Source organism: Lentzea sp. NPDC006480, assembly GCF_040611995.1.
In the GTDB taxonomy this organism is placed as follows: Bacteria; Actinomycetota; Actinomycetes; order Mycobacteriales; family Pseudonocardiaceae; genus Lentzea.
This window is the reverse complement of sequence record NZ_JBEXPJ010000015.1, coordinates 16810-73022: the sequence shown is the minus strand read 5'-3', so window position 1 is coordinate 73022 and position 56213 is coordinate 16810. Positions and strand designations below refer to the sequence as shown.

The 56213-nt window shown below is 68.8% G+C and carries 57 protein-coding genes (1 of these 57 running past the window's edge); 30 read left to right on the top strand and 27 right to left on the bottom strand.

The annotated features are described in order from the left end of the window. On the top strand, nucleotides 1–271 hold the 3' portion of the coding sequence (locus ABZX92_RS09120) for a PPOX class F420-dependent oxidoreductase (RefSeq protein ID WP_355555654.1). Its footprint begins 143 nt before the window's first position; the window shows 271 of its 414 coding nt (coding positions 144–414); its start codon lies off the left edge, out of view; it ends in the stop codon at nucleotides 269–271. Here the strand turns inward: ABZX92_RS09120 and ABZX92_RS09115 are convergent. Next, nucleotides 268–426, bottom strand: a complete 159-nt coding sequence (locus ABZX92_RS09115; RefSeq protein ID WP_355555652.1) for a hypothetical protein — start codon at nucleotides 424–426, stop codon at nucleotides 268–270. The two genes, ABZX92_RS09120 and ABZX92_RS09115, sit on opposite strands and share 4 nt — an antisense overlap. Before the next feature lie 456 nt (nucleotides 427–882). Continuing rightward, the gene (locus ABZX92_RS09110) at nucleotides 883–2019 is read right to left on the bottom strand and encodes a PLP-dependent aminotransferase family protein (protein WP_355555650.1); all 1137 of its coding nucleotides are present in this window, start codon (nucleotides 2017–2019) and stop codon (nucleotides 883–885) included. 75 nt (nucleotides 2020–2094) lie between these two features. Here ABZX92_RS09110 and ABZX92_RS09105 point away from each other — a divergent pair, with 75 nt between their 5' ends. From ABZX92_RS09105 to ABZX92_RS09095, 3 genes are read left to right on the top strand one after another with little or no spacing between them, the layout of a single operon-like run. Continuing rightward, a complete protein-coding gene (locus ABZX92_RS09105) occupies nucleotides 2095–2550 on the top strand; it encodes a GyrI-like domain-containing protein (RefSeq protein ID WP_355555648.1) in 456 nt (151 codons plus the stop codon). A gap of 43 nt (nucleotides 2551–2593) precedes the next feature. Beyond that, nucleotides 2594–2905 (top strand): metalloregulator ArsR/SmtB family transcription factor, encoded by a 312-nt coding sequence (locus ABZX92_RS09100; RefSeq protein ID WP_355555646.1) that lies wholly within the window; start codon nucleotides 2594–2596, stop codon nucleotides 2903–2905. A gap of 4 nt (nucleotides 2906–2909) precedes the next feature. Continuing rightward, nucleotides 2910–3794, top strand: a complete 885-nt coding sequence (locus ABZX92_RS09095; RefSeq protein ID WP_355555644.1) for an SRPBCC domain-containing protein — start codon at nucleotides 2910–2912, stop codon at nucleotides 3792–3794. A gap of 90 nt (nucleotides 3795–3884) precedes the next feature. Here the strand turns inward: ABZX92_RS09095 and ABZX92_RS09090 are convergent, their stop codons facing one another. The 4 genes from ABZX92_RS09090 to ABZX92_RS09075 all read right to left on the bottom strand — a co-directional run bounded on the left by ABZX92_RS09090 (nucleotide 3885) and on the right by ABZX92_RS09075 (nucleotide 7944). Next, the gene (locus ABZX92_RS09090; protein WP_355555642.1) at nucleotides 3885–5465 is read right to left on the bottom strand and encodes a TIR domain-containing protein; all 1581 of its coding nucleotides are present in this window, start codon (nucleotides 5463–5465) and stop codon (nucleotides 3885–3887) included. Between the two features lie 281 nt (nucleotides 5466–5746). Beyond that, on the bottom strand, nucleotides 5747–6613 hold the full coding sequence (locus ABZX92_RS09085) for a helix-turn-helix transcriptional regulator (protein ID WP_355555640.1): 867 nt from the start codon (nucleotides 6611–6613) through the stop codon (nucleotides 5747–5749). A 168-nt stretch (nucleotides 6614–6781) separates the two neighbouring features. Further along, the gene (locus ABZX92_RS09080) at nucleotides 6782–6958 is read right to left on the bottom strand and encodes a DUF397 domain-containing protein (RefSeq protein WP_355555638.1); all 177 of its coding nucleotides are present in this window, start codon (nucleotides 6956–6958) and stop codon (nucleotides 6782–6784) included. 158 nt (nucleotides 6959–7116) lie between these two features. After that, nucleotides 7117–7944: a hypothetical protein gene (locus ABZX92_RS09075; RefSeq protein WP_355555636.1), complete on the bottom strand. Its 828-nt coding sequence runs from the start codon at nucleotides 7942–7944 to the stop codon at nucleotides 7117–7119. Nucleotides 7945–8019: 75 nt separating this feature from the next. On the opposite strand from ABZX92_RS09075, the gene ABZX92_RS09070 reads away from it, so the two are divergent. Continuing rightward, complete coding sequence (locus tag ABZX92_RS09070; protein ID WP_355555634.1) at nucleotides 8020–8748, top strand: class I SAM-dependent methyltransferase; 729 nt, start codon at nucleotides 8020–8022, stop codon at nucleotides 8746–8748. A 1-nt stretch (nucleotide 8749) separates the two neighbouring features. Here ABZX92_RS09070 and ABZX92_RS09065 read toward each other — a convergent pair whose 3' ends face one another. After that, entirely contained in the window at nucleotides 8750–8965 is a 216-nt protein-coding gene (locus ABZX92_RS09065; RefSeq protein ID WP_355555632.1) for a hypothetical protein, read from the bottom strand. Nucleotides 8966–8996: 31 nt separating this feature from the next. After that, a complete protein-coding gene (locus ABZX92_RS09060) occupies nucleotides 8997–10055 on the bottom strand; it encodes a DNA polymerase IV (RefSeq protein ID WP_355555630.1) in 1059 nt (352 codons plus the stop codon). Nucleotides 10056–10065: 10 nt separating this feature from the next. Between ABZX92_RS09060 and ABZX92_RS09055 the strand changes: the two genes are divergently transcribed. Further along, nucleotides 10066–10539 carry an NUDIX domain-containing protein gene (locus ABZX92_RS09055; protein ID WP_355555628.1) on the top strand — a complete coding sequence of 158 codons (474 nt, stop codon included), beginning with the start codon at nucleotides 10066–10068 and terminating at the stop codon, nucleotides 10537–10539. Here the strand turns inward: ABZX92_RS09055 and ABZX92_RS09050 are convergent. From ABZX92_RS09050 to ABZX92_RS09040, 3 genes are all read right to left on the bottom strand, one after another. Next, nucleotides 10499–11650, bottom strand: a complete 1152-nt coding sequence (locus ABZX92_RS09050; protein ID WP_355555626.1) for an endonuclease — start codon at nucleotides 11648–11650, stop codon at nucleotides 10499–10501. The two genes, ABZX92_RS09055 and ABZX92_RS09050, sit on opposite strands and share 41 nt — an antisense overlap. A gap of 71 nt (nucleotides 11651–11721) precedes the next feature. After that, on the bottom strand, nucleotides 11722–12636 hold the full coding sequence (locus ABZX92_RS09045; protein WP_355555624.1) for an NADP-dependent oxidoreductase: 915 nt from the start codon (nucleotides 12634–12636) through the stop codon (nucleotides 11722–11724). An 82-nt stretch (nucleotides 12637–12718) separates the two neighbouring features. Continuing rightward, complete coding sequence (locus tag ABZX92_RS09040; protein ID WP_355555622.1) at nucleotides 12719–13222, bottom strand: DinB family protein; 504 nt, start codon at nucleotides 13220–13222, stop codon at nucleotides 12719–12721. Nucleotides 13223–13277: 55 nt separating this feature from the next. Here ABZX92_RS09040 and ABZX92_RS09035 point away from each other — a divergent pair, with 55 nt between their 5' ends. Further along, nucleotides 13278–14417 (top strand): GNAT family N-acetyltransferase, encoded by a 1140-nt coding sequence (locus tag ABZX92_RS09035; protein WP_355555620.1) that lies wholly within the window; start codon nucleotides 13278–13280, stop codon nucleotides 14415–14417. Here the strand turns inward: ABZX92_RS09035 and ABZX92_RS09030 are convergent. Next, on the bottom strand, nucleotides 14414–16636 hold the full coding sequence (locus tag ABZX92_RS09030; RefSeq protein ID WP_355555618.1) for a glycoside hydrolase family 95-like protein: 2223 nt from the start codon (nucleotides 16634–16636) through the stop codon (nucleotides 14414–14416). The two genes, ABZX92_RS09035 and ABZX92_RS09030, sit on opposite strands and share 4 nt — an antisense overlap. 229 nt (nucleotides 16637–16865) lie before the next feature. Here ABZX92_RS09030 and ABZX92_RS09025 point away from each other — a divergent pair, with 229 nt between their 5' ends. Then, complete coding sequence (locus tag ABZX92_RS09025; RefSeq protein WP_355555616.1) at nucleotides 16866–18008, top strand: cysteine desulfurase-like protein; 1143 nt, start codon at nucleotides 16866–16868, stop codon at nucleotides 18006–18008. On the opposite strand, the gene ABZX92_RS09020 is transcribed toward ABZX92_RS09025, so the two are convergent. Continuing rightward, nucleotides 18001–19614 (bottom strand): hypothetical protein, encoded by a 1614-nt coding sequence (locus tag ABZX92_RS09020; protein WP_355555614.1) that lies wholly within the window; start codon nucleotides 19612–19614, stop codon nucleotides 18001–18003. The genes ABZX92_RS09025 and ABZX92_RS09020 overlap by 8 nt on opposite strands. An 80-nt stretch (nucleotides 19615–19694) precedes the next feature. On the opposite strand from ABZX92_RS09020, the gene ABZX92_RS09015 reads away from it, so the two are divergent. Together ABZX92_RS09015 and ABZX92_RS09010 are read left to right on the top strand one after the other, a co-directional pair. Beyond that, on the top strand, nucleotides 19695–19880 hold the full coding sequence (locus tag ABZX92_RS09015) for a hypothetical protein (protein ID WP_355555612.1): 186 nt from the start codon (nucleotides 19695–19697) through the stop codon (nucleotides 19878–19880). After that, nucleotides 19867–20802 carry a YihY/virulence factor BrkB family protein gene (locus ABZX92_RS09010; RefSeq protein WP_355555610.1) on the top strand — a complete coding sequence of 312 codons (936 nt, stop codon included), beginning with the start codon at nucleotides 19867–19869 and terminating at the stop codon, nucleotides 20800–20802. Before ABZX92_RS09015 ends, ABZX92_RS09010 begins: the two co-directional genes overlap by 14 nt. Here ABZX92_RS09010 and ABZX92_RS09005 read toward each other — a convergent pair. After that, nucleotides 20773–21135, bottom strand: a complete 363-nt coding sequence (locus tag ABZX92_RS09005) for a hypothetical protein (protein WP_355555608.1) — start codon at nucleotides 21133–21135, stop codon at nucleotides 20773–20775. The two genes, ABZX92_RS09010 and ABZX92_RS09005, sit on opposite strands and share 30 nt — an antisense overlap. Beyond that, nucleotides 21132–21569 (bottom strand): nitroreductase/quinone reductase family protein, encoded by a 438-nt coding sequence (locus ABZX92_RS09000; RefSeq protein WP_355555606.1) that lies wholly within the window; start codon nucleotides 21567–21569, stop codon nucleotides 21132–21134. Before ABZX92_RS09000 ends, ABZX92_RS09005 begins: the two co-directional genes overlap by 4 nt. 104 nt (nucleotides 21570–21673) lie before the next feature. Between ABZX92_RS09000 and ABZX92_RS08995 the strand changes: the two genes are divergently transcribed. Then, the gene (locus ABZX92_RS08995; protein ID WP_355555604.1) at nucleotides 21674–22348 is read left to right on the top strand and encodes a GNAT family N-acetyltransferase; all 675 of its coding nucleotides are present in this window, start codon (nucleotides 21674–21676) and stop codon (nucleotides 22346–22348) included. Here the strand turns inward: ABZX92_RS08995 and ABZX92_RS08990 are convergent. The 3 genes from ABZX92_RS08990 to ABZX92_RS08980 all read right to left on the bottom strand — a co-directional run bounded on the left by ABZX92_RS08990 (nucleotide 22334) and on the right by ABZX92_RS08980 (nucleotide 24166). After that, nucleotides 22334–22600: a hypothetical protein gene (locus tag ABZX92_RS08990; protein WP_355555602.1), complete on the bottom strand. Its 267-nt coding sequence runs from the start codon at nucleotides 22598–22600 to the stop codon at nucleotides 22334–22336. The genes ABZX92_RS08995 and ABZX92_RS08990 overlap by 15 nt on opposite strands. Beyond that, nucleotides 22597–22758: a hypothetical protein gene (locus ABZX92_RS08985; RefSeq protein ID WP_355555600.1), complete on the bottom strand. Its 162-nt coding sequence runs from the start codon at nucleotides 22756–22758 to the stop codon at nucleotides 22597–22599. Before ABZX92_RS08985 ends, ABZX92_RS08990 begins: the two co-directional genes overlap by 4 nt. 79 nt (nucleotides 22759–22837) lie before the next feature. Then, the gene (locus ABZX92_RS08980) at nucleotides 22838–24166 is read right to left on the bottom strand and encodes a helix-turn-helix transcriptional regulator (protein WP_355555598.1); all 1329 of its coding nucleotides are present in this window, start codon (nucleotides 24164–24166) and stop codon (nucleotides 22838–22840) included. A 193-nt stretch (nucleotides 24167–24359) separates the two neighbouring features. On the opposite strand from ABZX92_RS08980, the gene ABZX92_RS08975 reads away from it, so the two are divergent. Further along, nucleotides 24360–25115 (top strand): EI24 domain-containing protein, encoded by a 756-nt coding sequence (locus ABZX92_RS08975; RefSeq protein ID WP_355555596.1) that lies wholly within the window; start codon nucleotides 24360–24362, stop codon nucleotides 25113–25115. Nucleotides 25116–25117: 2 nt separating this feature from the next. Here ABZX92_RS08975 and ABZX92_RS08970 read toward each other — a convergent pair whose 3' ends face one another. Then, nucleotides 25118–27070 (bottom strand): beta-propeller domain-containing protein, encoded by a 1953-nt coding sequence (locus ABZX92_RS08970; protein ID WP_355555594.1) that lies wholly within the window; start codon nucleotides 27068–27070, stop codon nucleotides 25118–25120. A gap of 65 nt (nucleotides 27071–27135) precedes the next feature. Next, nucleotides 27136–27942 (bottom strand): serine protease, encoded by an 807-nt coding sequence (locus tag ABZX92_RS08965; protein ID WP_355555593.1) that lies wholly within the window; start codon nucleotides 27940–27942, stop codon nucleotides 27136–27138. 169 nt (nucleotides 27943–28111) lie between these two features. On the opposite strand from ABZX92_RS08965, the gene ABZX92_RS08960 reads away from it, so the two are divergent. From ABZX92_RS08960 to ABZX92_RS08925, 8 genes are all read left to right on the top strand, one after another. Continuing rightward, nucleotides 28112–28486, top strand: a complete 375-nt coding sequence (locus ABZX92_RS08960; RefSeq protein WP_045311661.1) for an FKBP-type peptidyl-prolyl cis-trans isomerase — start codon at nucleotides 28112–28114, stop codon at nucleotides 28484–28486. 143 nt (nucleotides 28487–28629) lie between these two features. Beyond that, nucleotides 28630–29160: a YbaB/EbfC family nucleoid-associated protein gene (locus ABZX92_RS08955; RefSeq protein ID WP_355555591.1), complete on the top strand. Its 531-nt coding sequence runs from the start codon at nucleotides 28630–28632 to the stop codon at nucleotides 29158–29160. 31 nt (nucleotides 29161–29191) lie between these two features. Continuing rightward, nucleotides 29192–29497: a type VII secretion target gene (locus ABZX92_RS08950; RefSeq protein ID WP_045311660.1), complete on the top strand. Its 306-nt coding sequence runs from the start codon at nucleotides 29192–29194 to the stop codon at nucleotides 29495–29497. After that, the gene (locus ABZX92_RS08945) at nucleotides 29497–34461 is read left to right on the top strand and encodes a hypothetical protein (protein ID WP_355555589.1); all 4965 of its coding nucleotides are present in this window, start codon (nucleotides 29497–29499) and stop codon (nucleotides 34459–34461) included. Before ABZX92_RS08950 ends, ABZX92_RS08945 begins: the two co-directional genes overlap by 1 nt. Nucleotides 34462–34468: 7 nt before the next feature. Next, nucleotides 34469–35329, top strand: a complete 861-nt coding sequence (locus ABZX92_RS08940; protein WP_355555587.1) for an immunity 49 family protein — start codon at nucleotides 34469–34471, stop codon at nucleotides 35327–35329. A 27-nt stretch (nucleotides 35330–35356) separates the two neighbouring features. Then, entirely contained in the window at nucleotides 35357–36208 is an 852-nt protein-coding gene (locus ABZX92_RS08935) for an immunity 49 family protein (protein ID WP_355555585.1), read from the top strand. A gap of 13 nt (nucleotides 36209–36221) precedes the next feature. Next, on the top strand, nucleotides 36222–37115 hold the full coding sequence (locus ABZX92_RS08930) for an immunity 49 family protein (RefSeq protein WP_355555583.1): 894 nt from the start codon (nucleotides 36222–36224) through the stop codon (nucleotides 37113–37115). Between the two features lie 87 nt (nucleotides 37116–37202). Beyond that, on the top strand, nucleotides 37203–38099 hold the full coding sequence (locus ABZX92_RS08925; RefSeq protein ID WP_355555581.1) for a hypothetical protein: 897 nt from the start codon (nucleotides 37203–37205) through the stop codon (nucleotides 38097–38099). Here the strand turns inward: ABZX92_RS08925 and ABZX92_RS08920 are convergent. Beyond that, nucleotides 38096–38620: a hypothetical protein gene (locus ABZX92_RS08920; protein ID WP_355555580.1), complete on the bottom strand. Its 525-nt coding sequence runs from the start codon at nucleotides 38618–38620 to the stop codon at nucleotides 38096–38098. The genes ABZX92_RS08925 and ABZX92_RS08920 overlap by 4 nt on opposite strands. Nucleotides 38621–38673: 53 nt before the next feature. On the opposite strand from ABZX92_RS08920, the gene ABZX92_RS08915 reads away from it, so the two are divergent. The 5 genes from ABZX92_RS08915 (at nucleotide 38674) to ABZX92_RS08895 (ending at nucleotide 42412) form a co-directional block, all read left to right on the top strand. Then, nucleotides 38674–39210 (top strand): DUF308 domain-containing protein, encoded by a 537-nt coding sequence (locus ABZX92_RS08915; protein ID WP_355555578.1) that lies wholly within the window; start codon nucleotides 38674–38676, stop codon nucleotides 39208–39210. A 163-nt stretch (nucleotides 39211–39373) separates the two neighbouring features. Beyond that, on the top strand, nucleotides 39374–39958 hold the full coding sequence (locus ABZX92_RS08910) for a DNA-binding protein (protein ID WP_355555576.1): 585 nt from the start codon (nucleotides 39374–39376) through the stop codon (nucleotides 39956–39958). Between the two features lie 28 nt (nucleotides 39959–39986). Further along, nucleotides 39987–40643, top strand: coding sequence for an RES family NAD+ phosphorylase (locus ABZX92_RS08905; protein WP_355436287.1), 657 nt, complete (start codon nucleotides 39987–39989; stop codon nucleotides 40641–40643). A gap of 4 nt (nucleotides 40644–40647) precedes the next feature. Further along, entirely contained in the window at nucleotides 40648–40998 is a 351-nt protein-coding gene (locus tag ABZX92_RS08900) for a hypothetical protein (protein ID WP_355555574.1), read from the top strand. A gap of 52 nt (nucleotides 40999–41050) precedes the next feature. Next, the gene (locus tag ABZX92_RS08895) at nucleotides 41051–42412 is read left to right on the top strand and encodes an FAD-binding protein (RefSeq protein WP_355555573.1); all 1362 of its coding nucleotides are present in this window, start codon (nucleotides 41051–41053) and stop codon (nucleotides 42410–42412) included. Here the strand turns inward: ABZX92_RS08895 and ABZX92_RS08890 are convergent. Beyond that, nucleotides 42402–44264, bottom strand: coding sequence for a S9 family peptidase (locus tag ABZX92_RS08890; protein WP_355555572.1), 1863 nt, complete (start codon nucleotides 44262–44264; stop codon nucleotides 42402–42404). The genes ABZX92_RS08895 and ABZX92_RS08890 overlap by 11 nt on opposite strands. A gap of 89 nt (nucleotides 44265–44353) precedes the next feature. Between ABZX92_RS08890 and ABZX92_RS08885 the strand changes: the two genes are divergently transcribed. After that, nucleotides 44354–45562, top strand: a complete 1209-nt coding sequence (locus ABZX92_RS08885) for an amidohydrolase family protein (protein WP_355555570.1) — start codon at nucleotides 44354–44356, stop codon at nucleotides 45560–45562. Nucleotides 45563–45631: 69 nt separating this feature from the next. Here ABZX92_RS08885 and ABZX92_RS08880 read toward each other — a convergent pair whose 3' ends face one another. Further along, nucleotides 45632–46630, bottom strand: coding sequence for a TerC family protein (locus tag ABZX92_RS08880; protein ID WP_355555568.1), 999 nt, complete (start codon nucleotides 46628–46630; stop codon nucleotides 45632–45634). Between the two features lie 358 nt (nucleotides 46631–46988). Here ABZX92_RS08880 and ABZX92_RS08875 point away from each other — a divergent pair, with 358 nt between their 5' ends. The 3 genes from ABZX92_RS08875 to ABZX92_RS08865 all read left to right on the top strand — a co-directional run bounded on the left by ABZX92_RS08875 (nucleotide 46989) and on the right by ABZX92_RS08865 (nucleotide 51019). Further along, nucleotides 46989–49814: an alpha/beta fold hydrolase gene (locus ABZX92_RS08875; protein WP_355555566.1), complete on the top strand. Its 2826-nt coding sequence runs from the start codon at nucleotides 46989–46991 to the stop codon at nucleotides 49812–49814. Nucleotides 49815–49967: 153 nt separating this feature from the next. After that, nucleotides 49968–50096, top strand: coding sequence for a hypothetical protein (locus ABZX92_RS08870; RefSeq protein ID WP_355555564.1), 129 nt, complete (start codon nucleotides 49968–49970; stop codon nucleotides 50094–50096). Then, entirely contained in the window at nucleotides 50093–51019 is a 927-nt protein-coding gene (locus tag ABZX92_RS08865) for an ABC transporter permease subunit (protein WP_355555562.1), read from the top strand. Before ABZX92_RS08870 ends, ABZX92_RS08865 begins: the two co-directional genes overlap by 4 nt. Here the strand turns inward: ABZX92_RS08865 and ABZX92_RS08860 are convergent. After that, a complete protein-coding gene (locus tag ABZX92_RS08860; RefSeq protein WP_355555560.1) occupies nucleotides 51012–51404 on the bottom strand; it encodes a VOC family protein in 393 nt (130 codons plus the stop codon). The genes ABZX92_RS08865 and ABZX92_RS08860 overlap by 8 nt on opposite strands. Nucleotides 51405–51460: 56 nt before the next feature. Between ABZX92_RS08860 and ABZX92_RS08855 the strand changes: the two genes are divergently transcribed. After that, nucleotides 51461–51847: a VOC family protein gene (locus ABZX92_RS08855; RefSeq protein ID WP_355555558.1), complete on the top strand. Its 387-nt coding sequence runs from the start codon at nucleotides 51461–51463 to the stop codon at nucleotides 51845–51847. Here the strand turns inward: ABZX92_RS08855 and ABZX92_RS08850 are convergent. The 3 genes from ABZX92_RS08850 to ABZX92_RS08840 are packed head-to-tail and all read right to left on the bottom strand — an operon-like array spanning nucleotide 51844 to nucleotide 55560. Further along, on the bottom strand, nucleotides 51844–52188 hold the full coding sequence (locus ABZX92_RS08850) for an MmcQ/YjbR family DNA-binding protein (RefSeq protein WP_355555556.1): 345 nt from the start codon (nucleotides 52186–52188) through the stop codon (nucleotides 51844–51846). The two genes, ABZX92_RS08855 and ABZX92_RS08850, sit on opposite strands and share 4 nt — an antisense overlap. A 7-nt stretch (nucleotides 52189–52195) precedes the next feature. Then, nucleotides 52196–52627 carry a MarR family transcriptional regulator gene (locus ABZX92_RS08845; protein ID WP_355555554.1) on the bottom strand — a complete coding sequence of 144 codons (432 nt, stop codon included), beginning with the start codon at nucleotides 52625–52627 and terminating at the stop codon, nucleotides 52196–52198. Nucleotides 52628–52677: 50 nt separating this feature from the next. After that, nucleotides 52678–55560: a S8 family serine peptidase gene (locus tag ABZX92_RS08840; protein WP_355555552.1), complete on the bottom strand. Its 2883-nt coding sequence runs from the start codon at nucleotides 55558–55560 to the stop codon at nucleotides 52678–52680. Between the last annotated feature and the right edge of the window lie 653 nt (nucleotides 55561–56213).

The following is a 56213-nucleotide window of genomic DNA, read 5'->3' as shown; positions in this document are numbered from 1 at the left end:
ACACCAGAAGGTCCGCAACATCCGCAACGACGGCCGCGTCGTGCTGTCCCTCGAGACTCCCGTCATCAACGAGATGGGCCTGCAGGAGCACCTCGTCATCTACGGCACCGCGCGCATCACCGAGGGCGGGGCGCCCGAGCTCCTCCAACGCCTCGCGCACACCTACCTCGGCCCGGACGTGAAGTTCCCGCCGTTCGACTACCCGCCGCCCGGCTTCGTCACGCGCATCAAGGTCGACCGCGTGGCAGGCGTCGGCCCCTGGGTCTCCTAGAGCTCGTAACAGGAGTGGACGGCGGGCCGGCCCGTGCAGTTCGGGCCTGCCCGGTCGTCCGCGCCCAGACAGGTGAACGGCAGCCGCGGCCGCCCCTCGCCGGTGTAACCGACGCGACGGTTGCGGTTGTCGTAGGTGAATCCGGCGTCTCGCAAGGCTTTGGTCAGCGTGCGGCCGAACGGGTGCCATCGGCGCGGCGCACGCTGGTGACGTCGGAGCCGGCCAGCAGCCGGCCGCCGAGCGGGCAAGCTGGGGAATCGGTACGGGCAGCAGGCCGACGTTTGTCAACCACGTGATGCAATCCGGGCACGCTCACGCAGGGGTACCCCCGAGCTGGGAACCCCTACATCTCAACGTACTCACGAGGTCTGACACTGGTTCGCGATCACGAGCCTCCGCGGCCGAGCGACGTGGCCGACAGGTCGCCCGGCCGGGCCGCCGCGCCCGACCAGCGTCTCCCGCTCAGGCGCAAAGCGCGAATCCTCAGCGCCCGCGCGGCTACTTCGCGAGGCCTCTCTGCACCGTCGCGCACGCTCACGCAGGGGTACCCCCGAACTGGGAACCCCTGCGTTTCAACGTACTCACGAGGTCTGACAGTTCGGCAGGAGCGATCACCAGCACACCTTGGCCAGGCGGGCCATGCCCTCGGCGATTTCCTCGGGTGTGTTGCTGGTGAACGACATCCGGAGCGTCGAGTGGTCCGGTGCAACAGCGTAGAAGGGCGCGCCCGGCACGAAAGCGACGTCGTGGGTCAGAGCTTCCTTCAGCAGTTCGGCGCTGTCGACGGAGCCGGGCAGGCGCAGCCACACGAACATGCCGCCGTCCGGGTCGGTCCACGTGGTGCCGTCGGGAAAAGCGCCGGGCAGTGCCGAGATCATCGCTGAACGCCGCTCGCCATAAGCCGCGCACAACCGGGCCACGTGCGCGTCGAGATCGTTGTGCGTCAGGTAAGACGCGCACGCGGCTTGGTCCACAGTGGACGTGTGCAGGTCGGCCGCCTGCTTCACGATCGTCAGGGTGCGCAGCAGTGAGGCAGGCGCGCGCAACCAGCCGAGGCGCATGCCGGGCGAGCCGATCTTCGAGAAGCTGCCCAGGTAGATGGTTCTGTCGCTGATGGATGCGAGCGGTGCGACCGCGGCGCCCCGGTAGCGCAGCTCGCTGTACGGATCGTCCTCGACGACCCAGAAACCGTGCTCCGAAGCCAGCTCGGCGATCTCGGCGCGGCGCGAAGACGACAAGGTGCGGCCCGTCGGGTTCGCGAACGTCGGCACCAGATACAACATCGACGGCCGCGACGAGGCCACAACGGACCGCAATGCCGAGATGTCCATCCCGTCGGCGTCGGCGGCGACCGGGACGATCCGGGCTCCCGCCATCTGGAAACACTGCAGCGCGGCCAAATACGTCGGTTCCTCCACGGCCACGACGGCGCCCGGTTCCAGCAGGGCGGTCGCGACCAGGGCCAGCGCCTGCTGCGAGCCTGTGGTGATCAGGACGTCCGAAGTGGGCAGCCCGCGGGCCGTCAGCCGGTCGGAGATCAGCGAGCGCAGGGCCGGATTTCCTTCTGTGGGGGCGTATTGCAGCACCGAGCGGTCTCGCAGGGCGTGGTCGTAGGCGGCGCGCAGACCGTCCTGGTCGAACAACTCGGGGGCGGGAAGTCCACCTGCGAAGGAAATCACCTCGGGACGGGAGGTCAGCGCGAGCAGATCGCGCACCGGGGAGCTGGCCACGGGGAGGGTGCGGTGCATGAACTTCACGTTAACCGGCGCGGGTTCCAGGCGGATGCGGATTTTCTGTCGGTGGTCGTGACTAGCGTGGCGGGCATGGACATTGAGACACGTGGAGACCAGCCCTACGCCGCCATCAGGGCCACCGTCACGCTCGAGACGTTCGCCAAGATCGCCCACCGCTTTCCCGAGGTCATGCAGTGGCTGGCCGATCGCGAGTTACCGATCCTCGGCGCGCCGTTCTTCCGGTACTTACGCGTGTCGGGCGACGAGTTCGAGGTCGAGGCCGGCATTCCCACCATCGCCGAGGTGCCCGGCGAGGGCGACGTGTTCACCGCGACGCTGCCCGCCGGTCAGTACGCGGTGGCGGTGCACGAGGGCAGTCCGGACGGGCTGGCCGCTGTCACCGAGGAGCTGCTGGCGCACACGGTGCGGTTCGACCGCGACGGCGACAGGTGGGGCGCCCGCCTGGAGACGTACTTCACCGACCCGGCCGTGGAGCCGGATTCGAGCAAGTGGACGACGGAGGTGGCGATCAGGCTCGCGGACTGAGTTCGGGCTCGCGCGTATATGCCGAGTGAGCTATATTGCTGGCATGGCATCTACATTCGCCGTGCTGGCCGATCAGAGTCGCCGGGAGATCCTCGACCTGCTGCGGGAGCGCGAGCGGCCGGTCGGTGACCTCGTCGACCGGTTGACGCTCACCCAGCCGACCGTCTCGAAACACCTCAAGGTGCTGCGCGAGGCCGGTCTCGTCGAGGTGCGCACCGACGCCCAACGGCGCTGGTACCGGCTCGCCCCCGGTCCGCTGGCCGAGATCGACGCCTGGCTCGCGCCCTACCGGCGGATGTGGGAGAAGAGCCTGGACGCACTCGAACGCCGGCTCGACGAGATCGAAGGGGACTGAACCCGTGGACGCCGAACTGCAGATGATCGAGGGCAAGCCCGTCCTGCGCTTCGAGCGCAGGCTGCGGCACTCGCCGGAGAAGGTCTGGCGGGTGGTCACCGAGCCGGCCGAGATGAAGCACTGGTTCCCGGCCGAGGTCACGATCGACGGCCGGAAGATGAGTTTCACCTTCCCGAGCGAGGCGCCGGTCGACGCGGACGGCGGCGAGGGCGAACTGCTGGAGTCCGACCCGCCGAAGGTCTTCGCCTTCCGCTGGCTCAACGACGTGCTGCGCTTCGAGATCCTCCCGCGCGAGGACGGCTGCCTGCTCGTCTTCACCGCCGTGGTCACGAACAAGCTCTCCGTGGGCCGCGACGCACCAGGCTGGACCACCTGTCTCGACGCACTGGTCGCCCACGCCGACGGCACGAAGTTCGAGCCGCCGACGGAGTGGCTGCCGCTGATCGAGCACTACATCGCCGAGTTCGGCCTCGACGAGGGCACCGACGAGCCGGCGGGCGTCACGTTCGTCCGCGACCTGGTCTGGAAGCCGCTCGACGAGGTCTGGCAGCTCCTGACCGAAGGCGCCGCGGACACCGCGGTCCCGGCCCGCGCCGTCCACCCCGGCCTCACCCCGGGCAAGGTCACCAGGGCCGAGGCACCACACCTGCTGGAGTTCGAATGGCTCCAGGACGGCGCACCGAAGGGCGTCGTCCGCTGGGAGTTCGAGCACGTCAAGCTGCAGGGCACCACGGTCACGCTGGTCCAGGAGAACGCGCACGGCCCCGAGGCGCTCGCGGCCTGGCACGTGCACCTGGAGCTGTTCTTCGCCGCCACTCAGGGCGAGATCCGCTGCCCGTGGCCGAAGGACCGGGAGGAGGAGCTGGCCAAGCGCTACGCGGAGCGCTGAGCCCCAGCGCACTCAGGCAGGACACGGCCACGCCGGCAGGAGTCCCGGCCGAACGCGGCCGTCCGGCGACAACGGCCGCGCCACAGGGCATCACTCGTGCTGCACCCGGTCGACGAGGCAGGCCCAGTCCGGCGCGGCCCGCCGTCCCAGCCGCCGGGCCGCCCGGTGTTCGTGCTCCAGCACGGCCAGCCGCCGGTCGCGCGGATCCGGCGCCAGGTCCTCGAGCCGGAGCACGTCGGCCGGGGTCAGCCGGAAGCTGACGAGCTTGGTCGAGTCGATCCGGGCGATCGTCCACCAGCACGTCGCCGCCGCGTACTCGCAGCCGAGCGAGCGGAACTTCTCCTCGGCGAGGAGGAGGTCCAGCACGGCCTCGGGCTTCTCCCGAGTGGCGAGCAGCAGGTCGGCGCGCACCTGCAGGGACCTGGCGACCGCCTCGGGGAAGTCCGCGGTGGTGATGACGTCGGTGACGAACTCCTTGCCCTCGTTGTACTTCCGGGCGGCGAGGCACAGCCTGGCCTGCAGCACGGCGAGCCACTGGTACGGCTCGGTGCCCGGCGTCAGCAGTCCCTCGGCCACCTGAGCGCGCTCAAAAGCCGCACCCAGCTCCGAGCGGTCCCGCGTCATCTCGTACCGCAGCAGCTGCCGTTCCGCCTGGAGCGAGGCGCACACCCCGACCTCCTCGCTCGTCGGACCGGAGATGGAGCGGAACAGCGTGGTGGCGAGGATCAGCAGGTGCTCGCAGTTGCGCAGGTAGAACTCCCGGTCGTACGGAAGCGCTTCCGTCGCCATGTGCAGCAGAACGCGCGCGTGGGCACGTTGCCCGCGTGCCGCCGTGTACAGATCGCGGTACTTCTTCGCGATCTGCGCCCCCTCTTCGGCCACGGACGCCGCCTGGCTGAACCGGTGCTCCCGCAACAGGTACCACGACTGGCCCGACACCAGGACCTTCGCCTTCAACGCGCCTTCGCCCTTCAGCGGCAACGTTGACGAGAGCGTCTTCAAACACACGTCGGACAGCCGGCTGACCAGACCCACGTCGCCGTGCGCCTTGGCCACGCCGACGACCGAGTCGAACGCCCTGGCGAGCTCCAGGTCGCCTTCTCCCTGCTCCACCAAGGAACACGCCAGCTCGTAGGCCTGCGTGGAGGACGGCGGGCAGGCTTCCAGTCCAGCCAGCATCATCCGGGTCTGGTAGACGCCTTCCGGTTCCGCGCGCATCACACCACCCCCGGCCTCGAGCGCGCCGAGACTTCGCACCAGCTCCTCCTCACCGTGGCGGTTACCCGGATCGAACCGGTGGATCACCAGCTGCTGCAGCACCGACGGCAACGCGTTGGCGTCGATCCCCGGCGGCACGACCGGCAGCACCGCGCATCCGTGCGCGCCGCCGTGGTGGTAGATCTTGTGCCGCACCAGGCCCGCCTCGTAGCGCACTCCCCTGCGCTCCACGAAATCGTTGGACAGCAACGCTTTCAGATAGTCGTCGGACACGATGACCAGGACTGTCCGATCGCGGACCGCCGTCTCCATCCAGGCCGGAATGGACAGCGGGTGGATGATGCTGAGATCGCCGTCCCACAACACGTCGAAACCGCGTGCCCGCAACGCCGCGACCACCGCCGACGCGGTAGGGCCTCCATCGCTACTGCTGTAGCTAACGAATATGGCCATCGCAGCACCCTCCCCAACCGGGAACCTCAAGGGGCCGAAAGCGATTTCTGGTGGTGTCACACATGGTGCGCCTCCTGCGGGTGTGGTCGCGCACCGATCCGGCTGGACCGGTGCGGCGAGGACCAATCACCCGAACGGGACCTGGATGGCGGCACTCATCAGGGGTCGAACGTCATACGCTGACGGACGGCGACATCGCCTCGCCTCATGGGACTGGGGTTCGGTTGTGGTTGCCATCGGGCGAGTGGCTGCGCCAACAGCCACCCGCCCGGCCTCGCGGATCAAAGACCTCCCAACTCCCGTAGCCGCCGGTCGATCACGTTCGGCGTCTCCTCGGCCGGCAACGCGTAGTTCTCGAGCTGGTGAAAGCGGCTCAAGTACTCCTTGAGCTCCGGCCCGGACGTGATGATCTCGTCGCGACCTGAGTGCTCGAGCAGCAGCGCGAAGTCCTCCTCCCCCTCGGAGAACTCCAGGATCGCGAACGAGCCCGACATCGCCGCGTGGATGCCGGTGGAGAAAGGCATGATCTGGATGGTCACGTGCGGGAGTGCGGCCACTTCCTTGACCCGCTGCAACTGCTTGCGGAGCACGTCGCGGTCACCGATGACGCGGTGCAGCACGGACTCGTCCAGGCAGAAGAAGATCTCGGGGCCGTCCGGCTCGAGCAACCTCTGCCGCTCCATGCGGATCTCGACAGCACGTTCGGCCCGCTCACCCGACATCCCGTAGGTCGTGATCAGATCGCGCGCGTACTCCGGCACCTGGACCAGTCCGGGGATGACGCTGAGCTGGCACTGGCGGATCCGGATCGCGGACGCCTCCAGCTCGACGAACCTCGCGAACTGCTCACTGAACAAGCCCTTGTACTTCTCCATCCACGCCGACTTCGACTGCCGGATCGCCCTGGTCATCCCCACCAGTTCGGCGACACGGGCGTCGTCCCGCACGCCGTAGTGGAACAGGAGCGCCTGCACGTCGGTCACCGAGATCTTGTTCTCCCCCTTTTCAATCCTGATCAGTTTCGAAACGGACCAGTCCATCGCTTCCGCGACAGCCTGCTGACTGAGATCGAGTCCGACCCGCGTCTGCTTCAGCTCTGCGAGCAGGCGCTTCTGCAACACGACCGGACTTTCCTTGCGGGGCAACACCCCTCCTCCCTCAATCTGCTAGGTAGCAGAATGGTAGTGGCCAATTGGAGGGGTTCCACAATGCTTGTCAACCAATTGACCAGTTTCAGAGGGAGAAATAGCAGCCGAAGCGGCGGCTGATCAACTCGCTGACGACTTCTGGGTGACGGCATCACCCGTTCGGCACACTCACGAACGCGCGAGAGCCAGGAAGGCGCGCCACCCGGTGAACGAGACCGCGAGCCACAAGCCGCGGTCCTTGGAGTCCCTGACCCACATCACTCCGATGCCACGAGCGAGTTCAACGCAGCTGGATTCCCCGCTACCGCTGTATGAGCTGCGCTTCCACGTGAGCTCTGCCGCCATCATCGCCCTCCCGGCGCGGTCCCCGACCCGACAAGGCCACACCCGAGACTAGGTCCGGCAAGTTGATCGAGACACCGCCAGAGGTGCGCCGCCCAGTGGACAGAAAGGTGTCAGATCAAGGACACGGCGACAGCGAAAGTTGTTGGTACGACCTGGAATCAGAGCAACGCGAACCGGTCAACGCCGACGCCGCTGATCAGCAACCGCTCCTTGCGGTTGCCGAGCAACCGCTGCGTCCAGTCGGTGAACCCGCCGTCACCGATCTCCTCGCCGTGGAGATAAACCTTGTAGCACAAGCCTTTGTAGTACCCGGTCCGGCGCGACGGGTCGGCGGTCAGCGAGCCGCGCACCACCTCGAACCGGGGATCCAGCACCGTCACGCGGACTTCGACGTCCCCGCAGGCTTCGCGCAGCAACGCGATGTGCTCGGCGAAGTGTTGCCGCTCAAAGGCAAGCGAGCCACGATCACGTCCAGCCGACACCGCGGCGAACAACGTGAAGTGCGCGAACCGCCCGGCTCCTTCGAACACCTGCGCCCGCACCACGCGCTGCACAGCCGCAAGCCGCACGTCATCGGCCGATGACCGCCGACGCACCGCGGCCTCCAACGCCAGGGAGTTCGTCGGATCAGCCGCGACCTCGGTGCCCCGAGTCGTGGACAGCACGTTGTTCTGGTCCAGCTCGGCGACCGCGGAGCACGTCCCCAGCGGCACCACCGGCGAAAGCCCCACCGTGGAGAACGACGGCGGCAGAGCCGACAGCAACCGGTCCTCCGCCGCCCGCAGCACCGCGAATGGAACCGAGGCAGGACCCACGAAGCGGTCGGAACGGTACTGCCGCAACACATCCGGCCCCGACAACGCCCCCGCGCGCCGCCGCGTCAGCGCGAGCAAGAAGGTCGTGAGGTCGCTGCCGGACAACCGCGCGAGCCGGTCCAGCGCGTCCTCCCCGCCCAATGCCCGCAGCACTCGGCTCAGCGCACTCATGCCCACCATGATCCCCGCACCGGCCACTGGTTTTCCGCGAGCGCACCCGGTGATCACCTGGCTACCCTCGAGGGCATGACCGACGCGACGCCGGTGGGCGAACTCTGGGGCCGCCGGGCCGCGCACCGAGCAGCTCTCGGCGCGAAGATGTCCCTGCCCGCCTGGAAGACCGCGATCGAACGCACGAACACCGGTCCCGGCAGCACTCTGCTCGACCTCGGCTGCGGCAGCGGCGAGTTCTGCGCCCTGGCAACGGAAGCGGGCGCGCACGCCACCGGCATCGACGCGTCACATGAAATGATCAAACTGGCCAGGAAGACCGCACCCGCCGCCGAGTTCCACGTGCGCGCGCTCGGGCCGCTGCCTTGGCAGGACGGCACGTTCGACGTCGTCACGGCGTTCAACGCGCTGTTCTTCGCGGACGACCCCGAGGCGGCGTTCGCGGAGGCCGTCCGGGTCAGCAACGACTACGTGGTCGTGTGCGACTGGCACCCGGAGCACCCGAGCGACACCATCACCGTCGGGTGGAGCGTGAAAGGTCCCAGCGGACGCCGGCACGCGAAGACACCGCAACCGCAGGAGAAACTGACGATCGACATTCCGCAGCACTTCCCCGACGAGGCCACGATGCTGCGCGCCTTCCTGAGCACAGGCGGCTACCAGCCGATCATCGAGGCCGATGGCGAAGAAAGTGTGGCGCAGAAGATCAGGGCCGCGACCGAACAGTTCCGCACTCAAGACGGCGGTTATCGGTTCGCGAACAAGTACCTGATGTCGGTCTTCCGCAAGAACCCCAGGAAATGAATCAGGCAGCGGAAAGGATCTCGTAGCCGGCCGAGGTGAGGGCTGCGGGGCCCGGACGGGTGCTGATCAGGCCCGCAGTCCTCAGGCGGAGGCCGGCGAACTGGTCGGCGCAGCACAGGCCGTCGACGAGCAGGGAGCTTCCGGAGATCTCGCAACGGCCGTCGGCGACGGCTCTGAGAACTGCGCGGTCGCGGTGTGTGAGCGATGAGGCGGTCATCTTCTTCTCCTCGCGGTAAAGCGTGTACTTACTAGTACGTCGAAGAAGAAGGGGTCGGTTCGACATCATCGGCAGAGAATTCCGCGCGCACCCCCAGAAGACGTACGGCGCGGCCGTGTTCGAACCGGTCGAGCACGGTCAGCGCGGCGGCCGCGAGATCGTCCGGAGACGACGTCGGCGCAGGTAGCTTCATCAGCCGCACCTTCGTGAAGAAGGGCACGAAGCGCACCTTCACACCCACCCGCACGACCGGCCGCCCCTCAACCCGAACGTCCTCCGCCACCTGGTGGGCCAGACCAACGACCTCGCGCCGGATGTCCTCCATCGACGTGAGGTCCTGCTGGAAGGTCTTCTCGTGCGACCGGGACTTCACCACCCACGGCGTCGCGGACACCACCGGGTCGCCCGCCCCCAGCGCCACGGTCCGGAAGTACGGGCCCATCCGCGGCCCGAACCGGCCGGCCAACGCCTCGACCGGCGCCGACGCCAGGTCTATGACGGTCACGACGCCCAGCTCGGCCAGCTTGCGCTCGGTCTTCGCCCCGATCCCCCACAGCGCGGACGTCGGCCGGTGCCCCATCACCTCGACCCAGTTCTCGCGGGTCAGCTGGAACGTCCCGGCCGGCTTGCCGAACTCGGTCGCGATCTTGGCCCGCAGCTTGTTGTCCCCGATGCCGACCGAGCAGTGCAGACCGGTCGCGGCCAGCACCGCCGCCTGCAACGACCGGGCCAGCTCGAACGGGTCGTCCACCGACGCGCCGACGAACGCCTCGTCCCACCCCATCACCTCGACGACGACCGGGAACGACCGCAGCACGGCCATCACCTCCGCCGACGCCGCCTCGTACAGCCCGTGGTCGACGGGCAGGAACACGGCGTCGGGCAGCTTCTTGAACGCGGTCCGCAACGGCATCCCGGAATGCACGCCGAACTCCCGCGCCTCGTACGACGCCGTGGCGACGACCGCGCGCTCGGTCGGGTCGCCGTTGCCGCCCACCACCACGGGCCTGCCGCGCAACGACGGGTCGCGCAACACCTCGACCGCCGCGATGAACTGGTCGAGGTCCACGTGCAGGACCCAGTCCGCCATGCTGGACAGTATGAAACGGTCGGCGGGGATCCTGCTGTTCAGGCGAACGGACCAGCTAGAGGTGCTGCTGGGGCACATGGGCGGCCCTTTCTGGGCCCGCAAGGACGCCGGCGCGTGGTCGGTGCCGAAGGGCGAGTACACCGAGGACGAGACGCCGGAAGACGCCGCGCGCAGGGAGTTCACCGAGGAGCTCGGACTGCCGGTGCCCGCTGGTGAGCTGATCCCGCTCGGCGAGGCCAAGGGTTCCGGCAAGGTCATCACGGTGTGGGCGCTCGAAGGCGACCTGGACCCGGAGACCGTCACGCCCGGCACGTTCGAAATGGAGTGGCCGCCGAAGTCGGGCCAGAAGAAGGAGTTCCCCGAGGTCGATCGCGTGCAGTGGTTCAGCGTGGAAGAGGCGAGCGCGAAGATCGTCTCCGCGCAACGCCCCTTCCTCGAACGACTCACGGCCAGATGGCCGAGACCCACTCCGGGTGGTCGATGAACGGGTTCCGGTTGTGCTGGTACCTGTCGAAGATCACCTGGTTGCGGCGCTTCTCGAACGCGTCCGGCGGGTCCTGCTGGCTCCACTGCTTGAGCACCGACAGCTTGCCCATGAGCGGAGCTGAGCCGTTGCCGACCGAGTTGTTGAGCTCCAGGTCCGGGCCGCTCTCGTAGCGCACGGCCATGTAGAACAGCATCCGTGCGACGTCGCCCTTGACGGCGTCACGCGGCTCGAACGAGTCGCCGTCCTTGCGGCTCTGCGGAGCCTCGGTGACCGGGCTGCCACCGTTGTCGAAGTCCAGGCTGCCGCGGGCGGCGTTGACGTCCACGTCCTCGGGCTTCAGGTGGTGGATGTCGTTGCCCGGCGTGTCGTTCTCGTCGAAGGGGCCGTGCGACTTGGCCCAGACGTGCTCCCGGTTCCAGTCGGCACTGGTGGCGCCGTGCTGCGCCTTCGACCGCGAAATGCCGCTGTACACCAGGATCACGTTGTTCGAGTTGTTCGGATCCTGGTCGGTGTCCATCAGCGCATCCCAGACCGCCCCGTAGCCGATCACCGTGTGGTTCTTGATGATTCCGTTCAACGCCGACTTCAACGCGGCACCGGACTTGCCGCAGGCCGCCGTGTAGTAGGCCTCGCAGGACGTCGGAGGCGTTGTCGTGGTCGTCGGCGGAGGCGTTGTTGTAGTGGTCGGCGGTGCCGTACCGGCGAACGCGAACGCCGTCGTGGAGATCAGACCGGCGTGTGAGAAGTACGCGCTCAACGTGCCCGTCACGTCGATCTGCTTGCCCAGCAGCGACGGGTTCGACTGCATGCCCCACGACGCGCGGAACGCCGACGGGATCTGCACGTAGACCATGTTCGACGTGCTGGTCTGGGACGCCGAGTCAGCCAGCGCCAGCGCGTAGTCGCTCGGGTAGTTCGAACGCACGACCGTGTTGGTAGCAGTGGGCTGACCCACGACGTATCCCCGAACCGTGTTCGCGGATCCGTTCTGCGTGGCGATCGCCTGGGCAACGGTGAGCGGAACTGCTGCGACAGCGGCGGTCGACCCGTACAGGCCGACCGCCGCCAACAAACCGATGACTAACGCAAGTGGACTCCACCGCGCCATGTGCCCTCCCCGATCGCGTGAATGTTGTGCACACGATCGGTTGAGCCGGTCAACGGATGGTTAACGCTTGATCACGGCACCAGGACGACCTTGCCCGTGGTCCTCTTCGACTCGACGAGCTCGTGCGCCTTCGCGGCGTCCGCGAGCGGCACTGCGTGGTCGATCTGCACCTTGAGCTGCGGCAACGCGGCGAGGTCGGCCCCGGACGCGGAGACGCCCATGAACAACTCGAACCGGATGCCGAGGTCCACGGCTCGGTCAACGTCAAAACCCGGATTGCCCGGAATGATCGACACGAGCACGCCACCGGGCTTCAGGACCTTCGCGGACCGCTCCGCGTAGTCCCCGCCGATCGTGTCCAGCACGACGTCGACCGGCTCGATCGACGTGAAGTCCTCGTGCCGGTAGTCGATGAGCTCGTCCGCGCCGAGCGAACGCAGGAAGTCGTGCTTGGCCGCCGACGCCGTGCCGATCACGTGCGCACCCTGCGCCTTGGCGATCTGCACCGCGACGTGCCCGACCCCACCGGCCGCCGCGTGGATCAACACGCGCTGACCCGCGGCGAGCCCGCCACGACCGACCAGCGCCTGCCACGCGGTCAAAGCCACCATCGGTACCGCGCCCGCCTCCTCGACGGTCAGGTACGACGGCCGCGCCACCAGGTCGGACGCGTTCGCCACGGCGTACTCGGCGTAGCCACCGCCGGTGCCGGGCCAGGTGAGCAGCCCGTGGACCTCGTCACCGGCGGCGAACTCGGTCACTCCCTCACCGAGCTGCTCGACGGTGCCCGCGATGTCCCAGCCCAGCGTGAACGGCGGCTCGCCGAGCGCGGGGTAGCCACCGGCGCGGATGTACGTGTCGACCGGGTTCACGCCGGCCGCACCCACCTTGACCAGCACCTGACCGGCTCCGGGCACCGGCTTCGCGACCTCCGCGACCTCCAGCACGGACGCGGCCCCGACGGTCTTCTGCGTGATGACTCGCATGATGATGATCCCCTTCGATGTTCTCGATGGGCACCATCTTGCAGTTAGCGCCAACTTTTAGAAAGTAGGCACTTCGAGGTAACTAACTCTCTCGGAGGTACAAGTCGCGAAGCAGGGCGACCTCGGCGAGGTGGTGGATCACCTCGCGGTTGATGTGCAACACGAGAGTGGCCATCGGCTCCTCGGCGAACGGCCCCTCGGCCGGACCGACGGCCTTCGAGAGGTCCGCCGTGCGGGCGCCGGCCATCCACGCCTCGTAGGCGTCGTCCAGCTGTTTCAGCGCCTCGTCGGCGGTCTTCGCGTACTGCCACGTCGTGTAGTCGACCGGCGGACCACCGAAGTGCGAGGCAGTGCGCATGTTGAAGACGCCGACGATGATGTGCGCCATCCGCCACGCGATCGTGGTGACCGGCGCGGGCTTGGGCTGCGGGTGCTCGAAGTCGACCGAGCCGACCGGGCGGACGGTCCACGCGTCGGGCACCGGCTTCCAGAAGTACTCGTCGTCGGTCAGGCCGTCGAGCCGCGGCCGCGCCTGGACCCGCCAGTGCCAGTCGAGCTGGTCTGTCAACTGCTTGTTCCAGTCCATGCCGGGAACGGTAAATCCGTTTGCGGACATCCACTGTCCTGGAAACACTCGGCTGGTGGAGATTCGCACCTCGCGCGCCGAGGACGTGGACCAGGTCGAGAAGCTCATCATCTCGCGGATGGACCCCAGTGACGGAGTCGACGCCCGCCTGCTGATGACCGACCCGGACGCGGGCTGCGAGTGGGTCGCGGTCGCCACCGACGGCGAGCGGATCGTCTCCACCGCCACGCTGATGGACGAGACCATGACGCTGGCCGGCCTCGACCTCCCGGCCGGACAGGTCGAACAGGTGGCCACGGACGTCGAGCACGAGGGCAAGGGCCTGGTGCGGCGGCTGATGGGCTGGGCGCACGACAGGTCGGCCGAACGCGGTCACCTGGTCCAGGTGATGATCGGCATCCCGTACTTCTACCGCCAGTTCGGCTACACGTACTCGATCCCGGTCAAGCAGACCAGGCCGCTCGTCACGAAACCCGAACCCGTTGCGGGACACACGATCCGGCGTGCGACCGAAGCTGACATCCCGGTGCTCGAACGACTTCAGCGCGACCCCCAGGAAGACGTGGACCTGCGCATGGGCCACTCCACCCCGTGCTGGCGCTGGCTGATCAACCGCACCGGCTCCACCACCTGGGTCGTCGAGCGCGCCGGCACGCCGGTCGCCGCCGGCCGCAGCACGCCGCCGGAGGAGGGCGACGTGGTGCTGGGCGAGATCGCCGGAGACGACGAAGCGGTCAGAGCGTTGGTGCAGCTGGTGAATCCAGACCAGGTCGTCGAACGGCTGCCGGTGCTGGAGGAGTTCCTGGCACCCCGGCGCCCTGGCCTGGAGCAGTACCTGGTGCGCATCCCGGACGTGCCGAGGCTGTTCGAGCACCTGCGCCCGGTGTTCACGAAACGCCTGCGGGGTCAGGAACCCGCCGACGTGCTGCTCGGCTTCTACCGCACCCACGTCCGCTTCCGCTGGGACGGCACCGGGATCGGTCCGTACGAGTGGGGCGGCACGATGATGGGCCCCGGAGAGGAGGGCGGGGCCGGTATCGCCCCGGACCTCCTCGCTCCGTTGCTGTTCGGCCCGCACGGCATCGACGGGCTGCGCCGGTGGTTCAGCGACGTCTATCCCGGCCCGAAGTTCGACCTGATGAACGCGCTGTTCCCACCGGTCACCAGCGACCTGCTGACGTTCTACCTGCCTTAGGGCAGGCCCCAGAACCGTTTCGTGTTCGCACCGGCCGGAGCGATCACCAGTTCCGGCGACGTACCGCGCGTCTTCACCACCACGTCGTCGTTGCGCGCCAACGTGATCGTCAACGTGCCGTCGGAGTTGGCCTCGAACGGGACCGCCGAACCGTCGAACCGCACGACCTCGAACGGCCCGGCGAGGTTGCCCGGATGCAGCCGCAGAGGCTCACCGGCCACCGACTTCACCCGGATGAACTGGGTCTTGCCCGCCTTCCGCACCGCGCTGACCAGGAACGCACCCTCGGTCCGCACGTTGTGCACGGACACGCTCGCCCACGCCGCCGGCACCGCGGGGAAGACCCGCACGACCCCGCCCCAGCTCTGCACCAGCATGTCGTGCATGGTCTGCGCGCCGGAGAGCGGCGTCTCGATGACCGGCCCGGACTCCTTGTACATCGTGTTGGGCTGTACGTACTTGTCCAGCAACGTGACCAGCTGCCCGCGCGCGCTGTCGCCGTCGCCCAGCAACGCGTACATCGAGCCGGAACCCGTGAAGGTGTAGCCCTGCAACGCACCCGTGAAGCTGAGCCAGTGCTTCATCGACTTCTGCAGAGCGTCGCGGTTGGCTGGGATCGCCGGATCCAAGTTGTGGAGGGGGTAGAACCACAGCAGGTGCGAGTAGTGCCGGTGCGACTTGGTCAGCTTCAGGTCGGCGCCGATCCAGAACCCCTGCGTCGAGTCCTGCGGCGGCTTCACCAGGTTGTCCATGACGTCACGCCACTTGACCAGCAACGGATCCGCGAGCCCGAGCCGGGAGTTGGCCCAGATCAACGTCCTGCAGCCCCAGTGCAGCAGCGCGAGGTCGTAGTTGCAGTCCTTTGTGGACCCGTACTCCGGCGAGAACGTCTTCGGCAGGTGGTAGACGCCCTTCGAGTCCTTGGTCAGGAAGTGCAGGTGGTAGTTGACGGCGCGGCGCAGCAACGGGAACACCTGGTCGCGCAGCACGGCGTCGTCCATCTGGTGACGGTAGGTCAGGAACGCGTTATGCAAGGCCCACAACAGGTTCCCGCACTCGGGATCCCCGTCGGCGCCCGGCTGCGCGACACCGCCCTTGAGGTCCTCCTGAGTCGTGCGGGCGATCCCGGCCGAGTCCGAGCGGTACTGCGACGGCGCGTTCGCCACCAGCGCGTCCCGGCTGCGGTCCAGTGACGCCGAGAGCGAGTCCAGCTCCCAGTGACTCGTGGCGTTGAGGATCCAGTACTCCAGCTGCACGTTGAGGTTCCACCACGTGCCCGGCCACGGCGTCGGCTCAAGCCACGGCCCGCACGTGCCGAGCACCGGGCGGTCGCGCCGGGTCGCGCAGGCGAGTTTGTAGAGCTGGATCCAGTAGAAGCTCTCCAGGCGGGTGTCGGCCACGGACACGAAGCTCTTGGGGTAGAAGGAGTTCCACCACGAACGATGCTCCGCACGGAGCTGGTCATCAGTCAGCACTGAAGCAGTAGTGAGCGTTTCCGACGCAACCGAGTCCGCGTTCTTCGCGGGGAAGGTGTGCGCGACCGTGGCCAGCAACGTACCGGACCGCAGCTGCCACCGGGTCACCGTCTGCCCGCCCGCCACCAGGTCCTGGGTGCAGACGGTGCCGCTGACCTTGGGATCCGGGTTGGTCTTCAACCCGGACGGCGCCGGCTTGAAGTCGAGCCGCGGGCTGCGCGCCTTGTCCGGCACGAACGTCCACTTCACCCGTTCCGCCCCGGAGCGCACCGAGGCCGAGACCAGCAGCACGTCCCTCGACGCGTGCACGAACGCCCGAACGTCCAGCACGCCAACGGAAGTCGTGACCGTGCCGGTCAGTTCCGCGTTCCACAACGAGAGCCGCAGGTCGACGTCCGTGATGTCACCCGCGGTGTCGAACAGGAAGTGGCCGATGGGCAGCCGCGCGTTGCCGAAGTTCGTGCCGCCGGTGCCCTGGTGGTCGCGCACGCGGGAGTCGCCGATCTTGAACGCGAGCCGCTTGCCGACGCGGTACACGGCCGTGCCCAGACCCCCGTTGCCGAGGAACGGGCCCTGGTAGAAGGTCGTCGGCACGGACGCCCACACCGGGTCGAGGCCGCCGAGGTACGACGCCCAGTCGACCCGGTCGTCCAGCCCCCCGGCGGCGGCGGAAGCGGTGGAAACTCTCGAAAGCGCCACGGCACCGGCAGTGCCGGCGAAGAGGGTGCGACGGGAGAACAGCACGACGACTCCATCCTCGAAATCGGGAGGCGGCGGCCGATTCATCGGATGTGTAGTCCTCTGAAGCGTTCCGTGTCAATAAACCGTGTGCTCGGTCTGACCTTGGCGCACGCATGACCTCGGGAGACATCCGATCTAAGTGAGAACGCGCTCGCAGCAGCGTTGAGCGCCGAGTACAGCACCCTCCGGTTGATCCTTTCCCGTTTCGCGGGTGCTCCAGCACCATGAGGGCATGGCCTACGACGTCGCTGCGGTCCGCGCCCACTTCCCCGCGTTGCGCGAGGGTGCCGCGCACTTCGACGGACCCGGCGGCTCGCAGACGCCGGACGTCGTCGGCGACGCGGTCCGCGAAGCCCTGACCTCGGCGATCTCGAACCGCGGCAGCGTCACGGCCTCGGAACGCCGGGCCGAGGAGATCGTCCGGAAAGCCCGCCGCACGATGGGCGAGTTCCTGAACGCGGGCGCCGTCGTGTTCGGCCGCTGCATGACCCAGCTGACCTACGACTTCTCCCGCACGTTGTCGAAGAACTGGCGGCCGGGCGACGAGATCATCGTGACCCGGATCGATCACGACGCGAACATCAGGCCGTGGGTGCAGGCGGCCGAGGCGGCGCGGGCAACGGTCCGTTGGGCGCCGTTCGACCGCACGACCGGTGAGCTGCCCATCGAGGCCGTCACGAACCTGCTGTCCGACCGCACTCGCGTCGTCGCGATCACGGCGGCGTCGAACCTGCTCGGCACCCGCCCGGACGTGGCGGCGATCGCGGCGGCGGCGCACGAGATGGCGGCGTTCGTGTACGTCGACGGCGTGCACTACACACCACACCTGCCGGTGGACATCGAGGCGATGGACGCGGACTTCTTCGTGTGCTCGCCGTACAAGTTCCTCGGCCCGCACATGGGCGTGCTGGCGGCCGCGCCCGAGCTGCTGGAGACGTTGCGGCCGGACAAGCTGCTCCCGTCGGCCAACACCGTGCCGGAACGGTTCGAGCTGGGCACGCTGCCGTACGAGCTGCTCGCGGGAACGACCGCCGCGGTGGAGTTCCTGCGCGGGCTCGAAGGCCTCGAAGAACACGAGTTCGGGCTGCGCGACCAGCTCGAGAACGGGCTGCGCGAGCTCGGCGTGCGGATCTACAGCAAGGCCTCGCAGCGCACCCCGACCGTGCTGTTCTCGGTCGACGGCCTGGAGCCCGCCGAGGTGTACCGCAGGCTCGGCGCCGAGGGCGTCAACGCTCCGGCGGGCCACTTCTACGCCATCGAGTGCTCGCGCTGGCTCGGCCTGGGCGACAAGGGCGCGGTGCGAGCGGGCATCGGCCCGTACACCGACGAGTCCGATGTGGACCGTCTGCTCAAGGCCGTCGCGAAGATCAGATGAACAGCAGCAGGCCGACGTAGGCGAGCCCGATGAACACGCTGATGTTGAGCCTGCGGGTGATGCGTTCACCGTGGTGGTCGGCGATCAGCGAACGAGCGCGCGCCCACATCAGCTTCTCGCCGGCCTGCTTGTCCGGCAGCTGCGGGGTCGTGATCACGTCGCCGTGCGGGCCGAACGCGAGCATGAGCTGAGGCCCGGCGCGGCGGACCCCGTGCAGCTGCGCCCACGGCACGCGGTAGGTCCAGATGCCCGTGTAGAGCATGACGGTGTTGTGGTCGAGGCGGAGCAACGGCTGGAAGCGCGTGACGGCGGACAGCACGCACTGCACGCCGATCAGGCCCAGGATGATCAGCTCCGGGTAGTACTTCAGCGCGATCAGCGCACCGGCCGCGCCGAGCAGCAGCACCACGCCCTCGGTTCGCCTCCGGTCGCCCGGCCACATCGCGTGGGGCAGTTCGACCGGCAGGCCCGCGGTGACCGGCTCGCCCGGCAGGTGTGCACTGTGGACGGTGTGCCGCGGCCGGACCCGGCTCAGCGTGCTGGTGGCCACGACCTCGCCCTCGACCAGCAACGCGACCTGGCCGCCGTGGTGCCACTCGCCCGCGACGAGGACCTCGGCGGGGTCGAGCTGCACCGGCGCGTCCTCCTCGCCCCGCCACACCCGGCCGAACTGCTCGGTGTCGTGGTAGAGCGGCTCCTCCAGCCCGAGGTCGGCGAGCGTGGCCACGGTCGCGATGTCGGTCTTGTGGTACCGCAACAGGATCCGGCGCGGCCCGACCGGATGTGCCTGCAACCTGAGCGCCTTCACCGGCCCGGTCCACAACGCGCGGCGGCGGCGTTCACGGGCCGCGAGCATGATCGCCAGGAACACCGCGGCGCCACCGAGCGTGAGCCACCACGTGACGTCCTCGGGTTCGTTCGCCATCTGCACCCACGAGCCGTCCGCGAGCACCATCACCGCGTCGCCGATCTGGTACGTCTCCGGCGCGAGCGGCTGGAACTTCGCGCGCTGCCTGCCCGGCAGCTCGACCCACACGTCGTAGGTGTCCTTGATGTCGACGACCTCGGCCTCGACCCGGTTCGCCTTCGCGGCGTGCTGCTCGATCTCACCGTTCGTCAGGTCGTACTGCACGAACGTCAGAAAGCCGAACAGGACGAGCAGCACCGCGATGATGCGCAGAACTCCGCGCGGTGGCGGCATGTCCGGCAACGAGACGGCAGCGGCACCCGCGGCAGCGTGCTGGTCCGCGCGCGACCGGAGCGTCCACGCTGCCACGATCGCGCACGCAACCGCGTGCAACCCGAACGCGACGTTGGCCGTCGACGACCCGTCGAGCACGATGTCCAGCGCACCGAACGCGACACCCATCGCACAACCCGTGAGCACACGGCCGAACAACAACAGCAGCGGTGTGGCCAGCAACGGCACCACGGCGAGCGCGAACACGGGGTCCGGCAGACACGGCTGCGCGGCCGTGCACGGGACCTCGTTCGCGCTCACGGCGAAGTAGAAGGCGACGATCCAGCCACCGACCAACCCGACCTTGGTCACCCACCACGGAACCGCGGCCGATTGCCACCGCTGGACGTCCATGACGCGGATCATGACACGACCGTTGCTCCGAACGGTGCGATTCCCCCGCAAAGAAACGGGTATCCGCAGGTCACTTGAACCCGGAGGTGGACATGCTGGCCCTCATCGCCGCAGTCGCGTTCGGTCTCGCCCTGATCCTCGATCTGGCGAAGACCGCGCTCGGTGACGTGATCACCGCCAACACGCTCGTGGTGCTCGGGCTGTTGCTGCTCGCCCTGCACATGGCAGGGATCGGCTCCGGCACCCGTTCGTGGAGCTGGCGCCGTGCCCGCAGGTAGCGAAACCGCAGAAGAGACCGTCGACCGCCCCACCAAGTTGCCCAAGGGCGCCTGGTGGGGCGTTCTCAAACGGACGGTCAAGGAGTTCAACGACGACAACCTCACCGACTGGGCGGCCGCGCTCACCTACTACGCGGTGTTGTCGCTGTTCCCCGGTCTCATCGTGCTGACGTCCGCTCTCGCGCTGTTGGGCGAGACGACGACGCAAGAGCTGCTGAAGTACGTCGACCAGGTCGCACCGGGCCAGGCGGGCGAGCTCATCAAGTCGTCCGTCGAGGAGCTGCAGAAGAGCCAGAGCAGCGCCGGGCTGCTGGGCATCATCGGCGTGCTCACGGCACTGTGGACCGCTTCGGGCTATCTCGGCGCGTTCATGCGCGCGTGCAACGCCGTGTACGACGTGAAAGAGGGCCGGCCGTTCTGGAAGACCGTGCCGATCAGGCTCGCGCTGACGCTGGGCTCGGTGGTGCTGGTGTCGCTCACGCTCGGCGCGCTCGTGCTGACCGGGGACGTCGCGGACACCGTCGGCAACTGGCTGGGACTCGGCGATGCCGTCGTCACCGTGTGGGACATCGCCAAGTGGCCGGTGATCCTGCTGCTCGTGTCGCTCGCGTTCGCGGTGCTCTACTGGGCGGCGCCGAACGTGCGGCAACCGGGCTTCAGCTGGATCACGCCCGGCAGCCTGCTCGCGATCGTGCTGTGGGCGCTGGCGACCGTCGGCTTCGCGGTCTACGTGGCGAACTTCGCGTCCTACAACAAGACCTACGGCTCGCTCGGCGGCGTCATCGTCTTCCTGGTGTGGCTGTGGATCTCGAACATCGCCGTGCTGCTCGGCGCCGAGTTCGACGCGGAGCTGGAACGGGGCCGCCGCATGACCGAGGGCGAACAGGACCCCTCAGCCGAGCCGCGTGATCTCCCCGGGTAGCTCGGCCTTGACCGCCGTCCACACGCCGTCCGGTCCCGGTTCGACGCGCTCGCTCGTGTCACCGGGCACGAGCACCCACAGCTGGTCCTGCTTGGACAGCCACACCACCCCGATGCCGTCCGCGCGCGAGCTCGTGGCGTACTCGTAGGACTTGCGGAACACCTCACCGCCGTTGCGATCGGTCACCTTCACCTCGCTCGCGCTCTCGGCGTGCGCGACGAACTTGCCGCTGGGCGACGTCTTCGGTGCGCCGGGCCGGGCGAACCTGTCCTCCCGGTCGCTGCCGCAGCCAGCGACCAGGACGAGCGCGAGCACCGCGGCCAGGATTCTCATGACAACTCGAAGACGGGATAGTCACCGGCGCGGGCCAGCAGCTTGTCCTGCGGGGTCGAGGCGTCCATGCCGGGGAAGAACTGCTTCACCTGACCGTGCCAGCGCTGCAGGTAGGCCTGCATGATCACCGGCTTGGCCTCGTCCGGCAGCTCGACGGCGGTGAACGACTCGACCGCACGGCCGCGGCGCAGCTCGCCGGTGCCGACGACGCGCAGGTTGCGGACCCATGACGTGACGCCGCGCGGGGCGAGCAGGTAGCGGGTGCCGTTCAGCTCCAGCAGGTTCACCGGGGCGCTGTACACCTTGCCGCTCTTGCGGCCTCGCACGAACAGGGTGCGCATGCTCCTGGGCCCGAGCCCGAGCTTCACCAGCCTGCCCACGAGCCTGTTCGCGACCTGCTCGAACCCGGTGGGGCGACTATTGCCGTGCGTCATGGGGCTCAAGGTAGCTAGCGTGATCGTCCGTGTGGACCGTTCTCGAAGAGTTTTACGACTCTGTGCCCCGACCGGGATCTCGCGTTGAGGAACACGGCGAGCTGGTGCTGTTCCTCCAGGCGGGCGACGGCTATCCGTACTACGCGCGGCCGCGGTTCCCCGGTGGCCGTCCGACGGTCGCGGACGTGCTGAAGATGCGCGCACGGCAGCGTGAGCTCGACGTGCCCGAAGCGCTGGAGTGGGTGCACGAGACCACACCGGACCTCCTCGACGCGGCTGTCGCGGCGGGCTTGGAGGTGCTCCAAGCCCCGCTGATGGTGCTCGACCCGGACGAGCTGCCCGCACCGCACCCGCACGTGCGGGTGCTCGACACGCGCCCGGTCGAGGTGTCGGTCGTGGCCCAGCTGGCGTTCTCGTCGCCGGGCACGTCCCCTGGTGAGGTCGGCACGGCCGAACGAGACGCCGAACTGCGGAACGCGACCCCGATCGCCACCCGGCACCGGCACGCGGTTGCCGACCTGCCAGGCGAGGGCGTGCTGGCGGTGGGCACTGCGCAACGGGCGGGTGGCGTCGTCGAGATCGCGGGAATCGGCACGTTGCCGGCGGCACGGCGACGTGGCCTCGGTGGTGCGGTCACGGCGGAACTGGCGCGGGACGCTCTTCAACGAGGCGCGGAGCTGGTGTTCCTGTCGGCCGGAAGCCTCGACATCGCTCGTGTTTACGAGCGGGTCGGGTTCAGGCGTGTCGGAACGGCCTGCATCGCCTCACCAGTCGGGTGAGTTCAGATCGCCACTGCGAGGCATCGGCACTCGAAACAAACAGGCGACGCACGGCATTCCGGACGGCTGGGTGAGCAGTTCGGCCTCACCGCGGTGGATGAGCTCGCCGCAATAGGCGGTGAGTGCGAGAGGCGTGCGGTCGTCATCGGGCATGGGTACGAGGTGGCACGTGCGTTGTGTCTCGCCTACGACACCCGCACGCTTGCGGACCAGCAACACGGGCATGCGCGCTTCCGTTTCTTGAATGCTCATGCCTTCACCTCGGCGTCGTCCACCACACACACGACGGCGTGCGTGGTCGCGTAGAACTTGAGCCGGTAGGGGCCCGAGTTCCGCTCTGCAATTGCCGCGCAGAACTTGTCGGCGCTGACCTCTTCCGATCGCGGCGTTCGTTCGGCTAGGTCGATCACACCTAGATCGTGCGGCGTGTAACAGGAAATGGGGAGGGTTACATACGATTTACGGGTGGCGTATGCGGAACTCGCATACTCACCTGAGCTGCGTGACTTCGGCGGCGAGCTCGGCGATGGCCGGCGTCTCGTGCCACGGGTCGAGCCGGTCCAGCTCGTTCACGATCAGCTGTGACCCGGTCGCCCTGGCCAGGTCGAGCGCCGCGAACCCGAGGTCGACGGCCTGTTCGACATCCCCGTTGGCGGCGTGCGCGTAAGCGAGCCTGGCCGTGTGCACGCCCTGCTCCCACTGGCAGATGCCGCCCCACCTCGGCATGAGGTCCGTGTACGTGGTGATGGCCCGGCGATGGTCGGCGAGGTCGACCATGCTCGCGGCGCGTTGCATCGACACGTGCAGGTCGGTGAAGCAGTAGCCGATGGAGTACTCGTCGCTCTGCGGCCGTGCGGCGCTCAGCACCAACGACCGCGCGAGGTCGAACCGCGGCATGCACGCGTCCTGTCCCGCACGCGCGAGACCTCGTGCTTCCTGCCGCAACGCCATCGCGCGCACGAGCGGGCTCAGCCCCGTCTCACGCTGGGCGGCGCGCGCCAGGCCGATGACGCGGTCGTCGTCGCCGTCGACCTCGGCGAGCTGACTCATCCGCACGTAGCAGTACGCGACGACATCCCGGTCGTCCGCGGCTTGGCCCTGCTCCAAGGCCCGGGACGTCCACAGGCCCGCGCCCCGCAGGTCGCCGATCTCCTCGTGCAGCCAGCCGTAGAACTCCGCGTACATCGCGCCCGTGCCGAGTAAACGGCGCCGTACGTCGCCACGCGCGTTGCGGCGCAGCACGTCGATGAAGTCGTACATGTTGCGGACGGCGGGCATCAGCGCGCCGGTGCCACGCCAGTTGTGCGCGTCGTTGACGATCCTCCTCAGCACGAGGAGCTGGCTCACGGCGTCGTTGGTCATCACGCCGTTGCCGTCGGTCGTGCCGAAGACAGCGGAGGCGCACAACGCCATCAACGCCTTGCCCTCCATGCCCACGACCAGGTCTTTCGCCACCCCGTCGAGCCCCACGGCGCCGAGGCTTCTGGCTTCACCCGACCGCATCGGCACCGTGCGGTCGGTCAGTCCGAGCAGATGGGCGGGGATGCCGAGCAGCCGTTGCAACGTCCTGAGCACGCGCATGTCGTAGGCGATGTTGCTGCCGGCCTCCAGGCGCGAGATCGCCGACTGGGAGAACCCCGCCAGCGTCCCCAGCTCGTCCTGGCGCAGGCCGTGCGCCTTGCGGGCGATCGCGACCACGGCGCCGGGCGACTCCGCGGCGACCGCGTCCCGCACGTCCTTCGACTCCCAGATCGCGGGCGGCAGCATGGGCAGCGGCCCGTCCGGGACGACGACGGCGTTCTTAGCCGGTGTGCTCAACCTCAACGCCTCCTGCATCAGCTCGCATGGTGGCAGCGGGTTCAGGCTCGCATCGACCGCCATCCGGGCTAGCCGCCTGGATCATGCCCGGCCGAACGATTTCGTGCTCGCCTGTATCTCAAATGGATCCCGAAGAACCCTCACACAACACGTTCCCGGGATGAAAAAGGTTCGAAACGGCTACCCTGCGCGCGTGATCAAGGACTTCGGGGCCGGTGTCTCTCTGCTGCTGCGCGGGTTCAGGCTGGTGTTCAGCTCGCCCAAGCGCGTGCTCGTCGGGGCGCTGCCCGCGGTCATCACGGTTGTTCTGATGATCACCGGCTGGGTGTTGCTGTTCGCCTACATCGACTCGATCGCGGGCTGGCTCACCGGGTTCGCCGCCTCGTGGAGCGAGAGCTCGCGCAAGGTCATGGAGATAGCCGTCGGCATCTCGGTCATGGCGGCGGTCCTCGGCCTGAGCGTGCTGCTGTTCACCGCCATCACGCTGATGATCGGCGGCCCGTTCTACGAGTACATCGCCGAAGAGGTCGAGGACGAGCTCGGCGGTGTGCCGGGCGCGGAGCAGGTCGGCTTCTGGCGCGGGTTCGTGGTGGGGCTGCGCGGCACGATCCTGCTGGTCGGCGTGTCGATCCTGTTCGCGATCCCCCTGTTCATCTGCGGGTTCATCCCGGTCATCGGGCAGACCGCGGTGCCGGTGCTCGCCGTGTGCATCAACGGGTACCTGCTCGGCATCGAACTGACCGGCATCCCGTTCACGCGCCGCGGCAAGTCGTTCAAGGAGCGCAGGAGGCTGCTCGCGACGCGCCGTTCGATGGTGCTCGGGTTCGCCGTGCCCGCCTACCTGCTCTGTCTGATCCCGCTGGCCGCGCTGATCGTGATCCCGGCGGCGATGGCAGGCGGCACGGTGTTGTCGCACCGCCTGCTCAACGGAGACCGCGCTACCGCGTAGAGCTATTGGATGAAGGGCAGCCAGGCCTGCTGTGCCAAGCCGTTGCGCGCGTTGATCTGCACGCCCGACTGCGAGACCGACCACAGCTGGTCGCCGATCACCATGGTGCGCCGGGCACCGCCGTAGTTCTGGCTCTGCGGTTCGACGATCCTGCCGGTCTCCCTGATCTGGTTGCCGTCGACTTTCAGCACCAGTGAAGAGGCCTCGTAGTTCGTCTGGTACTGCGCCACCGGGATGACGAGCGTGCCGTCCTGGGGCCAGAACAGGAACGCGTGCGGGTCGAACTGCGCTTCGGAGTTGGAGTCCGGCAGGTGGTACTGCGCGAGCCGTTGCGGTGCCGCGGGGTTGCTCACGTCGAACAGCGACACCTGCGTGCCGGTGACGCGGCCCTGGTCCGTCGCCTCCTGGCCGACACCGATCAGCTTGCCGTCCCCCGCGGGGTGCAGGTAGGCGGAGAAGCCGTTGATCTTCAGCTCGCCGGTCACCTTGGGCTGCTTGGGATCGCTCAGGTCCAGCGTGTAGAGCGGGTCGGTCTGCCGGAACGTGACGACGTAGCCCATCTTGCCGATGAACCGCACGCTGTAGATGCGCTCGCCCTTGCCGAGCCCGCCGATCTGGCCTTCCTTGACCAGCTGGGTTCCGTTGCGGCGCAACGTCGTGACGAGGCTTTCCGTTGGCGCGGCCGGAGATTGCTGCGGAACGACGTCGGTGGGCATGCGCCAGCAGCACGGTGCCTGAGTGCCCGTCGTGGTGGCGACACGCAGGACACCGTCGTGTTCGGACAGTGAGTACTGGTTGAGCAGCGAGCCGTTCACGTCACCGGACGCGATGTGTTTCGGCGGTCCGGCCTGGCTGATGTCGAACTGGTGGATCGCGGTGGTGACCGGACGCTGCACCGGTGAGCCGTTGTGGAGCTGCGGCATCAGGCGGTGGTCGTCGGCGACGTAGAGGCTGCGGTCGGTGCCGTAGACCGTGTCGCCGTCGGCCACGATCGAGACCGGCTGCCCGGTGCCGAGCTGGCCGGACAGCTCGAACGTGAGGACGGTCAGCATCGACGCGCCGGAGTGCACGACCGGGTGGCTGACGTTCGCGCAGTCGACCAGGCTGCCGCTGCTCCTGGCCCCGTTCTGGTCCAGCTCGTAGCGCGGCAGCCAGGAGGTGATCGGCTCGCTCTGCAGGATCTCCTTGTTGCGGCGCAGGGATCCCGCTTCGTTCGTCGAGTCGTTCGGGTACACCCACGGCAGGCGCGGCTGCGAGCGGACGACGACGCGGGCGGTGCCGCCGATCTGGCGGGCGTCGAGGTAGAAGCCGTCGGTCTTGAGGCTGGCGATCTGCTTGAACGCCTTGAGATCCACCAGGATCAGCTCGGTGCCGGACTCCGGCGCGAACGACGGGCGGTCCGGCACCCGCTTCTCCATGATCTGCGCGGGGCTGTTCGCGATGACGAGCGCGCGGTCGCCCGCGACGAGCAGCTGGCTGGCGTAGCGTTCCCCGAGATCGACCGTGCCCGTGATGCTCTTGCTCGCGACGTCGACCACGCGCAGCTTGCCGTCGGTGATGGAGAGGACGCGTTTTCCGTCCGTCTTCACGATGTCCGGCTCGTCGACGCCCTGTTCGTGGACGTTCGTCGTCGAGTGGTCCTGCTGCTGCGCGGGTGGCGTGGCGGCCCTCGCGTCAGGGACGGCCTTCTCCTGTGCGACACCCGCGCTGTTGCTCGCGTCTCCCACGGCGAAGACCTCCGTACGGCCTCCGATGCCGTACGGGCTGACGTACGGCGCCATGGCGTTGCGCAGTTCGGTCAGTGCGTGGTCGCAGCTGTCGAAAGCGACGAGACGCACCGGCCCGTAGTCCACGATCGGTGGTGGTGCGAGGGTTTCGTCCCGCACCGCGGAGCTCACGCACACTCCGGCGATTGCCAGCGCGGCGGCGCCGGCCAACAGCTTTCTGCCGTTCATGCCATGAGGACGGAAGCGGGGCCGGAAAGGGTTGCCCGTGTTTCGGCAACCCTTTCCGGAGTTCCCTACAGCTGTGCCTGGATCTGCGCCGCGTAGGTGGCGACGCGGGTGTAGACGCCGGGATAGCCGGCGTCCGCGCAACCCTCACCCCACGACGTGATGCCGATCAGCTTGCCGCCGGCCACGAGCGGGCCGCCGGAGTCGCCCTGGCAGGTGTCGGTGCCGCCCTGGGCGTACCCGGCGCACACCATGGCCGTCGCGATGAAGTCGCTGCCGTACGAGCTGGCGCAGCTGGAGTTGCTGGTCAGCGGCACGGTGGCCTTGAGCAGGTAGCGCGAGGCACTGCCGCCGGAGCTCGTCGTGCCCCAGCCGAGGATCGTCGAGCTGGTGCCGGCGGTGTACAACGCGCTGTCCGCGCTCGTCGCGAACTTGATCGGGGTCTGCGACAGGTTGCGGTCGAGGGTGAGCACCGAGACGTCGTAGCCGCGGGTGGCGTCGGTGTAGCTGGGGTGGATCCAGATCTTCGTGACGCGAGCGGTGGTGCCGGCGGTGGAGTTCTTGTCGTCCCGGCCGGCGACGACGCGGACCGCCGAGGCCGAGTCGCCCTCGGTGCAGTGCGCGGCGGTGACGACCTTGTTGGGAGCCACGAGAGTGCCGCCGCAGTACTGGAAGCCGCTGCTCGTGGCGAGGTACACCACCCACGGGTAGGTGGACGTGCTCGCGCGCGTGCCGCCGACGATCTGTACGCCGACATCGCCGTCGGCGGTGGGGGTCGGAGCTGCTTCGGCCACGCTGACGCACGCCATCGACAGCGTCGCCGCCGCCAATGCCGTGCCGAGCAGTGACCGGAGGCGGTGCAGGGTTGCCGCCATGATCATCTCCTTCTTCTGTTGTGACTCCCGTTGCAGGGACGGGAGTTCGTCCAGGATCGACACTGCTTTACGAGACGGGCAAGGGCCGGTCTTCGTAGGCCATTCGGCCGTGCTCGTGCGCGCGTGATTGGATCGAGCGCGAACAATCCCGTTCCGAGAGGAAGTTGTCATGGCCCCCACGAAGCCTGAGGTCGACCCGCACGACGGCCCGGCGCCCGCGGACCTGCTGATCGAGGACATCACCGTCGGCGAGGGCGCGGAGGCCACGGCCGGGCAGTTCGTGTCCGTGCACTACGTCGGCGTCTCGCACTCGACCGGTGAGCAGTTCGACGCGTCCTGGGACCGGGGCGAGGCGTTCCAGTTCCCGCTCGGTGGCGGCCGCGTCATCCAGGGCTGGGACCAGGGCGTCCAGGGCATGAAGGTCGGTGGCCGCCGCAAGCTGGTCATCCCGCCGCACCTGGGCTACGGCGCGCGCGGTGCCGGTGGCGTGATCAAGCCGAACGAGACGCTGATCTTCGTCGTCGACCTCCTCGGCGTGAACTGAACGACTGACCCTGGCGGCGTTCCACTGGTCCACTCAGTGGAACGCCGCTGGTCTGTGCGGTCGATTTGCCGCGCGGGTGGAACTGGATCACGTCCGCCTGCGTCATTCTTTGAGTCCGCTGCCGCTTTTGGAGGGATTTTTCGGTGCCCGAGGACATCGCCGGGTCGGAGCAGATGCTCGCGAACTGGAACCAGAGCATCCAGGAACGCGCCGCGCGCTACCAGGAGATGGCGACGCGCGTGCAGGGCATGACGATCTCCGAGCGGTCGTCCGACGGGTCCGTCGAGCTCACCATCGGCTCCAACGGCATCCTGCAGAACCTGGTGATCAACGAGTCTGCTGCCGGCAAGCGCATGTCCGAGGTCAGCGGCGAGATCATGAAGCTGTTGCAGCGCGCGCAGTCGAAGATCCCGGCTCTGCTGCAGGAGGCGATGGCCGAGACCATCGGCACGCAGGACGAGACGGCCAACGTGTTGTTCGACGAGGCCAAGAAGAACTTCCCGGCGCCGCCGCCGGAGGACGGGTTCGCGCGTCCGGCGTTCGAGGCGAACGAGATCAACTTCCGGGTGGAGGACGACGCTCCGCCACCTGCACGGCCTGCCGCACCGCCCGCGCGTCGTCGCCCGCCGTCGGATGACGACGACGACTTCGGCGGCGAGTCCGTGCTCAGCTGATCTTTCCACTGTCCGAACTTGAGGGGGTTCGATGACTGCCGGTGGTTTCAACGTCACCTCGGACGTGCTGGAAGCGCACGCCAAGGCCCTGGAGGGCCTGCACGGGCGGTTGCAGGGGGCAGTGGACGCGGCGAACACCGTGTCGATGCCGACCGACGCGTACGGGATCATCTGCCAGCCGTTCCGGATGCTGCTCGACCCCGTTGAGAACTGGGGTCTGAACGCGCTGAAGGGCGCCGCCGAGGCGATGGACGCCACCGCCAAGAAGGTCACCGAGACCGCGAAGCACTACCAGGCCGTCGAGGACCAGATCGCTCAGACCATGAAGGGCTTCTGATGTCGACGCCGAACCCGTTGGTGGCCAAGGCTCCCGCGGAACCCTCCGGTTTCTTCAACGCCGGCACCGGTGACAACGGCTGGGCGACGGGCTTCTCGATCGCCGACTCCGCCGTCGACGCCTACAAGGGCATCTCCGAGGGCAGCTGGATCGAGGGCGGCCTCGGCGTGGTCGGTCTCGTCGCCGACGCCGCCTCGATGGCGATCGACCCGTTCGGCACGCTTCTGTCGTCTGCTGCTTCTTTTTTGATGGAGCACATGCAGCCGTTGAAGGAGGCGCTGGACTGGCTGGCGGGCGACCCGCCGGTGATCCAGTCGTACTCCACGACGTGGGGCAACGTCTCGCAGGAGATGGGCAAGATCGCGGCCGACTACAAGGCCGCGGTCGACCAGACCGCGTCGTGGACCGGTGCGGCCGGGGACGCCTATCGCAAGGCCGCCGGTGAGCAGCTCGACGCCTTGTCCGGCGCGGCTTCCACCGCCGGCTCGGTCGGCACCGTCGTCGGTGTGATGGGCATGGTCGTCGGGTTCGTGCGCGAGATGGTGCGCGACCTGATCGCCGACCTGGTGGCGAAGCTGATCACGTGGGTTCTCGAAGCTGTCTTCACGCTGGGCTTCGGCACGCCGGTGATCGTGGCGCAGGCCGTCACCGCGATCTCCAAGTGGGCGACGCGGATCGGTGAGCTCATCCAGAAGCTCATCAAGACCATCAAGAAGGTCTCGCCGCTGCTGGGTCGTCTGGTCGAGATCTTCACGAAGATCATGAAGGTCGTCGGCAAGCTGGTCGGCAAGGTGACCGGGCTCGACGTGATCTCCACGAAGTCCATCAAGCCTGGCGGGTTCTTCCAGCGGGGCGGCACCCCGGATCTCTCGCCTTCCGGTGGACACGGTTCGCCTTCGTCGTCGCCTGACTCCTCGCCTTCGTCGCCGCACTCTCCGGACAGCTCGCCTTCCTCACCGTCCTCTCCGGACAGTTCGCCGTCTTCGCCTTCTTCATCGTCCACACCGGACAGTTCGCCCTCGTCTTCTTCGCCTTCAACGTCCTCGCCGTCGTCGTCCTCTCCGTCGTCGACGCCCGACGCCCCTTCGCGAGCCCCGGACAGCTCGTCCCCGTCGTCGGCTCCGAGCCCGTCGCGCACGCCCGACAGCCCGTCGACGCCGGACACCCCGTCCCGAGCCCCGGACAGCTCATCCCCGGACGCCCCGTCGCGCACCCCGGACAGCTCTCCGTCACGCACCCCGGACAGCTCTCCGTCGAGCCCCAGCACCGCGTCCACGCCGAGCACCCCGCACACCTCGTCCACCCCGGACGCGCCGGCCCCGACCCGCAACACGGGCCAGACCGTCTCGTCCTCGGTGGCGCCGCCGATCGACGCCCCGACCCGCGCCGACGCCCCGCACGCCCCGTCACGCACCCCGGACAGCAGCTCCCCCTCGACGCCCACCCAGGCGGCCCCAACGAGCGGCGGCACCCCGAACGCGGGCGGCAACGCCCCGTCCGCCCCCGCCGCCTCCCGCCCGTCGACCGGCGGCCAGGGCTGGACCGGCACCCCGGGCAGCCGAGGCGACCTGGGCTCGAGCGCCCCCGCCCCCCGTTCCCCGGACATGTCGACGTCGGCCTCCCGAGCAGACGCCCCGTCGCGCCCCGCACCGTCGATGCCCTCGACGCCCAGCGCGCCTTCGAGCGGACTCCCCTCAGGCAGCGCCCCGTCCGGTGGCTTCCCGTCTGGCGGCGCCCCGCACGCCCCGTCCGCAGGCGCACCCTCAGCCGGCACGCCACACGGCCCGTCAGCAGGAGGCCCGTCAGCAGGCGGCCCGTCCGCGGGTGCACCAAACGCACCCCGCCCCGACGCAACGCCCCCGAGCCGCGCCACGTCCCCCTCCGCCGCGGCGGCCCCACACGCCCCGACGGCACCGTCCACCCCGAACATGCCGCCGGCAGGCGCCCCGTCAATGGGCGGCGCCCCGAACGCGCCCTCGGCAGGCACACCGCACGCCCCGTCGTCAGGCGCCCCGAACGCCCCGATGCGCCCGCAGCCCTCAACGGCCCCAAGCGCACCCCACACCCCGAACTCTCCCGCGGCCCCATCGGCCCGCACCGACGCCCCATCACGCACCCCCAACGCCCCAAGCACGCCGTCGTCGCACAGCGGCCCCAACGCCCCGTCGCGCCCGGACGCCCCCATGCGTCCCAACACGCCCAACGGCGCCCCCAACGCCCCGCACACCGGCCCCTCCGCCCCGTCGCGTCCAGACGCACCACACGGCGGCCCCTCCGCGCCATCGCGACCCGACGCACCACACGGCGGCCCCTCCGCGCCATCGCGACCCGACGCGCCCAACGCACCCTCACGTCCCGACGCACCCCACAGCGGTCCGTCCGCGCCGTCACGTCCCGACGCACCGCACAGCGGCCCGTCCGCGCCGTCACGTCCCGACGCACCGCACAACGGTCCATCCGCACCATCGCGACCCGACGCGCCTCACAACGGTCCATCCGCACCGTCACGTCCAGACGCACCACACGGTGGCCCCTCGGCCCCCTCACGTCCCGACGCACCACACGGCGGCCCGAACGCGCCCTCCCGGCCTGACGCGCCCAACGCACCGTCCCGCCCGGACGCACCGCACAGCAGCACGACGCCGTCCTCACGGACCGACGCACCCCACAGCCCCAACGCGCCGTCACGTCCCGATGCACCGCACAGCGGCCCGTCCGCGCCGTCGCGACCTGACAGGCCGAACGCTCCCCACGCACCAAACGCTCCGCACGGTGGCCCCAACGCACCGCATTCCCCCAACGCTCCACACGGCGGCCCGAACGCGCCCACCCACCGTCCGGACGCACCCCACGGCGGCCCGAACCGTCCCGACGCACCGAACCGTCCCGACGCACCGAACCGTCCCGACGCACCGCACCGTCCCGACGCACCGCACCGTCCCGACGCACCGCACCGCCCGGACGGTCCCGGCAGCCGGCCGGACGGCTCACGACCGGACGGTTCCCGGCCCCCCGGCTCCCGTCCCGACGGCACCCGCCCAGACGCGTCCCGTCCCCACAGCCCGGACAACCCGCGCACCCCGGACGGCCCGCGTTCCCGCGGCACCGACACCGCCGAAGCCCCGCACCGCGCTCCGGACTCCACCCACCCGGAAGCCGCGACCCCGCACCGTCCTGACGCGGACGCACCGCACCACGGTCCGGACGCCGACAAACCGCACACCGACACGCCGGACAAGCCCCACGACGCGGACCGGCCCCACGACGCCGACAAGCCCCACAACGCGGACAAGCCCCACGACGGCGACAACCCCGACGGCCCGAACAGCCACGACCCGGACGCCCCGCCCGCCGACCGGCCCACCCCGGACGAGGCACACGCGAGGCACGCCGAGACGACGCCGGCCGGCGTCAGCCACCACGGCGGCGACACGGACATGGGCGACCTCCCCCACCGGGTCCCCAACGACCCGCGCTACTTCACCGCGGACGTCCACATCACCCCGGACGGCAGGGCGCGCATCGGCGGCCACGACTACACGCCCGCCGAGTACGCGGACATGTTGCGCCGCGCGGGTTACGACGGCAGCAGGCCCGTCCGCCTGATCGGGTGCGACGCCGCCAGCAACGACTTCGCGAAGCAGCTGTCCAAGCACCTCGACGCCCCGGTCCTGGCACCCACCAAGCCGGCTTGGACGGACGCCAACGGCCGCGTCTTCACGAGCGACCCCGAGATCCGCGCGGACGGCACCCGCCAGCCCAAGATCCCGCCGAACGGCGAGTGGGAGACCCACCACCCGGACGGCTCGACGACCAAGACCGGCGACGACGGTTTCGCCCCCGGCACGCACGACAAGGACAAGGACCTCGACCCGAGCGACGCCAAGGACCGCGGCAGCGGCCGGCACATCGATCCCGAGCCGGTGGAGATCGAGACGCGGCAGCCCAAGGCGTCGATGGAGGAGAAGGTCAACGACCCGGACTACCGCAAGAAGTACTACGACGAGCCGGACTCGGAAGGCCGCGTCAAGCGCAAGGACCAGGACGTCAAGGACGCCAACGGCGACCCGGTCCCGCCCGTGCGCAAGCAGGGCGAGAACTACGTCCTGTCCGACGACCAGACGCCGATCCCGCCGGACTACCACAAGGGCAAGGTGGACAGCTCCCGCGGCGACGACGTCGCCCCGGAGCTGAAGCGCGAGAACCAGGACCTCGTCGACGAACGCCGGTCGGAGAACCAGAAGCAGCAGAGCTCCGCCGACGGTTCACCGGAGGAGAAGGCGGCTCAGGCACGTCTCACCAAGCTCGGCGAGGAGCTCGGCGACCGCGCGGGCATGCACTCGACGCCCGAGATCTACCCCGGTCCGCCGCCGCCCAGCCGCCTCGACCCCGGACTGCCGGGCAGCGGCCGGTTCGACCAGGTGTGGGAGACCGCCGACGGCAGGCTCGTCGTGGTCGAGGCGAAGGGCCCGAGCGCCGACCTGGGCAAGGCGCTGAACGGCGACAACGTGCTCGTCAAGCAGGGCCACGACACGTACTTCGACAAGATCGCCAGGGAGATGGAGAACCGCGAGCTCACTCCCAAGGCGGAGAAGAAGATGCGCGCCGATCTCGAAGCGCAGGGCATGAGCAAGACGGACGTGGACAAGGCCGTCGACGACCTCAAGGCCGCCTACCTGCGGGAGAACGAGCTGGGCGAGCGCCTGCGCCTCGCCGCCGCCGATCCGAACCACCCCGGCGTGGAGTACGTTGTGACGCACGCCAAGGTCAAGGAGATGAGCGTCGACGACTATCTGCAGAAGTACCACGCAGATGACGTCAAGGACCTGACGCCGGAGCAGCTCGACGCGTTCAAGCGCGAGCACGGGTTCTCCGACAAGTACCCAGACGGACGTGTGGACGTCTACGACGGCTACGAAACGAAGCACTTCAAGATGAAGTGGCAGGCGAAACCCGAGGAGTGAGCACCAGGTGATCGAGGTCAGCCGACACGAGGTCGATCCGGAGTGGTCGGCCCGGAGCCTGACGAAGATCGAACGTCGGATCGAGGAGACGGTCGAGGCCCTTCCGAGCAGCCGCACCACCGCGCTGAGCGGTCTGATGATGGACGCGCTCAGCCACCTCGGGCACCGCTGCGCCGTCGATCCGCTGGGCAGCAACGGCGACACGTGGGACAGCCTGTGCTTCGCCGCCGAGGTCGGCGACGCGATCTTCGCCGTGGCCACGGCCGAGGAAGGCGCGACGGTCGAGATCACGTTGAAGGGCAAGCAGATCCCGGTCACCGCGACCGGCCCCGTGTACTTCGCGTCCGGCGGCACCTGGCTCACCACGAACTACCTCACGGCCGTCGCCAGGGACGTCGCGAAGACGCAGCGGCTGAGCGAGGTGCCGCTCGACGTGCTGCGCACCTCCGGGAGCGAGGAACCCGAGTACGTCTTCCTCATGGTCGACATGTTCCAGAAGTTCAACCTCCAGCAGCACGGCGTCCACGAAGCCCTCAACGCCGCGCTGAAGGCCACCGACCCGAACGAGGTCGACCCGATCCACCGCGAACACGTGCGCGTCGTGGCGTTCCCGCAGCTGAACATGTTCCACAACATCATCAACGCCGGCCGCGAGGAGCAGTTCAACCAGTCGCTCGCGGAAGCACTGGAGCTGTTCAAGGAGTTCTGGTCCAGCGAGGAGAACGAGGAGTCCCCGAACGGGTACGTCGCGATCGGGCCTCTCGGGCTGGCGAGCGTGGCCCACGACGCCGGTATCCCGATCGAGGTCGAGTCGGAGTACCTGCCTCGCTACCTGTACAACGGCTCCTGGACTCGTGAAGGGCTCTGATCGGCGATGGTGACCAGGGTGACCAGGGTGACCAGGCACCGGCTTCAGGTCCCGAGCACCGAGGGCGTCGACGCCAGGATCGCGAACACCGTCGAGCAGAGCGTGGCGGAGCTCGAGACCGATCCGCGCGTGTTCAACCGGCTCCTGTCGGCGCTGCAGCGGCTGATGGGCTGGCGCTGCTACCTGGACCCGGCCGCGAACGAGGTCGAGTCGTGGGAAGCCACCGTGATGGCGATGCAGGCGGCGAACGCGATCTTCGAGATCGCCAGAGCCGACCAGGGCGAGGTCAGTGTCCTGGTCGGTGAGAAGACCGTCACCGTCCCAGCAGGGTCGACGCGCGACATCGCCCACGCCGGCAACTGGGTCACCGCCTGCTACCTCGCCGTGATCTGCCGCGAGCAGGACCGGCTGAAGATGCTCGCCGAGACGCCGATCGACCTGCTGCGCGCGTCGGGTGCCGACTTCGACGAGTACATCTACGCCTGGGTCGACACCCTGCAGACCTACTGGCGGGGAGGGCCCGGCATCGGGGCCAAGCTCCAGGCCGCCGTCGAGGGCACCGATCCGGAAGTCGCCGAGGTGTCGGCCAACCTGATGCTCAGGGTGCTGTACCCGCCGATCAACCTCTTCCACCGGTTCCTCGAGAACCGGCACGAGGAGTTCAACGACGCCCTCGCCCAGGCGCTCGAGCTGAACAAGGAGTACTGGGACACGCCGGAGGAGGGCCGCGACTACATGCCGAACGGCGCCCTTCCGCTCGGCGCGCTGGCGATGACCTGCCTCGCCCACGACGCCGAGTTCCCCATCAAGGTCGAGTCCGACTACCTCCCCGAGCACCTGGTGCAGCGCACCTGGCTCGGAGAGTTCCCCACCAGATGACCATGCGGCGCACGTGATTCCCCGGCACGAGATCGACTTGGACTTCTCCCGCGCTCAGGTGGACACGCTCCAGCGCCTGATCGAGTCGGCCCTGGACGACGTCGAGACGGACCCCGACGCCCTGAGCGCGGTGCGCAAGCGAGCCCTGATGCGGTTCGAGCACCTCACGGCGCTGGACCCGGCGGCGGGCGAGGACGAGACCTGGCAGGCGGCCGTGTTCGCGTCGCAGGCGGCGAACGCGGTGTTCGCCCGGACGTCCAAGGCCGAGGACGTGGTCCGCTACCGCCTGGGCGATCGCGAGTACGCCCTGCCTGTGCTCGGCCCGAACCACCACGCCACCCCGGTCGACTGGGTCACCGCGGCGTTCCTCGCCGTGGTCACGCGCAGCGAGGAGCACGTCGCCGAACTGTGCAAGGTCGGCAAATACACGTTGCGCGGCAGCGGCGCCCAGGTCGAGGCCTACGTCCACCCCTGGGTCGAGACGCTTCAGCGCCACCTCGGTGGCGATCAGGTACCACCGGCGCTGCTCGAGTCCGTGATCGACCTGACCGACCCCGGACGGGCGAGCTTCGCCTCTCCCGACTTCATGCTGCTCGTCGCGCACCCGCCGGTGAACGTCCTCTTCCGCGTCCTGCGCGGCACGGCGGAGGAGTTCAACGACGCGCTCGTGCAGGCGGCCACCGCACACCGCGACTACTGGCGCCGGGCCGATTTCGCCGCCAACCCGGACGGTTTCGTCGCGGTCGGCGCGCTCGCCATGGCGATTCTCGGCAGGAACAAGGGTTTTCCAGTCGAGGTCGAGTCCGGCTACCTGCCGGAGAACCTGGTGAACGGCAGCGAGGACAAGGGCTTCACCGGCGATGTCAAGTCCGGCCACCTGCTGTCCGACGCTACTGAGAGTGTGTGAACGAGCCGAGGTTCACGACCGGCCCGCGCGCACGACACCAGCCCGATAAGATCAGCGGGTCCGACGGGGAGAGGGGCGAGATCCATCATGAGCCAGCCGGCCACACCGCTGAGCGAGCAGGACCAGCAGCAGCTCGTGCGGCAGATCGGCCGCGCCATGCTGCCGGCCGTACCGCAGGGCTGGCAGCGCATCCGGGCCGAGTACCGCGCGGCGGGCCGGCACATCGAGGTCGACCTGGCGTTCGCAGGCCCGGACGGTCAGCTGCGCCCGGTGCGTCCGCCGATGGACGTCGTGCAGATGTTCGGCCACCTGCGCGCGGGCATGTACCACCCGGAGCGCGGCACCTGGCTGAGCGCCACGTACGAGATCGAGGCACCGGCCGCCTTCACGGTCGACTTCAACGCCGAGGACGAACCGCGCTGGCGCAACGCCCCGCCGCCCATCGGTTTCCGCGACGAGCTGCAGACGTTCCCGCGTCCGGACCGGCAGATCCCCGACTGGTGGCGCCAGCGCGTCGGCCTGCCGCCGCTGCCGGTGCCCGAGCCGGAACCCCAGCAGCCGCAGGCACAGCAGGAGTTCCAGGTCCCGCCGGGCCAGGCACCCCAGCAGGACGGCGAGCTGCGCACCGCGCGCGTGTATGACGGCAAGGGCGAGGACGGCCGCATCGTCGTCAACCGCCAGCCGATCGACCCGCAGCTGGTCGACAGCCTGCTCACCTACCTCGAGTCGGCGCCGGTCGTGCTGGCCGCGCGCAGCTACGACCTCGACGAGTTCTCGCAGAGCGGCGAGCAGGACGTGCCGCTCAACTTCCGCACCGACGGCACCTGGATCTGGGCCGGCGCCGTGCCGCACTACCTGCGCAAGTACGGCCTGCCGCCGGAGCCGGAGCTGGTCGCGCACGTGGTGGCGCGTGGTTTCCAGATCGGCGAGGTCACCGACCAGACGCAGGACCGCGCGGTCTCGCTCATCACGGGTCAGAGCTAGCTCTCCAGCGAACGCAGGTACGCCTCTCCTCTCGGGGAGAGGCGATACCCCACTTCGAGCGACTCCGTGAGCCCCTTGGCCTTGAGCTTGCGGACCTCCGCCTTGAACGGCAGCTTCTCGCGTCCCACCGACGCGGCCAGATCCGCCGCCCGCACACCGGGGTTCGCCGCGATCAGCCGCAGCAACGCCAGCAGCGCGTCGGACAGCTCCACTCCGTCCACAGAGGACGACGAGCGCAACGCGATCCGCGGATCTTCACCCACGAAACGCAAGCGGACGCGGTAAAGCGCGCCCTCACGTCCGTCCACAGCGGACATCAGCTCGCGCACGGACGTGAACCCGGCCGCCACCGCCTCCGCGCGCGACACCCGCGACACGACGTCCACCGCGTCGATCGCCAGCACGCCCAACGACGTCCGCAAGGTCCCACCGGCGCGCACGGTCGGCCGTTTCCACCGCCGGAACTGCAGCGTGACCTCGCCGGAACGAATCCGTTCCCAGTCAGCCACTCGGATCAGCACCGAACGAGGGTCTCAGGTTGCCGAGGTGTCCGACAGCCGAGACCATCCAAGCCATGCAACGCTGGTGGCTCTTCACGGTGCGCGGAGTGTTCGCTGTCCTGTTCGGCCTGGCGGCCCTGGTCTGGCCCGGCCTCACACTGCTCGTCCTGATCATCATGTGGGGCGCCTACGCGCTGGTCGACGGCGCGATGATGTTGTACCTGACGCTGACCCACAAGGAGTGGCCCGCTCGCTGGGCCCTGGGCCTGATCGGCGCGCTCGGCGTGGTCACGGGCCTGATCGCCTTGTTCTGGCCCGGCATCACGGCGACCGCGCTGCTGCTCCTCATCGCGGCCTGGGCGCTCGTCACGGGCGTGCTGCAGATCATCGACGCCATCCGCCTGCGCAAGGTCATGACGAACGAGTGGTTCTACGTCGTCACCGGCGCGCTGACGGCGCTGCTCGGCATCATCCTGGTGGTGAACCCGGCCGCAGGTGCGCTGGCGTTCGTGATCACGATCGGCGTCTTCGCGATCCTGTGGGGCATCGTGCTGGTGCTGTTCAGCCTGCGGTTGAAGCGGCTCGAAGGCGGGCTCGCACAGCGAGGGTGACCAGCACGCCGACCGCCACGACGGCGGGCCGGATGAGGCCCACGTCACCGCTCCGGACCGGGAAACTGACGTAGCGTCATCGCGTGAGCGCACAACGTCGAACGTTTAGGGTCAATGCGCTTACCAGGCGCACAAATGCGCACGCTCGGGATATTCTGTGCGCATGAGCCCCGCGCTGGAGACGGTGCTGGCCAAGGCCGGCCTGCAGGTGAGCCCCGACGAGTTCCTGGCCCTCGTGTCCGACGCGGCACGCAGGCTCGCTCCGCCACACCCGGAACCGGCCACCTACTTCACACCGGACCAGCAGGCGGCCCTCACCGACGTGGGCCTGGACCTCTCCCCGGCGGGCCCGTCCGATGCCCGGCCACGCACCCGCACCGTCGTCGCCCACGCCGTGCTGCGCGACTCGGCCCTGACCGTGAACGAGGCCGCGCGCCAGCTCCAGGTCGACACCAGCCGCATCCGCCACCGCCTCGGCGTCGGCCGGCTCGTGGGCTGGAAGGACCGCGGCAGCTGGCGGCTGCCCGCGTGGCAGTTCGCGGGCGCCGGCGTGCTCCCGGGCCTGGAAACCGTGCTGGCGGAGATCCCGTCAGACCAGCCGGCCCTCGTCGTCGCCGCCTTCATGACCACTCTCCAGGAGGACCTGCCCGTGGACGGCGAGCCCGCGACCCCGCGCGACTGGCTGCTCGCGGGAGGCGACCCCCGCCGCGTCGCCGACCTGGCCTCCGTGCTCGGCACTCCCGCCTGAGCGCTCCCGAACACCCGACAGGACCCGAATGTCACGGCTTCCGCAGCCACCTGCCCCTGCCGTGCTGCAAGCGCATCTGCGCCGCACCGAGGACGTGGTGGCCGTCCACCGCGCCACCCGCCTGGTCCGCGTCTTCACGGCCAAGGGCTCCCACCCGCAGCGCTGGAACACGTTCCGCTACACGGGCCCGCTCCCCCACGCCCGCTTCGACGCCCAGCAGCCGGCCGAGGACGGCTCCCCGGTGCAGGATCACGAGAACGGCGTCCTCTACTTCGGACTGTCCGTCCGCACGTCGATCGCCGAGGTCTTCCAGGCCACCTCGATCGTGGACCGCCGCACCCGCTCGCCGTTCCTGGTGGTGCTGAGGCCTCGCCGCACCTTGCGCCTGCTCGACCTGGGCGGCCTGTGGCCCACCCGCGTCGGTGCGTCGCAGGAGATCTCGACCGGTCCGAAGCTGGTGACGCAGGCGTGGTCGCGGGCGATCCGCGCGGCTTATCCGGAGCTGGACGGCCTTTGGTACCGGTCGTCGATGGACTCGGGTGACCCGGCCATCTGCCTGTGGGACCCGCCCGGCGCCTCCGGGCTGCCGGCGGCACCGGACGTGCTGCTGCCACTGGACCATCCTGGGCTCGACCTGCCGTTGGCGCGGGTGTGCGAGGAGCTCAACTACACGCTGCTGGGGTGATCACGTGCGGGAACACCTGCCCACGAGCGCTTCGGGAGTCCGCCGCCTCGAAGCGTGGACCATCGCCGGCGATGTGCTCGGCACCTGGGAAGACTCAGCGGCAACGGTCGTCCTGGAGCTGATCGCCACCTTCCCGCCGGGCGAAGGCATGCGCTGCTTCAACCCCGGTTACGCGATCTGGGCGTACGCGGCCGACGACGAGCTGCTGTTCGACCTGGAGTTCTGCTACCGGTGCAACTGGGTGGGCGTGCACGAGCCGGGGCAACGGCAGCGACTCGTGCCGTTCGACCCGAACTCCGTGCCTGCCAAGGAACTGTTGGCACGCTTCCAGACCCTCGAATCCACTCGGGACTGACAGGGTCAGATGACCCTGTTCCGCCGAACGGCCGCCTGCCTAGCCTGAACGGATGCGGTTCGCGATCGCCGGGGGTGGTGTGGCCGGGCTGGCCGCCGGCCTGGCGGTGGCGCGTGCCGGGCACACGGCGGTCGTCGTGGAGCGAGACGACGTACGAGCGCAGGACGGCCCGGAAGGCGCGTTCGACGTCGTCCGCAAGGGCATCCCGCACTTCCAGCAGCCGCACACCTTCCTGCCGAGGGGCCGCAAGGTGCTGCGTGAGCTCGCGCCGGACATCATCGACACCATGCTCGACGCGGGCGCCGAGGAGCAGGACCTGGCCGCCCAGCTGAAAGGCCCGCGGCAGCCCGGCGACGAGGACCTGGTCTACCTCTGGGTGCGCCGGCCGATGGTCGAGTGGGCGCTCAGACGCGCCGCGGCTGCCGAACCCGGCATCAGGCTGGTCGCGGGAAGGCAGATCACCTGCCTGATTCCCGGCGCGAGCGGGTTCCACCTCGACAGCGGTGAGGAGATCTGCGCGGACGTCGTGGTCGACGCGCTGGGCCGGTACCGCTGCCCGCCTGGCTGGCCGCGCGCGAAAGCCGAGCCGACCGACTGCGGTTCGATCTACTACTGCCGCTACTTCGAGCTCACGCCCCAAGCCGAGCACCTTGCGGGGCCGTGGCTGCTCAACCCGCGCGGCGACCTCGGGTACATGGGCTTCAACACGTTCCGGGGCGACAACCGGACGTTCGCGGTGATCTTCATCGTGCCCACCGCGGACCGCGAGCTGCGGGTGCTGAAGGACAACGACGTGTGGATGGCCGCGGCGCGAGTCTGCCCGCCGCTGGACCTGATGACCTCACCGGACCACGCCCGGCCCATCACCGACGTCATGCCGATGGGCGGCCTGGCCAACATCGACCGCACAAGGGGTTCTGGCGTGCCGGGGCTCGTCCCCGTCGGCGATGCGTTGTGCCACACCAATCCCATGTTCGCCTACGGACTGTCGTTCTCCTTGGTGCACGCGCAGGCGTTGGGTCGGGCCAGCGCGCACACCACACCGGAGGACGTCACGGAGGCCTATCTCGCCGACGTCGGCCCGGAGGCGAGGGAGCGCCACACGTTCGCGCTGGAGTTCGACGCGGCGCGCAACGCGGCCTGGAGTGGCACGAAAGTCGACCTCAGCCGCCGCGACGGCTGCTATCCATTGTTCGCGTTCGGCGCGGCACTGGCCGCCGCACCGCGCGACGACCACGTGCTGCGCCGGACGGTCGGCCGCATCGGGCTGCTGGACAGGGTCTCGGTGTTCGACGAGGACAGCGACCTGCACGACCGCATCGAACGGATCTGGCCGCAGCTCACCCGCACGCCGGCCGGGCCACCGCGCGAGGAGCTGCTCCGGATCATCACCGGGGACCTGGTCAGCAGTTGAGGTAGCGGCCCCACCACTCCAGCACCGCGTCGAAGCGCTGCTTGCGGTGCCGCGGCTGGCCAGACCGGGTCAGCTCGTGCCCCTCGCCCGGGAAGATCAGCATCTCCGTCTCGACACCGCGCCGTTTCAGCGCCACGAACATGCGCTGCGCCTGCTCCAGCGGGCAGCGCCAGTCCTGTTCGGAGTGGACGACCGCGAACGGGAGGTTGATCTTCTCGGCGTAGGTCAGGGGTGACATCGCGCGCTGGGCCTCGGGATCGGTGCCGCAGTAGGCGTCGGCGAAGAAGTAGCCGATGTCGGACGAGCCGGAGAAGGAGTCCCAGGCGTTGACGGCGCGCTCGCTCCAGGCCGCGCGGAAGCGTTCGCCGTGGTGCGCGGACAGCCACGAGGTCATGAAGCCGCCGTAGGAGCCGCCCATGACGCCGACGCGCTCGGAATCGGTGTCCTCACGGGCAAGGGCGACGTCCAAAAGGGACAGCACGTCGTCCACGTCGACGGTGCCGAACTTGCCGATCACCGCCTGGCCGTGCGCCTGGCCGTAGCCCGCCGAGCCGCGCGGGTTCGGCAGCACGACCGCGTACCCGGCCGAGGCGTAGACCTGAGCCTCGTCGAAGAAACCCCAGCTGTGGTACATGAACGGACCACCGTGCACGGCCAGGACGACCGGGTGCGGGCCGTCGCCGTCGGGCAGCACGAGCCAGCCGTGCACCGGGTAACCGTCGGACGCCGAACCGTTGAGCTCGACGACCCGGCGCGCCTCAACCGACGAAAACGCCGTGCGCACACCGGATTCAACGAAGAGAACCTGACCAGGAATGTCCGGAGTGGACACCACAGCCACCACAGAATTCCCGTCGGTGGCGAAGAACTTGACCGCCTGCGAACCGCCGACGAGCACCTCACCCGGACCGCCGTCGAACGGAATCCGCTGCAGCTCCAGCGCACCGCGGTTGCGCACGACCAGCAACACACCGGAAGCATCCGCCACGGGCTGACCGGAAAGCCGTTCCACGTCAACGGTTTCGACATCGGTCAGCCGAACCGGCTCTGCAGAGCCGTCCAGCGGCGCCTTCCACAGCCCGTGGTTGCGCGCCACCGCGTCGATCCCGGTGAACTCGGTGCCCAGGTAGTACAGCGACGACCCGGCCACGAACGGCATCGAGACCTCGCCGGCACCGCCCACCAGCAACGACACCGAACCGCCGGAAGCAGGCACGGTGTACAGCGAGGAGTGCAGGGTCTCGACCGCGCCAAGATCACGCGGCGCCACGAACACGAGCGTCTCGGAGTCGAGCCACGCCGGGTCGGACACGTCGAACGACCCGTCCGTCACGTCGGAAACCGCACCGTCGAGGTCGACCACGTGCAGCCGCGGCCGACGGTCAGCGAGGAAGCCGACGTCGTCGACGCGGTAGTCCAGCCGCGTGATCCGGCGCGGCGCCTCGGCCTCAGGTCCGTCGTCAGCAGTCCCGTAACGCCCGGCCTCGGGCACCCGCGCCACGAACGCGAGCCGCGACGAGTCCGGCGACCACACCGGCGCACCGGCACCCAGCGGCAGATCGGTCAGCCGGCGCGGCTCACCGCCGTCCACCGGGGCGACGTAGATCTGCGGCTTCGACTTACCGGAAACCCGCAAGAACGCGACCAGACGACCGTCCGGAGAAATGCGCTGCGCATTGTCGCGGTCACCGTGTGTCCACGGTGTTGTCGTGCCGTCCGGGAAGACCCGGTGCAGACCACCCCGGTAGGTGTTCGAGTCGAGGTCGGGCGTGGTGATGCTGACCAGCACCAGGTCCCCGGACACGGCGACGGTGCCGGGTGTGGTGAGCAGCTGCAGGTCTTCAGGGCGCACGGCGTGGACGCTAACAGAACTTGTTAGCAAAGCTCATAGTCGTTTGTTGACGGATCACAGAAATTGACTCGCCGCATAGATTTCCGCTTATGACGCGCATCGTGTTCTCTGGGGGCAGGGTCTTCACCGGCCGGGCGACGGAGCCTGGCGACGTGGTCGTCGAGGGCGACCGCGTCGTGGACGTGGGCGTCGGGCTCGACGGCGACATCGTCGTCGACGCGACCGGCCACACGGTCCTGCCGGGGCTGTTCGACTGCCACGTGCACTTCATGTTCAGCGGCGCCGACCTGGTGCGGTCGCTGAACACGCCGTTCTCGCTGCCGTTCTACGAGGCGATCGGCAACATGAAAGCCACGCTCGAGTGCGGCATCACGACGGTCCGCGACGCGCTCGGCGCCGATCTCGGGGTCGCGGAGGCGGTCCGGCGCGGCCTGATCTCCGGCCCGCGCATGCAGATCGCGGTCAACATGGTCTCGCAGACGGGCGGCCACAACGACGACTGGATGCAGTGCGGCGCCCACATCTCGCCACCGCTGCACCCCGGCCTGCCGGACACCGTGGCCGACGGCCCGGAGGAGCTGCGCAAGGTCATCCGCACGCTCGTCCGCCACGGCGCGGACATCATCAAGATCGCCAGCAGCGGCGGCGTGATGTCACCGCGCAGCAACCCTCGGCACGCGCACTTCCGCGACGAGGAGATCGCGATGATCGTGCAGGAGGCCAACGCGGCGGGCATCGCGGTGATGTCGCACGCGATGAGCGGCGACGGCATCCTCACCGCCGTGCGCAACGGAGTCCGGTCCATCGAGCACGGCGTGTTCCTCACCGACGAGGGCGTCGAGGAGATGCTCAAGAACGGCACCTGGCTCGTGCCGACGCTGATGGCCCCGCGCATGGTGCTCGACCAGGCCGCCGCGGGGGTGGCGATCTCGGACGTCATCCTCGACAAGGCCAGGACCGTTGTCGCGCAACACACCCAGGCGTTCCAGAAGGCGCACGCGGCGGGCGTGAAGATCGCGATGGGCACCGACTCCGGCGTGGGTCCGCACGGCGACAACCTCAACGAGCTCACGCTGATGGTCGAGTACGGCATGACGCCCGCCGAGGCGCTCTACGCGACCACCACGTCCGCCGCCGAGCTGATGCGCCTCGGAAACGAACTCGGCGAGCTCGCCCCTGGCAAGCTCGCCGACCTGGTCCTGGTCGAGGGCGACGCCGAACAACACGTCAAGGCCGGCACCCTGAAGCAGTCGATCCGCGCCGTATACCAGTCCGGCACCCAAACCGTCCACTGTTAGTTTTCACGCGGGGACCCCACGTACCGTCCTGCAGTACGAAAGGGCCCCGCGTGCGGCAAAAACCACCCGTTAGTGGTTGGCGCCTACGTGCTTCGCGGCCTCCGGGTCGCGACGAACCTTGAGGAGGCTGGCGATCGTCGTGATCGCCAGCACGCCGACGATCACCGACAGGGAGACCTCGATGCCGATCGTCGGCACGTGGAAGGGCTCGCCGCCGTTGAGGAACGGCAGAGTGTTGGTGTGCAGGGCTTCCAGGATCAGCTTGACGCCGATGAAGCCGAGGATCACCGACAGGCCGATCGAGAGGTAGACGAGCTTCGCGAGCAGGCCGCCGAGCAGGAAGTACAGCTGGCGCAAGCCCATCAGCGCGAACGCGTTGGCCGTGAACACCAGGAACGGCTCCTTGGTGAGGCCGAAGATCGCCGGGATCGAGTCGAGCGCGAAGAGCAGGTCGGTGGAGCCGATCGCGACCATCACGATGAACATCGGGGTCACGTACCGCTTGCCCTCGATCTTGATGAACGAGTTCGAGCCGTGGAAGTCGTCGGTCACCGGGAAAACCTTGCGCACCATGCGCAGCATCAGGTTCTCCTTGTACTCCTCTTCCTCGTCGTGGTTCTCCCGCGCCAGCTGCCAGCCGGTGTAGATGAGGAACGCGCCGAAGATGAAGAAGACCCAGCTGAACTGGCTGATGAGCGCCGCGCCGGCCGCGATGAAGATGCCGCGCATGATCAACGCGAGCAGGATGCCGATCAGCAGCACCTTGTGCTGGTGGATCGCGGGCACCTTGAACGTCGTCATGATGATCAAGAAGATGAAGAGGTTGTCCACGCTCAGCGAGTACTCGGTGATGTACCCGGCGAAGAACTCCGTGGCGTACTGCCCACCGGAGAAGTACCAGATCCCGAGGCCGAAGAGCGCGGCCATCGCGACGTAGAAGACGACCCAGCGGGCTGCTTCTCCGATCGTCACCTCATGGGGTTTTCGATCGACGATGACGAGGTCGACAGCCAGCAGAACGAGCAGACCTGCGATCGTCGCGATCCACATCCATGCGGGGACGTTCACAACCCAACCTCCGGGATTCTCGGGCGCACGCCAAATAAACCCGGAGGTCTCCTCCGCCGCTGAGATGATCTCTCAGTCGACCGACGGCACCGGAAGCTCCACGCCGAGCTCCGTACTGACGACACCGCCGCTTAGGGAGTACTCCCCTCCATGCTGCGTGAATATTGTGCTCCACGAGAGGCGGTTAGCGCCACACAGGGTGAGCAGACCCACGCAACCAGGTGCAACGGGAATACGCTGCGTGTCGTTCGGATCGGAACCGCCGCTACCTGAAGCCCTGCTGAAGATCCACTCTTGCTGAGACCGGGACCGGATCCCGACAGGCCGTTCTCAGCAAAACTCGCATATCGTCAGCGATGTGTCCCGCCTCTCCCGCCTTCGCGGCCGGTGGACGATCCCCGCATTGATCGTGGTCCTCGCCGTCGTCGCAGGTGGCGTGTACTTCACTCGATCCGGCGACGACCCCGTGGCCGTTCCGTACAAAGAAGCGAACATCGACGCACCTGAGAGCCCCGACAGCACTCAGACGGTGACGATCGAGACGCGTCTCTACCTCCCCCAGCAGACGCCCGCGCCCGCGATCATGCTCGCGCACGGTTTCGGCGGCAGCCTCCGCAGCGTGCACACCCAGGCCGAGGAGTTCGCCCGGCGCGGCTTCGTCGTGCTGACGTGGTCCGCGCGCGGTTTCGGCCGCAGCACCGGCCAGATCGCGCTGAACTCGATCGACCGCGAGGTCCGCGACGCGCAGAAGCTGCTCGACTTCCTCGGCACCCGTGACGAGGTGCAGAAGGACTCCGCCGGCGACCCCCGCGTCGGCGTGACAGGCGCTTCGTACGGCGGCGCTCTGTCGCTGCTGCTGGCCGGCGTCGACAAGCGCGTCGACACGATCGTCCCGGTCATCACCTACAACGACCTCGCGCAGGCGTTGCTGCCGAACGCCTCGTCGACGACGCCCCGCCCGGAGGCCACGCCGGCGGCCACCTCGTTCGGCGAGGACGGCGTCTTCAAGCGATCGTGGGCGGGCATCTTCTTCTCGGCGGGCATGACGTCGATCGACCTCTCGTCGCCCACGGGTGACGCGCCGGAGATGGGTCAGACCGAGTCCCAGCAACCGGCCCAGCAACCGGGTGGGAACTCAGGTGCCGCGGGTCAGCCTCCGACGCCTGCTCTCGGCGCGTGCGGCCGCTTCACACCCGAGGTCTGCGCCGCCTACACCGAGGTCGCCACGACGGGCCGCGCGTCGCAGCAAACCCTTGAGCTGCTTCGCAAGTCGTCTCCAGTCGCGGTGACCGACCAGATCAAGCAGCCGACGATGCTGGTGCAGGGCGAGGCGGACACCCTGTTCGGCCTCGACCAGTCCGACGCGACCGCGCGCCAGATCGCCGCGGCCGGCGGCAAGGTCAAGATGGTCTGGTACGCCGGTGGCCACGACGGCGGCAACCCTGGCACATCGCTGCGCGGTGAGATCGCCGACTGGATGGCGTTCCACCTGCAGGGCAAGGGAAACAACCCCGGCACCGGCTTCGAGTACACGGTGCAGGGCGCGTTCCGCTCGTCCGGCACGCCTTCGTTGCGCACCGTCGTCGCGCCTTCGTACCCCGGGCTTTCCGGTGGTTCGGTCGAGCGCAGAACGGTGAAGCTCAGCGGACGCGAGCAGGTCGCGGTGAACCCGGCGGGCGGCAACCCGGCGGCGATCTCCAACCTGCCCGGCCTCGGTTCGGCCCTGTCGCGCTCGTCGGCGATCTCGTCGCGGTTGTCGATCGACCTGCCGGGTCAGGCGGCGGTGTTCACTTCGGACGCTCTCGACTCTCAGCTGCTGCTGACCGGTTCCTCTACGGTCCGGCTGCGCGTGGCTCGTGGCGACCAGAACTCCGGTGAGGCGATCCTGTTCGCCAAGCTGTACGACGTCTCGGCGGACGGCACGCGGGTGCTGCCCGGCTCGGTCGTCGCGCCGTTCCGCGTGGCGCTGCCGCCGGACGGTTCCGCTGCCGAGGTGAACGTGACGTTGCCTCCTGCCGTGCGTCCCGTCGAGAGCGAGCACAAGCTGGCGCTGGTCGTGTCGACGACGGACCAAGCGTTCGCGAACGCCGAACAGCCTGCGGCGTACCGGATCTCGCTGGCCTCTGATTCCTTGTCGGTGCCCGTGGTGCCCGGCCGCAACGTGACGACCGGCTTCCCGGTGGCCGCGTTGTGGGGCATCGTGATCGCGCTGCTGGTGCTGATCGGCGCCGGTGTCATCGCGATGTTCCGCCGTCGCCTGGCGCACGACTCGGATCCGGAGCTTTCGTCGGTGCCGCTGGTGATCTCCGGCCTGACCAAGTCGTACCCCGGTGGTCTGAAGGCGGTTCGCGATCTCTCGTTCCGCGTGGAGCACGGCCAAGTTCTCGGCTTGCTGGGCCCGAACGGCGCCGGCAAGACCACGACGCTGCGCATGGTGATGGGCCTGATCCACCCGTCCGAGGGCCACATCCGCGTCTTCGGCCACAAGGTGACGCCCGGCGCGCCCGTGCTGTCGCGCATCGGTTCGTTCGTCGAGGGTTCCGGCTTCCTGCCGCACCTGTCCGGCGCGGCCAACCTGAAGCTGTACTGGGCGGCCACGGGTCGCCCTCTGGAGGAAGCCCACATCGAGGAGGCCCTGGAGATCGCGGGCCTCGGCGACGCCGTGAACCGCCGCGTGCGCACCTACAGCCAGGGCATGCGCCAGCGGCTCGCGATCGCCCAGGCGATGCTCGGCCTCCCGGACCTGCTGATCCTGGACGAACCGACCAACGGCCTCGATCCGCCCCAGATCCACCAGATGCGCGAGGTCCTGCGCCGCTACGCCGCGGCCGGCCGCACCGTCCTGGTGTCGTCGCACCTGCTGGCCGAGGTCGAGCAGACCTGTTCGCACGTGGTCGTGATGCACAAGGGCCAGCTCGTCGCCGCGGGCGAGGTGGCCGACATCGCGGCAGGAGGCGGCGAGGCGACGTTCCGCGTCGACTCCCCCTCGAAGGCGGCCGACGTCCTGCGAGGCATCGAAGGCGTGCACGACGTGCACGAGGACGAAGGCGCCGTGCACGCGTCGATGAACGGCGTCCCGCGCGCCGCAGCACTTTCGGCGTTGGTCGCCGCGGGTGTGGCAGTGGACCAGGCGGGTCCGCGACGCAGGCTGGAAGACGCGTTCTTGGAGCTGGTCGGTGAATGACTTCCTGATGGCAGCGGCGTCCGCGACCACGGACGCCCAGGCCGAGGCAGAGGTCCCCTCGTCGAGCGAGCAGACGTTGCTCGCAGGCGTGGGGGGTCCCCTTGACTCAATTATCCCAGCCGGGTCTGACATTTTCGGAGCGGAGACCGACCGGTGAACGACCACACGCCGCACACCGGTGACGCCACGACCGAGGACGCCGACGCTCGTCCTGTGATCAAGACCGTGCTCACGGCGAACCCGAACCGCACCAAGGCACCACGGCAGGAGGTGGACAGGTGAACGACCACGACGTCCACACCGACCCCGGCGCGCTCACCGAGCTCACCGAAGCCGCCGCCCACCAGCACACCGAGGTGGCGCCGGACGGCTCGGCGGTCGGCTACAAAGCACGCAGGACCCTCAGGATCCGCGTCGAGCTGCAGCGTCAGATCAGGCGCAGGAGGACCCAGCTCGTGCTGGGCTTCCTGGTGCTGCTGCCGTTCATCCTCGCGCTGAGCTTCGAGATCGGTCAGTCCGACCCGAACCGGCGCAGCGGCGGTTTCGTCGACCTCGCGACGGCGAGCGGCATCAACTTCGTGGTGCTCACGCTGTTCGTGAGCGGCAGCTTCCTGCTGCCGATGATCGTGGCGCTGTTCTTCGGCGACACGATCGCGTCCGAAGCGAGTTGGTCGAGCCTCAAGTATCTGCTGGCCGCACCGATCCCGCGCCACCGTCTGCTCCGCCAGAAGGCCATCGCGTCCGGCCTGCTCAGCTTCTTCGCCCTCGCACTGCTCCCCGCGGTCGCCCTCGCGGTCGGCGTCCTCTGGTACGGCGCGGGCGAGGTCGTGAGCCCCACCGGCGAGGCGGCACCGTTCGCGGACGGCGTGCTCGGCATGGGGCTCGCGGTCTGCTACATCGCGATCAACCTGTTCTGGGTCGCGGGCCTGGCGCTGTTCCTGTCCGTGTCCACCGACGCACCGCTCGGCGCGGTCGGCGGCACGGTGCTGGTGTCGATCGTGTCGCAGATCCTCGACCAGATTCAGCCGCTCGAGGATCTGCGCAACTACCTGCCGACGCACTACTCGATGGCGTGGGCCGACCTGCTCTCGACCGATGTGGACTGGTCGGAGATGACCCGCGGAACGTTCTCCGCGCTCGTCTACGGCGGCATCTTCACGTTGCTCGCGGCACGTCAGTTCAAGAACAAGGACATCACTAGCTGACGCAGAACTCGTTGCCCTCGGGGTCGAGCATCACGACCCAGTGGCCCGTCTGGTCGTTGTGCTCGCGCACCCGCGTGGCGCCCAACGAGACCAGGCGGTCCACTGAGTCGAGGCCGGCGCGGATGTCGAGGTGCATGCGGTTCTTCGCGGTCTTGCCCTCTGGCACGCGCTGGAACAGGAACCGCGGCCCCTTGCCGTCCGGGTCGATCAGCGCCGCGTAGTCGTCGGCCGAGTCGAACGGGATGTTGTTCTTGACCGCGAACTCCTCCCACGTGGCGAAGCCGGGAGGCGGCGGCTGCGTCACGTAACCGAGTGCCTGCGCCCAGAAGTCGGCGAGCTTGGGCGGGTTGTTCGCGTCGAACGAGACCTGGAATTCAGTTGCCATGACGGCACCGTAGAACCCAATGCGGACAACCACTGTCCGGAGTAGCGTGCCGTCTCATGTCACGTCCTGTGCACTTCGAGATCCACGCCGCAGATCCGGAGCGAGCGCGGAACTTCTACTCCTCCGTCTTCGGCTGGAAGATCGACCAGTGGGGCGACATCCCCTACTGGGTGATCACCACCGGCGACGACGACCAGCCCGGCGTCAACGGCGGACTGCTGCCACGCCGCGGCCCCGACCCCGAGCCCGACGCGCCCGTCCACGGCTTCGTCATGACGATGAGCGTGGTCGACATCGACGCCACCATCGCCGCCATCGAGGTCAACGGCGGCACGGTCGCGCTGCCCAAGGACAAGATGCCCGGCGTCGGCCTGCTCGCCTACTACAAGGACACCGAGGGCAACATCTTCGGCATTCTCCAGCCAGAAGAGCGCCAGTCCTAAGGGCGCTTGCGTTTCGGCAACCGCGCGACGACGGCCTCATAGGAGCCGTCGACGAGCTCCAGCAGGTCGTCGTCGGGCACCGATCCCTTGAGCGCGATGGTGTTCCAGCCGTAGCGCCCCACGTAGCCGCTGATCGTGATGTCGCCGGGAAAGCGCTCCCGCCACGGCGCGGCGGCTTCGGCGTCGGCGCCGCACTTGAGCCCGACGGTGTGCGCGTCGAGGCCGATGAACGCGAACGCCTTGCCTCCCACCTTGCACACCAGCTCGGCGTCGCCCCACGGATACGTCTCCTCCGCGCCCGGCTTCCCGGCGCAGTAGGCGATCAGCTCGTCCAGTGTCACCACAGGATTATCGCGCGCCGAACACGGAGACGAAACGCGTGAGCAACTCGGCGAACACAACCCGTTCCTCGTCGGTCCAGCCGTCCATCGCCGTCGCACACGCAGCCTGCCGCGCCCGGTGCAGCTCAGCCGACGTCGCACGTCCCCGCGGCGTGCGGACGAGCAGCACGCGCCGCCCGTCCGCCTTGTCCGCGATCCGCGACACCAGCCCGGAATCCACCGCGCTCGTGACGAGTTTGCTGGCGCGCGGCTGATCCACGTGCAACGCCGAGGCCACACTGGACACCGTCGCCTGCGTACCGGTCCGCTCAGCCGTCTCCACGACATCGAGCACGTCAAAGGCCGGTACGGCCAGCTCGGCAAGCGCTCGGCGTGACTGACTGCGCCGCATCGCGATCAGAGCCTGCTCCACCGCGGCGAGGTGGGAGTCCACATCCACCCCGAGATCATTGCCGTCCCGCGCCGTGACGAAAGCTGTCAGCCGACATCTCACCCCAGAGAGCGATTTATCCCGTAAGCGCGCATGGTCGTCTGCTCCGCGGAGTTACCCGCCGCATCCACCGCCTTCACTTTGAGCGACACGAACGCCGCCCCGCCCGGATGCGCGACCAACGCCTTCCACCGCGACCTGGAACCCGCCACCGGCACACTCCGCCACGTCACTCCGTCGTCCACCGACGCCTGCACCGTCACGCTCTTCACCTCGGCCGCCCCGGCCGATCCCGCCTGCGGCACCACGCTCACGTCCACCGGGAACACCCGGCACCCGGCAGGAGCGCGGTTGAGATCGTCGAACGCCCCGGAAATCCGCACCGTGGGCACCGGCAGGTAGACGTTCCCGTCCGTCTTGGCCGACTTGAACTCGAACCTCGCCGACACCTTCGGCGCGAACGGCGTCCACTTGGGGCTGCGGGTGGCCTCGACGTCCAGCACGTACCGCGCCTCCGCCTCAGGCAACCCGGAGAAGTTCGCGAACACCCCGGGACTGTCCGCGAGCACGCGTCCATCCACAGTGGACAGTTTCGTGCGCGCCCGCACGTACGGCGCTCCGAACACGAACTCGTCCGACGCGTCCGCCTCCCCCGGCGCGAACGGCCAGTGCTGCACCCACCCGTTGTTCCCGTACCGCACCAGCCCGTGGAACCCGCGCAGGTTCAAGTCCGTCGACGCCACCACGCTGTTCCACGACCTGGATCCCGTCTTTCCACCCGGAAACACCAGCCGCCCGGCACTGATGTGCCCGTCGAACCCCAGACTCGGCTGCGACAGCGGCCGCTGGAAGAAGTCCATGACCCACTTGACGTCCGGCCGCCCGGTGAAGTGCTCCACCCGCCGCTGCGGAATCGGCAGATCCAGCGCCACCCCGAACGTCACCGCCTGCCCCTTCACGTAGAACGGCGTGGACGACCGCGACCCGATGGCCGGCACCCCTTGCGCCCGGTACCGCACCTTCTCCCCGTACAACTCCCGATCCCGCACCCGAGGTTTCAGCTCGGCGGGAATCTCTCCGGCATGAGGCGCCGCCACGAAGTACTCGTGCCCGCCACCACCCCACACCTGGAACGTCCCGAAGCTGAAATACGCCGCATCCGCTTTCACCGGCACCGCGAAGAACGAATCACTCGTCCTGGACGACACTCCGGTCTGCACCCGGCCACCCCCGGCCTGATACACCGCGTCCAGCCCGACGTACTTCCGCCCAACCGCCCGGTCGAACCGCGCCCCGACCTCTTTCCCCTGCCGCGCATCAATCGTGACCGTCGTGGGCTTGTCCACGCTGATCTTCCCGGTGCTGGCCCACGTGTGCTCGCCATCCCCGTGCACCAACGCGTCCACCGAGTAGTTCCCCTTCAACAGCCGCAACTTCGTCATCCCACCAACCGGCTGCGCGAGATCCACGCTCTCCCCGCTGTCCAACTCCAGCGCACTGACCTCGGCATCCGACGGCTTCCCATCCCGCCCCACCGTCAGCACGGTCAACTCGTACATCTCGGCCTCGGCCGTGAACCCGACAGCCGTGACCACGCCCCCAGCCGTGATCCGCGCCCCGCCGGACCCCACCGCGACCTCGGCAGGGTCCAACGTCACCTCGACGTCCGCGGACCCGTTGGCAGGCACCGTGATCTCCGAGGCGCTCACCCTGACCGCCTTGTTGTCGACGCTGATCGGCATGGTGACCGCCTGCGCCGACCCGTTGCGATAACTCAGCTTCTTGCTGATCGGCGGCAACTGCGTGTGCGGAAACCTCAACACCCCAAAGCTCAAACTCGAAGCGCTGGCAACAACCCGCGCCCCAACAGCCCTGGCGACGTCGAGCCGCCCACTCCCCTCCTCGAAAACGCCGCGCCCGATCGACTTCGCACTCCCGGTGAGCACCGCCTTCAGCTCCGCCCCACCCCACTCGGGATGCGCCTGCTTCACCAACGCAGCAGCCCCAGCCACATGCGGCGCCGCCATCGACGTCCCATCCGCCCTCGTGTGCAACGCGTCAATCGGCTCACCCATGCTCGTCCCAGCCGCCCGCGCCGCCCCGACGTCCTCCCCAGGCGCCACCACATCCGGCTTGACCGCGAAATCCCCCACCCGCGGCCCCCGGCTGGAAAACCGGCTCAGCCGATCAGCCTTGCTGACACTCCCCACCGCCAGCGCGGCATCAGCAGCCGCCGGCGAACTGACCCCGTCCTCCCCCTCATTCCCAGCCGCCACCACGAACAACGTCCCGAACTGCTCGGAAAGACGATCAACGGCAAGGGACAGGGGATCCGTGCCGTCACTCGCCCCACCGCCAAGACTGAGGTTGACCACCCCAGCTCGCGGCGCAGCCCACTCCATGGCCGCCAACACGGCCGACTCGTCACACGTCTCGTCCGCACAAACCTTGCCCACCAACAACCGAGCATCCTTGGCAACCCCGCCAAAGACCCCGTCGCCGGCCACAGTCGCCGCAACATGCGTCCCGTGCCCGAACGTGTCCTTCACCCCAGTACCAGTGAAGTCCTTGGCCTCCAGCACCTTCCCCGTGAGGTCCGGATGGTCCGCGTCAATCCCGCCATCCAGCACCGCAACGGTCACCCCACGCCCCGTGAACCCCAAGTCCCACGCAGCAGGTGCCCCAACCTGCGCAAAGCTCTCCGCGTCCAGCAATCGAACCCGCCCGTCCAACCACACCTTCCGAACGCCCGCATCCCGCTTGATGCCCTCCCAAGCACCCCCGAGCGCACTCTTGGCCAGCACGCGCGCATCCCGGTCAACGATCAACGGCAACGTGTCCCGGCTACCGTCATCCCGCCCTTGCTCGATCAACCCGGTGACGTCGAACAACCGCCTGTCGACCTTGCCACTCCGGATCAACGGCACAGCATCCTGCGGCACGACCTCAACATGCCCCTTGGCCGTGTACCGCTGATGGAACAACACCCCATCCCGCCCGGCCCCAGGCGCCACCGTGACCTGATCACCTTGCAGAACAACACGATCCCCAGTGACCAACGTGACCGCCTTGGGCGCCGAAACACCAAGACGCGGCGCACTGGAAGGTAACCGCTCAGCCCCAGCCGAAGGAGCCCCAACGCCCCCGGCAACCACAATGAGCGCAGCACCGATCGCCACCCCGCGCAGCATGAAAGCCTCCCGCTCGCACCGATCCCGGCAGCGCAGCGGCGAGTGCGCGAGATCGACACTGGCCGGGAAAACGTTTTCCGTCAAGCGCCACACGGCGTACAGCGCAACCACACCGGCAGAGGAACGCGAGCGGGCACAGCGGAGGGTGGAGCAGCGCCGAAGGGCAGGGATCGGCGGCAATCCGCCCAGGAGGCCGAGCGGAGAGCGGAGCGAGGCGAGGCCGAGCGGGGCGAAGCGGGGCGAAACGAGGCGGGGCGGGGCGGAGCGGGCGAAGCGAAGTGAGGCGAGGCGAGGCGGGGCGAGGCGAAGCGGGGCGAGGCGAAGCGGGGCGAGGCGAAGCGGGGCGAGGCGAAGCGGGGCGAGGCGAAGCGGGGCGAGGCGAAGCGGGGCGAGGCGAAGCGGGG

Coding starts and splice junctions, on each gene's coding strand:
- ABZX92_RS09110 (WP_355555650.1), bottom strand. CDS start 2,019: ATGCACCGCACCCTCCCCGTGGCCAGCTCCCCGGTGCGCGATCTGCTC.
- ABZX92_RS09105 (WP_355555648.1), top strand. CDS start 2,095: ATGGACATTGAGACACGTGGAGACCAGCCCTACGCCGCCATCAGGGCC.
- ABZX92_RS09100 (WP_355555646.1), top strand. CDS start 2,594: ATGGCATCTACATTCGCCGTGCTGGCCGATCAGAGTCGCCGGGAGATC.
- ABZX92_RS09090 (WP_355555642.1), bottom strand. CDS start 5,465: ATGGCCATATTCGTTAGCTACAGCAGTAGCGATGGAGGCCCTACCGCG.
- ABZX92_RS09080 (WP_355555638.1), bottom strand. CDS start 6,958: ATGGCGGCAGAGCTCACGTGGAAGCGCAGCTCATACAGCGGTAGCGGG.
- ABZX92_RS09075 (WP_355555636.1), bottom strand. CDS start 7,944: ATGAGTGCGCTGAGCCGAGTGCTGCGGGCATTGGGCGGGGAGGACGCG.
- ABZX92_RS09070 (WP_355555634.1), top strand. CDS start 8,020: ATGACCGACGCGACGCCGGTGGGCGAACTCTGGGGCCGCCGGGCCGCG.
- ABZX92_RS09065 (WP_355555632.1), bottom strand. CDS start 8,965: ATGACCGCCTCATCGCTCACACACCGCGACCGCGCAGTTCTCAGAGCC.
- ABZX92_RS09060 (WP_355555630.1), bottom strand. CDS start 10,055: ATGGCGGACTGGGTCCTGCACGTGGACCTCGACCAGTTCATCGCGGCG.
- ABZX92_RS09055 (WP_355555628.1), top strand. CDS start 10,066: ATGAAACGGTCGGCGGGGATCCTGCTGTTCAGGCGAACGGACCAGCTA.
- ABZX92_RS09050 (WP_355555626.1), bottom strand. CDS start 11,650: ATGGCGCGGTGGAGTCCACTTGCGTTAGTCATCGGTTTGTTGGCGGCG.
- ABZX92_RS09045 (WP_355555624.1), bottom strand. CDS start 12,636: ATGCGAGTCATCACGCAGAAGACCGTCGGGGCCGCGTCCGTGCTGGAG.
- ABZX92_RS09040 (WP_355555622.1), bottom strand. CDS start 13,222: ATGGACTGGAACAAGCAGTTGACAGACCAGCTCGACTGGCACTGGCGG.
- ABZX92_RS09025 (WP_355555616.1), top strand. CDS start 16,866: ATGGCCTACGACGTCGCTGCGGTCCGCGCCCACTTCCCCGCGTTGCGC.
- ABZX92_RS09020 (WP_355555614.1), bottom strand. CDS start 19,614: ATGATCCGCGTCATGGACGTCCAGCGGTGGCAATCGGCCGCGGTTCCG.
- ABZX92_RS09015 (WP_355555612.1), top strand. CDS start 19,695: ATGCTGGCCCTCATCGCCGCAGTCGCGTTCGGTCTCGCCCTGATCCTC.
- ABZX92_RS09005 (WP_355555608.1), bottom strand. CDS start 21,135: ATGAGAATCCTGGCCGCGGTGCTCGCGCTCGTCCTGGTCGCTGGCTGC.
- ABZX92_RS09000 (WP_355555606.1), bottom strand. CDS start 21,569: ATGACGCACGGCAATAGTCGCCCCACCGGGTTCGAGCAGGTCGCGAAC.
- ABZX92_RS08990 (WP_355555602.1), bottom strand. CDS start 22,600: ATGAGCATTCAAGAAACGGAAGCGCGCATGCCCGTGTTGCTGGTCCGC.
- ABZX92_RS08970 (WP_355555594.1), bottom strand. CDS start 27,070: ATGAACGGCAGAAAGCTGTTGGCCGGCGCCGCCGCGCTGGCAATCGCC.
- ABZX92_RS08965 (WP_355555593.1), bottom strand. CDS start 27,942: ATGGCGGCAACCCTGCACCGCCTCCGGTCACTGCTCGGCACGGCATTG.
- ABZX92_RS08960 (WP_045311661.1), top strand. CDS start 28,112: ATGGCCCCCACGAAGCCTGAGGTCGACCCGCACGACGGCCCGGCGCCC.
- ABZX92_RS08950 (WP_045311660.1), top strand. CDS start 29,192: ATGACTGCCGGTGGTTTCAACGTCACCTCGGACGTGCTGGAAGCGCAC.
- ABZX92_RS08945 (WP_355555589.1), top strand. CDS start 29,497: ATGTCGACGCCGAACCCGTTGGTGGCCAAGGCTCCCGCGGAACCCTCC.
- ABZX92_RS08925 (WP_355555581.1), top strand. CDS start 37,203: ATGAGCCAGCCGGCCACACCGCTGAGCGAGCAGGACCAGCAGCAGCTC.
- ABZX92_RS08915 (WP_355555578.1), top strand. CDS start 38,674: ATGCAACGCTGGTGGCTCTTCACGGTGCGCGGAGTGTTCGCTGTCCTG.
- ABZX92_RS08910 (WP_355555576.1), top strand. CDS start 39,374: ATGAGCCCCGCGCTGGAGACGGTGCTGGCCAAGGCCGGCCTGCAGGTG.
- ABZX92_RS08905 (WP_355436287.1), top strand. CDS start 39,987: ATGTCACGGCTTCCGCAGCCACCTGCCCCTGCCGTGCTGCAAGCGCAT.
- ABZX92_RS08895 (WP_355555573.1), top strand. CDS start 41,051: ATGCGGTTCGCGATCGCCGGGGGTGGTGTGGCCGGGCTGGCCGCCGGC.
- ABZX92_RS08885 (WP_355555570.1), top strand. CDS start 44,354: ATGACGCGCATCGTGTTCTCTGGGGGCAGGGTCTTCACCGGCCGGGCG.
- ABZX92_RS08860 (WP_355555560.1), bottom strand. CDS start 51,404: ATGGCAACTGAATTCCAGGTCTCGTTCGACGCGAACAACCCGCCCAAG.
- ABZX92_RS08855 (WP_355555558.1), top strand. CDS start 51,461: ATGTCACGTCCTGTGCACTTCGAGATCCACGCCGCAGATCCGGAGCGA.